This window comes from Stenotrophomonas sp. GW821-FHT09E08 (assembly GCF_059416125.1).
In genome coordinates, this window is the sequence record NZ_JBWKOO010000020.1 from 1 (window position 1) to 55664 (window position 55664).

The window sequence follows — 55664 nt, forward strand, 5'->3', positions numbered from 1 at the left end:
CGATGCGTCCAAGACCGGCTTCATCCCGCTGGAGGCAGCATGCCGATGATTTCTTCCCGTGGCCGCAAGGCATTGGCCGCGTTGGCCCTGCTGGGGGGCGTGCTGCTGGCGCAGCAGGCCAGTGCAGCTTGCAACATTCGTTCTAGCACGTTCGTTGCGCAGGACGTGACGATGGACATGGGTCAGATCGTGATCCTGCCCAGCACGCCGGTGGGCGGCGTGATCAAGGAGATCAGCGAATCGATTATCCAGCACACCAGAGTTGGCACCTGTAGCCTGTCGGGGGGAGGCTTGATCGGCGAGTACGTCAATGCGGCGCAACGTCGACCGGTCACTGGCCTTTCTGATGTCTACGAAACAGACATCGCCGGCGTAGGTATCCGCCTGTTCCGCGACTCCGGCTTAATACAGACCTACTACCCTCACACCATCAAATATGAAGGCCTAGCTATAGTCAGGCTGCTCGGAGGCCAGTTTCGTATCCAGTTGATCAAGACCGCCGCGCAGACCGGTTCGGGCGTGATCGCGCCGAACGGTCGCTTCACCACCTACTACTTCGATGGTGATGGCCCCAGCCGCCCGGTGCTGACCTCCACCTTCAGGGGCTCGGGCACCACCGTGGTCAGCCCGACCTGCGAAGTGCAGGCCGGCAGCCGCAACATCGCCGTTGATTTCGGCAGCGTGCCCAACACCACCTTCACCGGCGTTGGTTCGCGTGCGGTCGATCGTGACTTCGAGATCCGCCTGAACTGCCAGGGCAGTAACGTCGCCACGAACCAAAGCACGATCGGCATCCGCCTGGACGCCGACCAGGACAGCTCGAACATGCCCGGCGTGCTGAAGCTGAGCGCGGCCACCAACAGCGCCACCCGCATCGGCATCCAGATGGTCCAGCGCGATGGCAGCACCGAGCGCGAAGTGCGTTTCGGCCAGACCGTCAACGTCGGCACCACCGTGCCGGGTACCAGTGTCATGACTCTGCCGATGCGTGCCCGCTATGTGCAGACCCAGGCCGGTACCGTCGATGCGGGTGTCGCAAATGGACGGGCGACCTTCACCATTGTTTATCAGTGATCGGCCCATATCGAGTCGTACAGATCAGAGCCTCAATTCAGGGCTGACTGACTTCGAAACCTCGATAGATACATGTTGCGTGAAAGGATGGAAGGGGTTGGTCATCCGACTGGATGAAATGGGGGGGAGCGGGAGATCTCTTTCTAAAGCCTTTGAATTGATATCGATTGAAACAGTTGGTCACCGACGGTGCTCTGTGCATGTGAATGAATTTATCAGATACGTATCAATTCTAGCTCCGAAAGATGCGTGGATCCTGAAGTTAGGGGAGTGTCACCGTTGAACAAAAACCAAGGCAGAGAGAATCGGGGGTACAGATTGGTCGCTTGATATAGCCTGGAAGAGCACTGGTATCAGTCAATCATGACCAATGATGCTCCACATGTGTATGGGGGCAGCATCTTGGTCGCGACGTATGATTTTGTGGCCCCCGCGAGGGACTTAGTATTTCAGCGAACCCGCCATCTGTACCCAGTGCGCGCATTGCCTCCACAGTCCTATGCTACCTCTTCTAAATAGACGCCTTGTAGATAACTTATCTAGGCTTGCCGGTGACTGGATAGGTTTGGTAGCCAAAACTCTGCAATGATGCACAAAGTGAAGAACTTAACGAGGTATCACAACTGGTTGCCTATAGTTTCCTGCAAATTTCTCCGCCCACACTGATTCGAAGTGCTCTGAATGATGGCTATGATTCAAGAGGGTTGCTCGCATTGTGATTCATGCTGAATTCTCCGTGGCCTCTACGCAGCGGCCGAGCTGAATGAATCCTTGAATCCCCTGCCATTAGCGAACTTAACTTTATTGGAGTACCCATGCCTGAAGTGCTCGCCGTTTTCGCAATTGCCCTGCTAGCCACGATCAGTCCCGGGCCTGATTTTGCGATGGTTTCGCGAAACAGCCTGATGGTATCGCGCCGCGCGGGTGTCGTCACCGCCGCCGGTATAGGCTTTGCTGTACTGGTGCATGTTAGTTACACGCTATTGGGTGTTGGCATGTTGATCCGCCAGTCGATCTGGCTGTTCAATGCGATCAAGCTGGCTGGTGCGGTGTATCTTATCTACCTAGGCATCAAGATGCTTCGTTCGAAGCCGGCGACTGACTTGCAAGCGATCAACGTCGCGCAGTTGTCGGACACTGCAGCACTGCGAACAGGATTTCTGACGAACATGCTCAATCCGAAGACTACGATCTTCATCGTTAGCCTGTTCATGCAGGTGATCCGGCAAGACACGCCGTTGCATGTGCAGATTGGCTATGGTGTATTCATCGCCTTCATCCACTTCGCTTGGTTCTCGGCCGTGGCATTGTTCTTCTCGACGCGCCGGGTGCGCGATCGGTTGTTGGCCCTCCGCCATTGGATCGATCGGGTCTTCGGTGGTCTGTTGGTGGGCTTCGGCCTCGTTCTGGCTGTAGCACAAGGACAGCGTTGAACTTACTCTGTCATGACATACCGGTTTCTGCTTGGATTACACGGTTGAATGGTAGCGGCATAGATCGTATTGGCTCTCGTTATTTTCAGGACCTGACGCGGGCGCAGCTAATTTTGGCGTATCCCCCCCTGCCCCCTCTCTCTGAAAATCGGGCCAATGTAAAGTAGAGGCTTCGCCCCGAATGGGCCCCGTGGATTACGAGGAATCAGGCGATGAAGAAGTCCCGTTTTACCGAGGAGCAGATCGCGTACGCGCTCAAGCAGGTCTAGCTTGGAAGGGGGGCGGCGGTCGGCGAGGTGTGTCGCAAGATGGGCATCGCGGAGGCGACGTTTTATGTGTGGCGAAAGAAATACGGTGGGCGGGGGCCGTCCGAGCTCAGGCGGCTGCGACTGCTGGAGGAGGAAAGCCGCAAGCTCAAGCAATTGGCGGCGGACTTGAGCCTGGGCAAGGCGACGTGGGCCGGCGCGTGGAGCAGGACCGGGGCGCGGAAGTGCGCCGGCTCAAGGCTGAGCTACTCCGCGTCACTGAAGAGCGAGACATCCTAAAAAAAGCCGCCGCGTACTTTGCCAAAGGGTAAGAGCAAAGTACGCCTTCATGAAGCAATACGCAGGTGATTTCGGCCTTGCGGCGATGTGTCGGATAGAGGACTACTGGTCCCGTTGCGATCCCAACTATGTGGATGGACCTGGGGCGGAGTCATTTGCCCAGCTAATTGCCCGCGCTGAGCGAGCGCTACGCATTCTTGAATCCCATTCCGAGCATGAGCAGGTGGTCGTGTTTAGCCACGGCCAATTGATGCAGGCAATGCGCTGGATTTACGAGAACAAGGCTCCCTCGGTGGTGAATGCCTCAGCGATGGATGCATTTCGAAAGCTGGATTTGGATCAGCCTATAGCCCATTGCCAGAGGGTATTTTTCGAATAGAAGGCGATCGCGGATACTAGCCGACCTTCCGGCTCCGCCCTCGGCCGCAGATCTTTGGCCTCGTCAGCGCAGAAGACTACCCGTTTCGCGCGAACAGCAAAGGCTGTTGATGAGGGGCGCACTTTTGGTATCGGTAGGAGATGATTGGGCTCTCAGGCTCTGGGATGTGAACGCCACGCCTTTCAGCAGCACGCCTCATCAAGTAGGAGGGCTCGTGGACGTCGTTCCGGATCTGCTCCCAGATCACGTCGTCATTCACGTGAATTGGAAAGCTCGTGTCCGGCAGCAGGCGAAGAAGTTGCTTCGTCTGTGTGATCAGTTCATGGGCGTATGGACGCACTCTGGGATCTCTGCATGCTCCAGATAGTGCTCGAATCATGTGGCTTCTGGGCGACGTGGGACAGAGCTTACGACGAGCGCCACCGGACCAAAGACGGAGGAGATTGGTACCCCGCCTTCAAAGAACGGGGTTATCACTGGCTGTATGCCATTGAGGGATTGGATCGGCTGCTCGACCCGAATCCATGGGTCGAGAATGGTCAGACGATTGAGGAGATCCCGCAAAGCCGGGCGCGTCGTCAGTCATTGGCGCAAGCTGTATGCCGCACAGACTTCTTCAGAGATCTCGCCGCTAAGGAGAACCAATCACACTTGCGACGCCGCGCATGGTTGATCGTGGCAAAGGCTCGAAGGCTGTCGCGTAACAGCTCATGTGGGCATTCAGTTAGCATCCATCATGCGGGGGCGGTGACCTCCGTGGAATGGCTCTGTTTGGCTGCTGAAGCGCTGTACTCCCCGCCTCATTCAGGTGAGCGTGCAGATCGGGAGCCATTGAACGAACTAAGGAATCGAGAGAATTCTCGCTCGTACGGAGATGATGGCCTGCGTCTTGCAGATGCCGTTAGAGATCTACTGAAAAATAAAGTCAGTCGACCTGAGGATGAGCCACGAGATGATGTCGTCCGAGGATTGGCTATAGACTTCGTCTTGAACAGCGCTCCCGGGTGCAAGGGCCTAGAAACTCTGATCGGGTTCGATAATCTGTTCAAGGTGCCAGGGGCTGGCGATATAGAGCTGATTGCGCACCTTCCGGTTTCGGATGGAGCTAGCTCGCTCTATGCATTGGAAAGTACTTCTACCTCTCAAGGTAAGCGGGTGTATGTGTACACGGCGCCGCGCACGACGACGCGATCACGGACATTCATTGGTGCAGCATTGGGTGAGGAGCAGCTCACACCTGAATTCTCAACGTTAAAGTTCAGTCCTGAAGATAGTGAGGCCACACGTTTAGGTGTGGAGAGAAGCGAGGACGTGGTCCCTTGGTCGCTCGCTGGCCCAGAGTTGGTCAAGTCGCTTGGCTCCACAACAAGGGCAGCTGCCAGGCTATTTGACGGTTTGTACGCGATTCATCTTGACGTCAGTAGGGGCGAAGAGGCTGCTTATGTACCCTTCATGCCGCAGTTGGTACACCAAGAGCGTGACGACCAAGTTCTGATCCATCTACTCGGCGAGCCGGTGAAGCGGGAGTCTTTGGGTGTCAATGCATGGTTCCATGATTGGGACGGCCGGGTCCGTACCACGAGCGTTCCCATGGCGCACGCTGATATATGGCGGGTCGGGTGGACGGTAGCCGATCTCCTTGGTGTTGCGGCAGATATGTCGGGGGAGACGGAAAACCGTGAAGAGACGTTGGCCGAAGAGGCCCTCTCGGTCGAATCCTCCGGTGAGCGCCGGAAGCAGGCGCACGCTGAGCTCATTGAAGGCTATGTCCTTAGGCAGCAGCTTCGGAAGTTGCAGGGTGCCTATTTGTCAGAGGCGCAGGTTGACATTTCCACTGCTGGATTGGGCGAAAGGACGCTGCCCAGAACGGTACGGCGGGCATTGGACCTGTTAAGAAATTATCCCGCAGACGAGGATCTGCGGACTAGGACATGGTATGTGTTGCTCATGGAGGCGCATACCCGGGCCATGGCAGCTCGCCTGCGCCCTGGCGGTGCCGCAGGTCTACGCAACACTTTGCACCTAGTGTTCCCCGAGGCTGGTCCTTCGCGCCAGCGGAGGCCGTTTCCCTGATCATCGGCCTATTTGCATCGGAACGGCGCGGGAGTCCTTCCTTTGACTCCCTAGGTTGTCTGCTTTTGCCCCTCACCTGACCGAACCAATGAATAAATTGCCCGAGTGCGGCAAAGTCTGTAGTCACGCGGATCACCATAGATAGTTGGTGCGAACAGCACAGACTTTGCCAAACCGTCCACTTTCCATACGGAAAGGACTCTGACCCCGGATCCGGTTTTTGCACTACATTGGTGCAATGTCCGACCCCACACCGCCGCCATCCCTCGACGCCCTGGGCACGCCGCTGGCCTGGGCTGGGGCTGATGGCCGCATCATCGGCTGCAACCCGGCCTTCGCGCGTTGGCTGGGTGTCAGCATCCGCCGCCTGCTCGGCCAGCCCCTGGCCGCGCTGGAGGTGCAGGGCGAGGCGCTGGCCCATTTCCTGGCCCGCGATGAGCGCGACAGCCTGCGCCTGAACCGGCTGGCGCTGGCGGTGCCCGGCGAGGCACCGCGCTTCGCCGAGGGCTGGATGAGCCGCCGCGACGATGGTGGCTGGTTGCTGGAGGCGCACCCGGTCGATGAGTTCCCCGGGCTCGACCCGACCCAGGCCCTGCCCAGCGCGCTCAGCGCGGCGCTGAAGGGGCTGGCCCATGAACTGCGCAATCCGTTGGCTGGCTTGAAGGGCGCGGCCCAGTTGCTGGCCCGGCGCGCGGCCCAGCGTGACGCCAGCGAACGTGAGCTGATCGAGCTGATCGGTTCGGAGATCGAGCGCCTCAACGGCCTGCTCGACCAGCTGCTGTCACCGGCCCCGGCCGCGCCTCACGCCGAACTGAACATCCACGCCGCGCTGGAACGCGTGCTGCGCCTGGCCGAGAACGAGGCCGGCTGGGCGGTACGCCTGCAGCGCGACTACGACCCCAGCATTCCCGAATTCCATGGCGACGCCGACCGCCTCACCCAGGCAGTGTGGAACCTGGTGCGCAACGCGATCCAGGCTGGTGCCGGCAACATCACCCTGCGCACCCGCGTCGAGCACGGCGTACGCATCGCCGAGCAGCTGCACACGCTGGCGCTGCGCCTGGAGATTGCCGACGACGGCCGTGGCGTGCCCGAGGAGCTGGCCGAGCATCTGTTCCTGCCGCTGGTCAGTGGTCGCGCCGAAGGCACTGGCCTGGGCCTGGCGCTGGCGCAGCAGGTCGCACGCGAACATCGCGGCACGCTGACCTACCGCTCGCGCCCGGGACATACCGTGTTCACTCTGCTGCTGCCGATCGGCAACGGCGCCGCCCCGGCCGAGGAGGCCCCGCGCGATGTCTGACACCTCCACTCCCGCACAACGCATCTGGGTGGTCGACGACGACCGTGCCGTGCGCTTCGTGCTGTGCACCGCGCTGCGCGAGGCGGGCTATCAGGTGGTCGATTTCGACAGCGCCGCTCCCGCCCTGCAGGCCCTGAGCGAGGGCCCGCCGCCGGCGCTGCTGTTCACCGATGTACGCATGCCCGGCGACGGTGGCCTGGTGTTGCTGGACAAGCTGAAGGCCGCGCTGCCGCAACTGCCGGTGGTGGTGATGTCGGCCTATACCGATGTTGCCAGTACCGCCGGTGCATTCCGCGGCGGCGCGCATGAATTCCTGTCCAAGCCGTTTGATCTGGATGATGCAGTGGCGCTGGCGCAGCGCGTGCTGCCGGCGGTGGCGCCGGCAATGGCTGCGCCCACAACCGCAGCCGAGACCCGCAGTGATCAGCCACCGCAGCTGGTGGGTGACACCCCGCCGATGCGTGCGCTGTTCCGCGCTATCGGCCGCCTGGCGCAGGCACCGCTGGCGGTGTTGATCACCGGCGAGACCGGCACCGGCAAGGAGCTGGTGGCGCATGCCCTGCACCGCGAATCGCCGCGCGCACAGGCGCCCTTCGTTGCGCTCAATACCGCCGCCATCCCAGCCGAGCTGCTGGAGAGCGAACTGTTCGGCCACGAAGCCGGCGCCTTCACCGGTGCCCAGCGCCGCCATATCGGTCGCTTCGAGCAGGCCAACGGTGGCACCCTGTTCCTGGATGAGATCGGCGACATGCCGCTGCCGCTGCAGACCCGTCTGTTGCGCGTGCTGGCACAGGGCGAGTTCTTCCGCGTCGGTGGCCGCGAGTTGATCCGCGTCGATGTGCGCGTGGTCGCCGCGACCCACCAGGACCTGGAAGGTCTGGTGGCGCAGGGGAGGTTCCGCGCCGATCTGCTGCACCGCTTGGACGTGGTGCGCCTGCAGCTGCCGCCGCTGCGCGAGCGCCGCGAGGACATCGCGCAGTTGGCCAGCACCTTCCTGGCTGCCGCTGCACACAGGCTGGATACGCCGCCGAAGCGGTTGACCGCCGCCGCCCTGCAGGCGCTGCGCGAGCACGACTGGCCGGGCAACGTACGCGAGCTGGAGAACGTGTGCTGGCGGATGGCGGCGCTGGCCGCCGCCGATACCATCGGCGTGGCCGACGTTGATACCGCGCTGAATCGCACGCGGGGCCGCCGCAGCAGCGCCAGTGGCGCCGATCCGGGGCAGTGGGAGGCGCTGCTGGCCGAATGGGCACGCCGGCAGCTGGGTGAGGGCGTGGAAGGACTGCACGCACAGGTGCGCGAGCGGGTCGATCATGCCTTGCTGGAGGCGGCGCTGCAGATCACCCATGGCCGCCGTGCCGAAGCCGCTGCCCGCCTGGGCCTCGGCCGCAATACCCTCACCCGCAAGCTGGGCGCCGGGCGCCGCCGCGGGGGCCATTGAACGGTCCCTGCACGCGATCCTCGCACCCGCTTGCCGAACTGTTGATCGTTCATGGACGATGCCGTCCGTAGTGTCACCTGCAAGGAGTCTTCGATGCGTCTGTCCTTTGCCATCCTGCCGTTGTCCGCCGCCGTGCTGCTGTCTGCCTGTGGCAGTGCGCCGAAGAAGGCCGAGCCCACCCCGCCACCCCCGACCATGGTCAGCGCCGCCAAGCAGGCCGAGGCCAACCTCTCGCCGGCCTCGGCCAGCATCGTCAGCGGCCGCATCGCGCTGATGGTGGAGCCCGGTGGCATCCACATCACCGGCCTGGTCGGTGGATTGCAGCCCCTGCAGCAGGCCGGCTTCCACATCCACGAGCGCGGCGACTGCAGCGCGGTGGATGCCAGTAGCGCCGGCAACCATTTCAACCCCGGTGGCACCGCGCATGGCCGCGCAGGCACCGGCAAGCACCACCTGGGCGACATGGACAATCTGCGTGCCGACGCCCAGGGCCGCGCCAACGTCGATATCCACCTCAAGGGGGTTACCCTTGGCGGAGGCGCCGCCACCGATATCGCCGGACGTGCACTGGTCGTGCATGCAAATGCCGACGACTATCGCAGCCAGCCCGCCGGCAATGCCGGCGTCCGCATCGCCTGTGGCGTGATCCGGGTTGTCCGTTGATCGTTGCCGGCATCATCCAGGGAGAGATTCCATGCGTCTGATCCACACTTCGCTGTTCGCGGCCATTGCCGCACTGGGCCTGGCGGCCTGCAACCAGCAGCCCGCTGCGCCGCAGACTGAAACCCCGCCGGCCGCCCCGGCCGAGGGCGCCACCACCGAACCGGCCGCAGCGCCGGCAGCAGCTCCGGCTGCCGACGCCTCGGCCACGGCCGAACTGGCACCGACCCAGGGCAATGAGACCAAGGGCAGCGTCACCTTCAAGGTGGTCGACGGCAAGGTCCACGTGACCGGCCAGATCAGCGGCTTGAAGCCGGGCAGCGAGCACGGTTTCCACATCCACGAGAAGGGCGACTGCAGCGCGCCGGACGGCATGAGCGCCGGTGGCCACTTCAACCCGGGCAAGCAGGACCACGGCAGCGTGGCCGTCGATCCGCACCACGGCGGCGACATGCCCAACATCAAGGCCGACGACAAGGGCGTGGCCACCATCGATGGCCCGGTGTCGAGCAATGTCAACATCGGCAAGGGTGATGACTTCGACATCATCGGCCGAGGCCTGATCGTCCACGCCGATGCGGACGACTACAAGACCCAGCCGACCGGCAATGCCGGCGCACGCCTGGCCTGTGCTGTGATCCAGAAGGCGCCGTAAGGACGGCCTTGCCGGAAATGGAAAACGCCGGCGCAAGCCGGCGTTTTTCTTGATCGGTAGTGCCGGCCGCTGGCCGGCAATCGCAGATCTGGAGGTTGCCGGCCAGCGCCCGGCACTACCTGCTTTTCGGAGAACCTGAGCCGAGCATGGGCTCGGCTCTACAACACGCGGCGGTCGCTGTTTCCGATCAGCGCGCCAGCAGCTCGCGCGCGTCCTGCCCGGCTTCGCAGTGCACGAACAGCACCGGCACGCCGTGCGCTTCCAGCACCGCAGCCATCTGCCGCTGGCGCATCAGGAACTGCTCGTAGATACCCTGCAGGCGGTCGCAGTCGTTGTTGCCGTGGTCGTAATGCGCGCACCAGCCGGCCGGATCGAACAGCGCCATGCGTGCTTCGCCATGGGTATAGCGCAGCAGCGGCTCGGGCGCGGCATTGAGCCACTCGTCCTCGCCCGGCGCCATGATCGCAGTCTCGATCAGCGGCCACAGCGCGGCCAGGCCCTGGTTGTCGTACTGCATCGACATCATCGCGGCCAGGTCGTTCACGGTGAAATAGCGCGCATGCTCGATACGGGCGCCGAACGCGTTCTGCGCCATCAGCGCGGTGTCGGCATGGGCCATGCCATTGGCCAGCAGCGTGTCTTCCAGCGCTTCGGCCACCGCATTGGTGGTGGCCACGTCGCTGCCGGTCAGCAGGAACGGCACCACGCGCAGGCCACCGCCCACCAGGCTGGCATCGGCCTGGAACGGCAGCGGCACATCACCACTGGCGTCGGTACCGAAGGCCAGCAGCCGCGGCCCCTGGTTGCGGCCCGGTGCGCGCATCTGCAGTTCTTCCAGGCGGCGGTGGATCGGCCAGCCCGGGCGCAGCACTTCGGCCGGGTCGAAATGGGCGGCGGCGAACACCAGGTCCAGCTCGGCCACCTGCGGCACTTGCTTGGCCAGGTCACGGCCGACGCGTTCGGCCAGTTCACCGGCCTGTTCGGCGCTGAGCACCGCCTGGCGGGGGATTTCGCCGCCGGCCAGTTCCAGGGCCAGCACGCCAAGGGCATTCATCGCGGGGTCGGGTTTGCTCATGGTTCCACGGTTGGCCCATCACAGGGCGGCAGCTACACTTGGCTCCATTATGCCTGCTCCGTCGTGCAGGCCATGTTGCAGACACCCTCATCCATGCCAGGTATCTCCATGCCCAACGCTCGTCCCGTCGCCATCCTCGGTGGCGTCCGCATTCCGTTCTGCCGCCAGAACACCGCGTATTCGGATGTCGGCAACCTCGGCATGTCGGTCCGTACGCTGGGCGCGCTGGTCGAACGTTTCGGCCTGCACGGCCAGCAGCTGGGTGAAGTGGCGATGGGTGCGGTGATCAAGCACTCCAGCGACTGGAACCTCGGCCGCGAAGCCACGCTGTCCTCCGGCCTGTCGCCGTTGACCCCCGGCATCACCCTGCAGCGCGCCTGCGGCACTTCGCTGGACAGCATCATCACTGTCGCCAACAAGATCGCGCTGGGCCAGATCGAATCGGGCATCGGCGGCGGTTCGGACACCACCTCCGACGTGCCGATCGTGTACGGCAAGAAGCTGCGCGCGCGCCTGCTGGCTGCCAACCGTGCCAAGAGCACCGGTGACAAGATCCGTGCACTGACCTCCGGCTTCAAGTTCTCCGAGCTCAAGCCCGAATTCCCGGGCGTGGCTGAGCCGCGTACCGGCAAGAGCATGGGCGACCACTGCGAGGACATGGCCAAGGAATGGAACATCTCGCGCGACTCGCAGGACGAGTGGGCAGTGTCATCGCACAAGAAGCTGGCCGCGGCCTATGAGCGCGGTTTCTTCAGCGATCTGATCGCACCGTTCCGCGGCGTCGAGCGCGACAACATCCTGCGCGCCGACACCTCGCTGGAAAAGCTGGCGACGTTGAAGCCGGCGTTCGACAAGGTCTCCGGCCGTGGCACGCTGACCGCCGCCAACTCGACCCCGCTCACCGATGGCGCCGCCGCCGTGCTGCTGGCCAGCGAAGAGTGGGCACGTGCGCACGGCCATGAGCCGCAGGCCTACCTGCGCGACGCGCATGTCTCTGCCGTGGACTTCGTGCATGGCGAAGGCCTGCTGATGGCACCGACCGTGGCCGTGCCGGAGATGCTCAAGCGCAACGGCCTGACCCTGCAGGACTTCGACATCTACGAGATCCACGAAGCCTTCGCTGCACAGGTGCTGTGCACCCTGCGTGCGTGGGAGAGCGAGGACTACTGCCGCAACCGCCTGGGCCTGGATGCACCGATGGGCCGCATCGACCCGGACAAGATCAACCTGCTGGGCTCGTCGCTGGCCACCGGCCATCCGTTCGCCGCCACTGGCGCACGCGTGATCGCCACCGCGGCCAAGCAGCTGGCCGAACGCGGCGGTGGCCGCGCGCTGGTGTCGATCTGCACCGCCGGCGGCATGGGTGTGGTCGCGATCGTCGAACGCTGATCGTTGCGACCGCGCGCCAACCAAGGTTGGTGACTACCGGGAATGCGCGCTGGATCTGCTGTGGTAGATGCCGACCTTGGTCGGCCATGCGATGTCATCGTTCGGAAGATGTCAGAGCGCCAACCAGGGTTGGCGACTACCGGGTTCCACAGATGAAAACGCCGCCCACTGGGCGGCGTTTTTTCTTGCTCCGGTGGGTGCCGACCGTTGGCCGGCACGCTTCGGCAGGGATCACGGCAACCGCGGGTTGCCGAATTCGTCGCGCTCTTCGTTGGCGTCGTACACCGGCGGTTGCACCGCGATCGGCTGCTCTTCCACCGTGGCACGCAGCGGCGCCTCGGTGCCGCGCACCAGTTCCACGCTGTCCTCGCCACGCTGCAGGCGCAGCGCATTGGCAAGGCACTGCGCGGCCAGCGCGTGGTCGCCACGCTGTGCGAACAGTTCACCCAGTGCTTCCCAGGCCGGGGCACCGGCACCGGCGGCAATCGCCTCGTGCAGGAACGTATCGGCGGCATCCCACTGCTGCTGGGCCAGGGCCACGCGGCCCTGCGCCAGGCGAAGCGCGGCCGAGCTGTCATGCACGTTGCGCCAGCGCGCCAGATTGGCCTGGCGGGTGGCCAGGCGCTCGGCTGGGAGGCGGCCGTACAGCGCCACCAGCTCATCGTCCCAGCGCTGGTCCAGGGCGTGTTCCAACGCCAGCAGCGCCGGTTCGTCCCAGCTCAACGCAACCGCACGACTGGCATACGCACCGACCACGTCCGGGGTCGGGCGCAGCGCCTTCGGCGTGGCTTCCCACTGTGCGGCCAGCGCATTGACGTCGGCTGCTTCCAGCAGTGCCTGTGCGGCGAGGCGTGCTTCCAGTTCGCTGTTCGATTCGGCCGGCAGCACCTTGCTCTGGCGTAGTGCGCCCAACTGGCCGTACGCCTCGTGTGCGCGGCCGGCGCGGGCCAGTGCCTCGGTACGCAGCCACAGGCCACGCGGCGGCAGCGGCTGGATCGCTGCCACGTCCAGCGCGTTGATCGCATCCACCGGCAGGTCGCGCGCCAGCAGCTGCTCGGCGCGCAGCAGCGCCTGCAGGGTGGCATCGCTTTCGCCCAGGCGCTGCAGCAGTGCTTCACCGGCGGGACCATCGGCACGCGCCTGCGCACTGCGCACGGCGTTGGCCAGCGCCACCGCGCTCACTTCCGGATCCTTCGCCGCGCCATCCAGCAGTTTTTCCGCGCGCTGCCACTGGCCATGCTCATAGGCCTGCAGGCCGTCGATCAGGCGCACCCGGCCCTGCTTGCGGCGGTAGCGGCCCCAGGCACGGAACGGTGCGGCGATCAGGCTCCACAGCAGCCACAGCACCAGCACGGCGACCACGGTCAGCAGGGCAACCTTCGGCAGGTTGCTGTGATAGTCGTAGCCGCCATAGCGCAGGGTCACTTCGCCGAAGCGGTTGAGGTCATCGGCGCCGAGCCATTGCGCGGCGACCACGCCGATGGCCACGGCCAGCAACAGCACGACCAGGGATTGCAGGGGTTTCATGCGGGATTACCTCCGGTCGGTCTGGGTGCGCAGTTGCTGCAGGGTGCTGCCAAGAACGGTGTTGCTGGCCTGCAACGGAAGCTCGCGCAAGGCCTTCAGTTCAGCACGTTGCGCGCGCAGGGCCGGTGAATCCGGCCAACGCCGCTGTGCCCAGTGTTCCACGCGCGCCAATGCGGTATCGCGTCCGCTGCGGTCGCCACGTTCAATGGCCGCACGCGCCAGGGTCAGTTCCAGCTGCAGCGCATCGTCGGCGTTGTGGCGCTCGGCGGCAGTCAGTGGGCCGTTCTGGCGGCTCGGGGTGATGTCCACGAACGGTGCCAGCGTGGCCTGCCACCAGGGCCTGGCGGTCGCGGTGGCGCTGCCCGTCACCTGCGAAGGCAGGCCCTGCAATGCCTTGGCCAATGCATCCAGGCGCTGCAGCGACTGCACACGTGGGCCGGCGCCGAGCGTGTCCAGCGCTTCGCGCTCCTGCACCAGTGCCTGGCGCAGGTTCAGGCCATCACTGTCGGGCAGATCGGCCAGCGCGGTGGCAGCCTGCGCGTACAGACGACGCGCACCTTCCACATCGTCGGCGTAGTTCAGGCGCTGCGCGGCCTGGGTCAGCAGCAGCTCGGCCTCGTCGCGCTGCACCGCCTGCCGGCCCTGGTTGGCGCTGTCGGCCAGCTTGGCCAGATTTTCTTCCAGCAGCGCACTACGCTGTGAAAGGCCAAGCATCTCGTCGCGCAGCACGCGGTTGGTGGCGGCGGCATCCTGCAGGCGTTGGCTGGTCGCGCGCTGGTCGCGGCGCAGGGCATCCAGCGTGGCTTCCAGGCCCTGCAGCTGCACGGCGGTGGTCTGTGCCTGTGCGTCCTGTGCGTCCTGTTGCTCATGCCAGAAGCGCCAGCCGGCATAGCCACCCACGCCAAGCACGACCACGCCGGCCAGCGGCAGCAGCCAGCGCACCGGTCGACGGGGCGGGGAAACGGGCGGGGTCTCGTTCATCGGGCTTCCTTGTCGGCAAGTCGCCGGTGGGGTTCCGGCAGGCCGCGTTGTGCACAGCATCACTGTTGCCGACGACAGCGGCAAGCGTGATCCACGTCCCTGTTCAGGTCGCTGCCGGGACGGTGAGCGTGGCGTGTGCAGCGCTCACCAGCTGTGCACCGGCAGGGCCGGCGCTACGGCTGATGCGCTGCAGGCCCAGTGCCTGCGCCTGCTCGCCAAGCCGATCGCTGGCGACCACCACGCTGGCGTGGGCCTGCAGGCGTTGTTGCAACGCACGTGGAAGCTGTTGCCAGAAATGCTGCAGCGCTTCGCCACTGCTGACTGCCAGCACCCACGGATACGCTGAATGCGCCAATCGAGCCAGTGCGCGTGGCGACAGGCGCAGCAGGCGACGCTGGTAGACGTCGGCACGTTCGATGCTGGCGCCGGCCGCCTGTAGCTGCGCAGCGATCAGGCCGCGCCCGCCGGGGGCGGTCACCAGCCCGATGCGCAGGCCGCGTACGTCGGCCAGCACCGGCAGCGCCAGCAGGCCCTCGCTGTCCATCCGCTGCGGCGCATGTACCTCGTTGACCCCCTGCGCCTGCAGCGCACGCGCGGTGCCGTCGCCCACGGTCAGCCACGGGCTGCGCTGCGCGTCGGCCAGCGGCAGCAGGGACGCGGCCGCTGCCACTGCGGCCGGGCTGGTGAACACCACCCGATCGCAGTTCAGCGCGCGTTGCAGCTGGCGCACCACTGGCGTGCCATGCAGGCGCTGCAGCCGCCAGGGCGACAGCGCCAGCAGATGCCCGTCCAGCCCAGCAACGGCGCGGCGCAGCGCCGCATGCTGGCCCTGCGGCCGCAGCGAAATGAAGGTCCAGTCCGCGTCGGAACCGGCGGCGCCAGTGGGTATCGTATGGTCGGCCATTGCCTGCATTATGCGGGCCCTTCGTTGTCGTGGTCTCTGCTCCGATGTCCGTTGATGCTCTGACTTCCTCGCTGGCCGCCCTGCAGGACGTGCTGGACTGCATGCCGGCGGTCCGCGCCATGCAGATCCAGCTCGACGGCTATGCCGATGGCGTGCTGCGCATCACCGCGCCGCTGGCCGCCAACGTCAACGACAAGGGCAATGCCTTCGGTGGCAGCCTGGCCTCGGTGCTGACCCTGTCCGGCTGGGCGCTGGTCAGCCTGCGCCTGCGCCTGGCCGGCCACGATGCCGAGGTTTACGTGGCTGACAGCAACCTGCGCTACCTGGCGCCGGTCTACGAAGACCTGCACGCCCATGCCGAAGCGGCCGAGGCCACCGGCTGGGACGCCTTCCTGAACACCTTCCGCCAGCGCCGCAAGGCCCGTATCAGCATCGTCGCCATCCAGCCCGGCGCCGACGGCAAGCCTGCCGCCGAGTTCAGTGGTCGCTTCGTAGCCTTCGCCAAAGGGTAGGATGGCAGGCTGACGTTCTGGGGAAACCACCGATGCGCCGCCTCATCCAGTTCCTGATGTTCTCCCTGCTGCTGGTCAGCGCCGTGGCCTCGGCCGACGATTTGAGCCGCAAGCAGCGCAAGCTGCTGGAAGAGACCCAGATCGCCTACGGCGCCACCATCCGCTGGGGCAGCATGGACGATGCCATTGGCTATCTGGACCCCAAGCTGCGCAAGGAAAAGCCGCCCACCGAGTTCGAGCTCAACCGCTACGCGCAGCTGCGCGTGTCGTCCTACCGCGAGCGCAGCAGCGCCGCGCTGGAAGGGGGCCTGGTCGAGCGCCGGGTCGAAATCGGGGTGATCAACCAGAACACACAGGCCGAGCGCACCGTGGTGGTGGTCGAACGCTGGCGCTGGGATGCCGAGGCCAAGCGCTGGTGGCAGACCGCTGGCCTGCCGGACCTGTGGAAGGGGCAGTGACGGGCCGCGTCCGGCTTGTGCGACAATCGGCGCCCGCTTAATCGACCCGTGACCTGAGTGAATTACGAAGAGTTGCTGGCCTTTGCAGGCCGAAACCCGATGCTGTCCGCGGCCCTGGTCGGCCTGACCGTGGCCATCATCGTCACCGAGATCCGCCGCCTGTTCCGGGGCTTCAAGGGCATCAAGCCCGCCGAACTGACCCAGCTGATCAATGCAGGTGGCACGGTGGTGGTCGACCTGTCGGCCAGCGGTGACTTCGAGAAGGGCCACATCGCCGGCAGCCGCAATGCCCAGGCCAGTGCCTTCGGCCCGGACAACAAGCTGGTGGCCAACGCCAAGCAGTCGCCGGTGGTGCTGGTGTGCCGCAGTGGCAACGCCTCGGAAACCGCCGCCAAGGCGCTGAAGAAGGCCGGCTTCGAGAAGGTCTACGTGCTCGACGGCGGCATTCCCGCCTGGCAGCAGGCCGAGCTGCCGCTGGTCAAGGGCCGCAACTGATTGTCGCAGGTGGCGGATCCGGCCTTGTATGGGCCTGGAACCGCCCCCATCGCAGTAGTTCGACCATCGTTTTCATTGCATTCACCTGGAGTTACTGGAAATGTCCGAAGAGACCACCAACGGCGCCGTTGCGCCGGCCGATGCCGCCACCGGCCCCGCTTTCACCGTCGAGAAGATCTACGTCAAGGACGTTTCCTTCGAGTCGCCGAATGCTCCGACCATCTTCAATGACCAGGTGCAGCCGGAACTGCAGCTCAACCTGAACCAGCAGGTGCAGCGCCTGGGCGAGAACGCCTTCGAAGTGGTGCTGGCCGTGACCCTGACCTGCCAGGCCGGTGAGCGCACCGCCTACGTCGCCGAAGTGAAGCAGGCCGGCGTGTTCGGCCTGGTCGGCCTGGACCCGCAGTCGATCGACGTGCTGCTCGGTACCCAGTGCCCGAACATCCTGTTCCCGTACGTGCGCCAGCTGGTCAGCGACCTGATCCAGGCCGGCGGCTTCCCGCCGTTCTTCCTGCAGCCGATCAACTTCGAAGGCCTGTACGCAGAAACCCTGCGCCAGCGCCAGGAGCAGGGCGACGCACCGTCGCTGGCTGACTCCGAGCCGGCTGGCAACGCCTGATTCCTGCCGCGACGTCACGGATGAGCACTACCGCTGACAAGATCGCCGTGCTGGGTGCCGGTTCCTGGGGAACGGCGCTGGCCAGCCTGCTCGCACGGCACGGTCACCCGACCGTGCTGTGGGGGCGCGACGCTGCCATGGTCGAGGCCATCGACCAGCGCCACGAGAACCCGCGCTACCTGCCGGGCATCCCGCTGCCGGACAGCCTGCGTGCCACCACTGACCTGGCGTCGGCGGTGGAAGGCGCGGCCTGGATCCTGGTGGTGACCCCGTCGCACGCGTTCGGCGAAACCGTGCGCGCGCTGGCGCCGCTGCGTCCGGCTGGTGCCGGCGTGGCCTGGGCCACCAAGGGTTTTGAACCCGGTTCGGGCCGCTTCCTGCACGAAGTAGCGCGCGAAGTGCTGGGCGAGGACGTGCCGCTGGCCGTCGTCACCGGGCCGTCGTTCGCCAAGGAAGTGACCCAGGGCCTGCCGACCGCGATCACCGTGCACGGCGACGTGCCCGAGTTTGCGCAGACGGTGGCCGAGGCGATGCATGGCCCGGCGTTCCGCGCCTACACCGGCGACGACATGGTCGGTGCCGAATTGGGCGGTGCGATGAAGAACGTGCTGGCCGTGGCCACCGGTGTGGCCGATGGCATGCAGCTGGGCCTCAACGCCCGTGCCGGCCTGATCACCCGCGGCCTCAACGAGATGCTGCGCCTGGCCGCTGCGATCGGCGCCAAGCCGGAAACGCTGATGGGCCTGGCGGGCCTGGGCGATCTGGTGCTGACCTGCACCGGCGACCTGTCGCGCAACCGCCGCCTGGGCCTGGCCCTGGGCCGTGGCCAGACGCTGCAGGATGCCGTGCGCGAAATCGGCCAGGTGGTCGAGTCGGTGCAGACCGCCGACGAAGTGATGCGACAGGCGCGCCGTCATGGCATCGACCTGCCGATCTCCGACCGCGTGCGTGCGGTGCTGCACGGCGAGCAGACGCCTGAAGAAGGCCTGCGCGCATTGCTGGCACGGGAACAGAAACCGGAGTATCCGGACACGCTGTTCAAGTGAATCGAAAAACCCCGGCCACGCGCCGGGTTTTTTTTGCGCGCTGCATCCACGCATGGCGTGGATCTACTCCGGAACCTGCTTCTGGTAGCTGCCAACCTTGGTTGGTGTCCGGTAGCGCGGGGCCATGCCCGGCGGAAAACCCTCACCGCGCCCGTGGCGGCGCGTTGCCGTTGTCCATGTCCGAGAAGATCATCCACGGGGCGTCACCCACGCGCTTCAGCGTCAGCGTGAACTTGCCGGTATCCCCCACGTTGTTGCTGTAGCTGTAGGCACCGATGATGTAACCGGTGTTCTCTTCCGCGGCGTAGGCCAGCGCACGCAACCGCAACGGGCTGCCGCCCTGGCCGGCATACGCCGCCTCAATGGCACTGCGCCCGCGCACGGGTGGCTGGTTGCTCTGCAGTACGAAGCCATCCTCTGCAAACAACGTGGCCAGCGCCTTGGCATTACCGCTGCGCCACACCTGCTCGTAATCGCGCAGTACGCGATCCAGCGTCGCGGGCAGGGCTGCATCGGGCAGCCGGGTGGCGGCCGGCGCGGAGGGCGGACTTGCGCTTGCCAGCAGGGGGCCGCACAGGGCGAACAGCAGCAGGCAGATACGCATGGACTCGGTCCTTTGATGTGCCGGGCAAGGGAAGCGCGAGTATCCCTCGTTCGCGCCCGCATGGCCTTCGCGCCGCCCCCATTGAAAGCGTGCGACGGCTTGGGCATGCTCGCTTACAACCGGGGGAGGGGACGCATGCACTTTTTCCAGCTGGACCAGTTCGCAGGTCATCTCAACGAAACCTTCAGTGCCGACATCGAAAACACCGGCATACCGTTCGTGCTCGTCGAGGCCGCACCGCTGCCCGATCAGCGCTTGACCGGCCAGATGCGCGCGCCATTCTCGCTGCTGTTCCGCAATGAATCGGCGGTGCTGTTTCCGCAGCGCACCTACACCATGCGCCATCACGGCCTGGGCGAGTTCGGTATTTTCCTGGTGCCGATCGCACGTGACCGCACCGGTTTCATCTACCAGGCGCTGTTCAACTGAATCAGGCCGTCGGCCAACGCATCTGCAGGTGGCTGCCGATATCGGCTTCGGTGATGAAGTGCAGGCGATGGTAAAGCCGCTGTGCTGCCACATTGCGTTTATCCACGTGCAGCACAACGGCCGCCAGGCCATCGCGCCGGGCAATCTGCTGGACCAGGCGCAGCAGGTGTGAGCCGATACCGCTGCCGCGCATCGCGCTTGTCAGTGCGATGTCGATGACGGTGGCCTGGTGCCCGTCACTGTGCAGGTAAAGACGGCCGGCCGGCGTGCCCGCATGCTCGACCAGCAGATAATGCGCCGGCTGGTAATAGGTAGTGAAGTGCAGGTGCTGCAACGCGAACTGGCTGTCGAGGAACTGCTGCCGCAGTGTCTGTGGCCACGCCGCAGCTGCCAGCTCGGCCGCGCGGGTGTCGGCGTAGAGCTGGCGCAGGAAGGGCAGGTCATCGTCGTTCGCTTCGCGCCATCGCAGGTGCGGCGGCAACGTTCCCTCCGCCGCCGGCAGCCACGCCGCCCGCAACGAAGGAAACGCCAGTGCAGCCATCGTGCTCACGGTCGCGGTGGGAAGACACCGGCCAGGGCGATGCAGAAGTTCATCGCCAGATACGGCTGCCTGTTCTCGTGTGGAGATCCGCCACCGGCAACGCCGATGGTGGTGATGGGATAGGCACTGTTGGCTGTGGTGGTAGGGGTGAGGATCGACACCGCCCCTGGCGTGACCAATGCATCGCTCGCGGCGGGAATGCCGGTGCGGTAAGCCTTGTTGGGCTGGTTGTAGATGCGCGCGGCATGGGTATGGGAAGGGATCTCGCTCAGGTTGAGGCTGACCTGGTCGACGCCGAAGGTCTCACCCATATCGCGCGGTGTCAGCCCGGGGCCGGTGCCTTGGCCGCAGCTGGCCCTGTTGATGTAATTGGGCAGCTGGAAGGTGACGCGACCGTCGCCGCCGAACGTCGTGCCCAGCAACGAGAACAGTGCGGTGTTCTGCTGGATGGGAACGAGTTGCCCCAGGCACGTGGCCCATCTGTTCGGGGCGAAGTTGAAGCCGAAAATCTGGATCTCGCCAAGATACGGATCGCTCATGAGATAGGTCCTTGTAGCCGAATGGTGATCGTCAGCCCTGCGACGGATAGATGCCGGCCCATGCGATGCAGTAGCGCGCCACCAGCGAAGGCATGGTGTTGTCGTGCGGCTGGCTGCCGCCGCTTGCACCGACTGCGCTGGGCGCAAGGTTGCCGCTGGCAATGCCGGCGATGTTGTTGGTGTACAGCGTCTCGCCGCTGACCGCGCCCAGCTGCAGGGTGTTCGCCGGTGTTGGCGAGCTTGCAGCCGACGTCACCGCATTGAACGCATGGGTGTGGGCCGGCAACTGCGCGCTGGTCAACGTCACCGTTTCTGTACCGCCCGACTGGCCAAGAACATAGTTGGACAAGCCGCCTCCCTGGCCCTGGTGGACAGGCACGCGACCGGACAGGTTCGGCAGCCCGAAGGTATCCACGCCGTTGCCGCCGTAGGTGGTGCCGATCAGGTTGAACAGCACCTCATATTCCGCAATGGGGAGCAGGCGCCCATCGCATTCGAACCAGCCGACCGGCGCGAAGTTGTAGGGGAACAGACGCACTTCACCGAGATACGGTGTTGACATGTCGAGGCTCCGGTCAGTTGCGCGAGGGGAAAACGCCGCTCAGCGCGATGCAGAAATTCAGCGCCAGATAGGGCTGGATATTGGCGTGTGGCGTATTCTGGCCAGCATTATCAAGCGCGTTGAGCGGAACCTGCGTGCCACTGGCCGCAGCGTAGACATTCAACGTGCCGGTGCTGCCAAGTAATACATTTCCGGCGGGAATGCGTGTACTGGCAGCAGTGGTGGTGCCATTGAAAGTATGGTTGTGCGGTGGAATCTGCGAAGCCAGCAGCGTGACATTCTCGACGCCGCCGATCACGCCCAGCGGTCCACCATTTTCCGCGCCGATGGGCGTACGGCTGCGCAGATCGGGCAGCTGGAAATTGATCGTGCCGTTGCCCCCGTACGTGGTGCCCAGCAGTGAAAACAGTGCTTGATTCTGTGCGATGGGCAGCAGCTGGCCATTGCAGGACGCGAAGTTCTTCGGCGCAAAACTGAACGCCGCGGGCATGATCTGCCCGAGGAAAAGTTCCGACATACGTTCCCCCCTGGGGTTTAGTGCCGGCACGAGGCCCCTTGCCGGTCGCGCAACTCTTGCGCATTTACCTGGGTCTTGACAAGTACTTCGCATTTTGTATGAAAATATGGCGCTGCCCGTCGGGGGGGAGACCCGGGGCAGAATCGTCAGGCAGGGGCAAAACATTATCTGGCGGTGAAAACCGGATCCACGGCGCGTGCATTTGCGGGCCGGGGTAGTTTTCTCAATCAGCGCTGGAAGGCGCACCGCCCGTCGGGAAGAGGGGCATCAGGGGGCAGGTCATGTTGCATGCGGAGTTGATGCATCGCGTTGCGGTGCGCCAGGGACTCGGCTGCGTGGTATTCAGCCGTCTGGCAGCGTTCCTGCTGCTGCTTGCATCGCTTGCGGCGCCAGCTCTGGCACACGCAGCCTGCAGCAGCTTTACTCCACCCAACGCCAGCCTTGGCACGCCGATGGCCTCCGGCGGCACCATCATCATCGATGCCAGCACCTGCGAGGGTGCTCCGGGCTTCGGTATCGGCAACGTTACCGGCGCTGCCAGCCACGGCACGGCGGTGGTCACCGACAACGCCGCCTCGATCATCACCTACAGCAACAACGGTGGTGGCGCGACCACCGATACCTTCATCTTCGACGACGGCTCGGGCAGCAACTTCGTCACGGTGACCGTGCATATCCAGGCAGCGGCGTCACCGATCACGATCGCGCCGGCAACGATGCCAAACGGTACGGTCGGCGTGGCCTACCCGAGCACAACGCTCACTGGCAACGGCGGAATTGCGCCGTACACCTTTGCGGTCACCAGCGGTGGGTTGCCGCCGGGCCTGGCACTGAACGCAGGCAGCATCACCGGCACGCCCACCACGCAGGGCACCTTCGCATTCTCGGTCACCGCCACCGACAGCACGGCGGGCACGCCGCTCACCGGCACGGCCAGCTATTCGGTCACCATCGCCGCACCGACCATCAGCGTGACCAACGCACCTGGCCCTGCGGTGATCGGTACACCGTACTCGTTCACCTTGACCGGTGCCGGCGGCACGGGGCCCTACACCTACCTCCTGGACGGTGGCACTACCCTGCCCGCCGGCCTGGTGCTGGCCGGCAACGGCACCATCAGCGGCACGCCGACGGTATTGGGCCTGAAGAACTTCACCGTGCGCATCACTGACAGCAGCACGCCGACGCCGTTCTTCTCGGCCGCCAACCTGTCGATCAACGTGCAGAACGTGGTTCCGCCGGTGGCCGGCGCGGTCAGCGCTACCGTGGCCCATGGCAGCAGCAACAACCCGATCACGCTGAACATCACCGGCGGCACGGCCACCTCGGTCGCGGTCGCCAGTGTGGCCACACATGGCACGGCCACCGCCAGCGGCACCACCATCACTTACACACCCACTGCCAGCTATTCCGGTCCGGACAGCTTCACCTACACCGCCACCAATGCCGGCGGCACCTCGGCGCCGGCTACCGTCACCGTCACCGTGTCGCCGGCCACCATCAGCTACGCACCGTCCAGCCCGGCAGCCGGCACGGTCGGGGTGGCCTACAGTCAGTCGCTGGCCGGCGCCAGCGGCGGCACCGCGCCGTACACCTACACGATCACCAGCGGCAGCCTGCCGCCGGGCATCACCCTGGCCAGCAACGGCACGCTGTCCGGCACGGCCAGCGCCAACGGCACCTTCAACTTCACCGTGCGCGCCACCGACAGCAGCACCGGCACCGGCCCGTTCAGCGCCACCAGTGGACCGCTGACGCTGACCATTGCCGCCGCAACGCTCACCTATGCACCGGCCAACCCGCCGGCGGCGACGGTCGGCGTGGCCTACAGCCAGTCGCTGGCCAGCGTCAGCGGAGGCGTCGCGCCGTACACCTACGCGATTGCATCGGGTAGTCTGCCGCTGGGCATCACCCTGGCCAGCAACGGCACCCTGTCCGGCACACCGAACGCGGGCGGCAGCTTCAACTTCACGGTCAACGTGACCGACAGCAGTGGTGGCAGCGGACCGGTCAGCGCCACCAGTGGCCCGCTGCTGCTGACGGTGAATGCACCGACGATCACGATTACCCCGCCCACGCTGCCAACGGCGAGTGCCGGCGTCGCCTACAACCAGAACCTGACCGCCGCCGGCGGTAGCGGCACCTACACCTATGCGGTTACCGCAGGTGCGTTGCCAGCAGGCTTAACGCTGTCCAGCGCCGGGGTGATCAGCGGTACGCCGACGGCGGCGGGCACCTTCGCGCTGACGATCATCGCCACCGACAGCAGTGGCGGCAGCGGCCCCTACACCGGCAGCCAGCCCTACACCCTCAACGTGACTGCGCCGTCGCTGACGCTGACGCCGCCGGCAGGCAGCCTCTCCGGCACGGCCGGCGCACCATTGAACGTGCCTTTCAGCGCGGGCAATGGCACCGCGCCGTATACCTTCGATATCAGCGCCGGTGCGTTGCCCAACGGCGTGACCCTGTCGCCCACCGGTACGCTGTCCGGCTCGCCGACGGTGTCCGGTCTTTTCACCTTCTCGGTGCGCGTCACCGACAGCACCACCGGTACCGGCGCGCCCTTCAGGCGAACCCAGAACTACGTCCTGTCCATCGCCGCGCCCACCATCACGGTGTCGCCGGCGAGCCTGCCGTCGCCGGTGGCGGGGGTGGCCTACAGCCAGACCATCACCGCCAGCTCCGGCCAGCCAACCAGCTTCACCTATGCCATCACGGCGGGGCAGGTGCCGGTCGGTCTCAGCCTCAACGCTGCAACGGGTGAACTGAGCGGCACAGCGACCCAGGCCGGTCCGTACAACTTCACCGTGACCGCCACCGATGGCGGTGGCTTCACTGGCAGCCAGGCCTACAACGGCGCGGTCGGCGCGCCGGTGCTGGCACTGACGCCGAGCGCATTGGCAGGCACCACTGCGGGTACGGCTTACAGCACCAGCTTCGTCGCCAGTGGTGGCAATCCGGGCTACAGCTACCAGCTCACCGGCACCCTGCCCAATGGCCTGTCGTTCTCGCCGGCCGGCGTGCTCAGCGGCACGCCCACGCAGGCCGGCAACTTCAGCTTCAGCGTGAAAGCGACCGACAGCACCACCGGCACCGGCGCACCCTTCTCGGTGACCACCCTCTATACGCTGGCGGTGTCGGCACCGAACGTCGTAGTCGATCCGACCACGCTGCCAGCGGCGACCGGGGGCGTGGCCTATTCGCAGACGATTACGGCCAGCGGTGGCAACGGCACCTATACCTTCAGCCTGAGCAGTGGCGCGCTGCCGGTCGGCATCAGCTTCAGCAGCGCAGGCGTGCTGTCGGGCACGCCGACCGTGGCCGGCACCTTCAACTTCACCGTGCTGGCCACCGACGGCAATGGCTTCACCGGCAGCCGCGGCTATTCCCTGCTGGTCAATGCGCCGATCATCACGCTGGCGCCGGCCACGCTGCCGGGTGGCTCGGGCGGCGTGCCCTACGGCCAGACGCTGACCGCGAGCGGCGGTGTCGGCAGCTACACCTACAGTCTGTCGGCGGGCGCACTGCCGCCGGGCATCGCGTTGAGCAGTGCCGGCACCCTCAGCGGCACCCCCACCACCACCGGCAACTTCAACTTCACCGTCACCGCCACCGACAGTGTCGGCTTCACCGGCAGCCAGGCCTACACCTTCAGTGTGGCCGCGCCGACGATCACCATCGCGCCGGCGACGTTGCCCGCCGCCACCGGCAGCATCGCCTACAGCCAGTCGCTCAGCGCCAGCGGCGGCAATGGTGGCTATACCTACAGTCTGATTGCCGGCGCCTTGCCGCCGGGCATTGCCCTGAGCAGTGCCGGCCTGATCAGCGGTACGCCGACCACCACCGGCAGCTACAGCTTTACCGTGCGCGCCACCGATGGTTTCGGCTTCAACGGCAGCCAGGCCTACACCATGATCGTGAACGCACCTGCCATCGTGTTCGTGCAGACCACGTTGCCTGGCGGACAGGTGGCAGTGGCCTACAGCCAGACCGTCAGCGCAGGCGGTGGCAGCGGCAGCTTCACCTACAGCCTCAGCACAGGCGCGTTGCCGCCGGGCATCGCGCTCAGCAGCGCTGGCGCATTCAGTGGCACGCCCACCGCCGCCGGTAGCTACAGCTTCACGGTGACCGCCACCGACACATTCGGTTTCACCGGCAGCCAGCCGTTCACCCTGGGCATCAACCAGCCGGTACCCGTGGTGGTGAACGATGCGGCGAACACGCCGGCCAATGCTCCGGCCAGCATCGACGTCACCGCCAACGACACCGGCCCGATCACCAGCATCGCGATCGCGCAGGTGCCCGCGCACGGCACTGCCACCGTCAACGGGCTCAACGTGACGTACACCCCGGCCAGCAACTTCTTCGGCAACGACAGCTTCACCTACACCGCCACGGGCCCTGGCGGTACCTCCACGGCGGCGACAGTCAGCATCACCGTTACGCCGCTGGCGGTGCCGGTGGCTGCTGCGCAGAGTGCCACCGTGCTGGCCGGACAGTCGGTGACTGTGCAGGCCGAGGCCGGAGCGATCAACGGGCCGTTCACTGCGGTCACCATCAGCCGCGCACCGTCGTCCGGCACGGCGGTGGTGCAGGGCGCCACCATCGTCTACAGCGCCGATGCCGATGCGTCCGGTGTGGTGGACTTCGAGTACACGCTCAGCAACCCGTTCGGTGCATCGGTACCTGCGCCGGTCAGGGTGACGGTCAACCCACGGCCGGTGGCGCCGGCGCTGACCGCCACTGCCATTGCCGGGCGCGTGGTCAACGTGGACCTGACCTCCACCGCGCGTGGCGGGCCGTTCACTGCCGCGGCCGTGGTCTCGGTGTCGCCGGCGGATGCCGGTACGGCCACCATCAGCGCCAGCGGCGCCGGCTACACGCTGGCCTTCACCTCGGCGGCGACGTTCGGTGGCGCGGTGCGCATCACCTACACGCTGAGCAACGCGTACGCGACCTCCGCGCCCGGCACAGTTGATGTGATGGTCAAGCCACGCAGTGATCCCTCGCGCGATGCCGAAGTGCTGGGCGTGCTGGAAGCGCAGGTGGAAGGTGCGCGGCGCATGGCCGTGGGCCAGATCACCAACTTCCAGCGCCGCCTGGAAAGTCTGCGCGCCGGTGGCGGCGGTGCGGGCTTCAGCAATGGCATCACCTTCAGTTCGGCCAGCAGCCAGCGCCGTACGCAGCAGGACGACCTGCTGCGCAAGGGCATCGGTGCCAACGGTGAAGGGCTGTCGATGATCGACGAACCGGCGTTGCAGGGCGGTGTCGCGCCTGCTGCCGGCACGGTCGATGGCTTCGCGTTCTGGACCGGCGGTGCGGTCAACTTCGGCACGCTCAAGCCGGGTGCCGGCAGCAATGGCATCGACTTCACCACCTCCGGTGTCAGCGTGGGTGCCGACCGCCAGCTTGGCCCGTCGCTGACGCTGGGTGCGGGCCTGGGCTACGGCCATGACGCGTCGGATATCGGCCGCAACGGCAGCCGCAGTACGGTGGATGGCTACAGCATCGCCGGCTACGGCAGCTTCCATCCCAAAGGCGGGTTCTACGTCGATGGCCTGCTGGGCTATCAGTGGCTGACGTTCGATGCGCGCCGCTTCATCACCGACAACGGCAATACCGCCTATGGCAGCCGTGACGGTAAGCAGTGGTTCGCCTCGTTCTCCACCGGTTACCAGCATCGCGGCGATGCCCTGCTGCTGACCCCGTACGGCCGCCTGGATCTGGCGCGGGCCACGCTGGATGGTTACCGCGAGCACGGCGACGACGTGTACGCACTCGACTACCAGCGGCAGACCGTCAACACCAGCACTGCCACTGCCGGTGTGCTGGCGCAGTGGCTGGTGAAGCGCGACTACGGCATGTGGACGCCGCAGCTGCGCGCCGAGTTCGGCCATGACATGCAGGGTTCCAGCCAGGCCTTCATGCGCTACGTGGACCTGATGTCCGGGCCGGTGTATCGCGCTACGCTCGACCGCCAGTCGCGCAACCACACGCTGCTGGGCGCCGGCATCGGCCTGCAGACGCTGAAGGGCTGGACGCTGCGCGCCGAGTACCAGAGCCAGCTCGACAGCAGCAGCCGCGACAACCAGGGCATCCAGATCAGCGTGCAGAAGACCCTGCCGCCGTGACGGCGGCAGCGGTGGCGGCCGTTGTGCCGCCACCGCGCGCCGCAGTGCAATCCTGTATCCGTACAATCAGAGACCCGAAAGGTGCGCTGACCGCACCTGCCGGGAATCTCGAATGGGCGGAACAGGACACGGAATGAAGATTCGAATCACAGGGATGGCGATGATGGCCGCGCTGCTGGCCGCCTGCGGACAGGCACCGGCGCCGGATGCAGCACCGCCCGCACCGGCACCGACCACCGAAGCACCTGCGGCCACGGCAACGGTGGTCGAGAAGGCTCCGTCCATCGAAGACGGCGTGGACCCTTCGGTGTGGGACAACGAAGGCGAACCGGAAGACCCGAGCGCCGGCGGGGAACTCACCTGCGCGGACAACCCGCTGGCGACGCATTTCTTCACCCTGGTGGGCGGCAATACCGTGGACGACTGCGGCCGCAAGGACCCGAAGGTGCTGGCCGCGTTCAACGCCCTGATGAAGAACACAGCCGCGGCCGAATCTGCTGACAAGGAGATTCCGTCGCTGCGCGAACGCCTGTTGAGCGGGCCCAGCGGGCCCGGCGAGCTGGTGGTGCTGCAGGGCGAGCCGTGGTGGTTCTACACCGCCTGCCAGGCCCACGACTGCCCCGGCACCGCGTTGGCGATGCTGTATTCGCCCGATCAGTCGAAGATGGTCGGCCGTCTTACCGCGCGCTGCCGTGTGTGGTGGCTGGGCGAGCCGACTGCGGAACAGCGTGAGCAGATCGAACAACGCCAGCCACTGCAGGATGCCGCATTGAAGGAAGACAGCGCGCTCTGCGAGTGATGTGGTGCCGGCGGTAGCGCCGGGCCATGCCCGGCGGAACAGCAGGCGACGTTCCCTGTGTCACCCTTCCGGCCGCATACGTGCGCTGACCTGTGCGGTCAGCGACAGACTAGCCATCATCAGGCCCTCCATCACGCGGGCGAGTGATGCGGATGCAGGCGCGGGAAGTCCGGTGAGGTCATGGCAATGCTTCGTGCAGGACAGACGGCAGCCGCCACACAAAGGTGGCGGGCGGACACGTGGCTCGAAAACCGGGAGATCACGAACAAGACCGGCAGGCGCAAGGCCTCCACGCTCCGCCCGCCATAGTCGGCAGACGGAATGCCAGCCGGCGCCACGCGGGGTGACGCCGGCTGGCAAGCGCAAACAACGTTCGTGATCTAACGGGTTTTCGAGGCCCGGCCACCCATTTTCCGGTGGCCCACCATCTGTACCGCCGTCGCGGCGCAACGCCAATCAGAAGAGTTGCATTCAACGCTGGATCAAAGACGCTTTCGGCATTTTTGCATGCTGTTAAGCCGTCGCAGACGCAGACGGCGCAACGTCCGTAGCGGCATGGGGAATATGCGACATCGGTCGAAGTTGATGACGTGGCGTACGGGTACCCCACCAAGCCGATGACGACAGTGCGGAGTGAAGAGCGTAGATCGACTTCGACGCACTCCGGTATGTCAGTGCTCTTCGCGTCTCTCGTACCAGGCTTGAGTACGATTCACGATCCGCACAACAGAAAGCATGACCGGCACCTCGATCAGCACGCCCACCACCGTCGCCAGCGCCGCCCCCGAATGCACGCCGAACAGCCCCACCGCTGTCGCCACCGCCAGCTCGAAGAAGTTGCTGGCACCAATCAACGCCGAAGGACCGGCCACGCAATGCGCCACGCCCAGCCGACGGTTGAGCAGGTAGGCCAGGCCCGAAGTGAAATAGACCTGGATCAGGATGGGCACCGCAATCAGCGCGATCACCAGGGGTTGTTCAACGATCTGACGGCCTTGGAACCCGAACAGAAGCACCAGTGTGAGCAGCAGCGCGCACAGCGAGACGGGCCCAAGCTTGCGAAGCACCCGCTGCAACGCTGCCTCGCCACTACGCATCAGGATCCAGCGCCGCAGCAACGCAGCCACCAGCACCGGCAACACGATGTAGAGGCCAACCGACAGCAGCAGCGTATCCCACGGCACGGTGATCGCTGACAGGCCCAGCAGCAGTGCAACCACCGGCGCGTAGGCAACCACCATGATCGCGTCGTTCAACGCCACCTGGCTCAGGGTGAAGTTGGCATCACCGCGGCACAGGTTGCTCCACACGAACACCATGGCGGTGCAGGGCGCGGCTGCCAGCAGGATCAACCCGGCGACGTAGCTGTCGATCTGCCCCGGCGGCAACCAGTCGGCGAAGGCATGGCGCAGGAACAGCCAGCCCAGCAGCGCCATCGAGAACGGCTTGACCGCCCAGTTGATGAACAGCGTCACCCCGATGCCCTTCCAGTGCTGCTGCAACTGACGCATCGCGCCGAAGTCGACCTTCAGCAGCATCGGGATGATCATCAGCCAGATCAGCACTGCAACCGGCAGGTTGACCTTGGCCACTTCGGCGACGGCCAGCACCGCGAAGGCATCGGGCAGGACGTGGCCCAGCAGCGTGCCCATCGCAATGCACAGCACAACCCACAGGGTCAGGTGTCGCTCGAACAGGCTCATGGCAGTGGCACCGTCACTGCGTGACGTCGGTCGGCAGCAGCTGGCCGATCCGGTCCAGCGCGTGCTGCAGCGCTTCGCGTTCGGACCACACCGATTCGGGCAGTGCGAGCAATGCGCGCAGGCGTAGCTTCACGATGGCATGAGCCAGCGCGAAGGCTACGGCCTTGTCGGCATCGCTGCCCGCCACGGCCGCCGGATCGGGCAGGCCCCAGTGGCTGCGGATGAAGTCACCGAACACCACCGGGCAGGCCTCCGCTGCGGCTGAGTCGCATACGGTGATGACCAGATTCATGGGCGCTGCATCCATGAACTCGTCCCATGATTTGCTGCGCAGCCCTTCAATGGGCATCCCTTCGGCCTGCAGCTGTGCCAGCGCGAACGGATTGACCCGGCCAGTGGGCTGGCTGCCGGCGCTGAAGGCGGTGAAGCGGTCGCCGCCCCAGGCGCGCAGGGTGGCTTCGGCAAGCACGCTGCGGGCGCTGTTGCCGGTACAGAGGAACAGGACAGAACGGGTCATGGGGCAATCGCCTCGATGGGGCAGGTCGTGTGCGGTATCAGCACTTGCAGGCGGGTGCTGCGGACGAGCACTCGTCGCTGGGTGAGCCCGCGCAGCAGTTGTGCGTGAGGTACTCGATCAAGCCGTTCATGGCATTGAAGTTGGCCCGATAGCACACATGGCGGCCCTGGCTTTCGCTCTCTACCAGGCCGGCCTGCACCAGCTCCTTCAGGTGGAAGCTGAGCGTAGCCGGTGGCACCTGCAGGGCCGTGGCGATGTCGCCAGCCATGCGTCCTGCCGGGCCGGCCTCCACCAGCAGGCGGAAGGCAGCCAGGCGGGTGGCATGACCCAGGGCAGTCAGGGCAGTGATTGCATTCGACGTTTCCATATTTCTAGAATAGTCGAATGAATAAACCAATCACAAGTGCCCACCTGCCGAACCTGGTAGAAGCCTCGCTGCCCCAGCCCGATCACCACCAGCTCGCCGCCGCCGATCTGGGGCCACCACGCATCCTCCTGCTCTACGGCTCGCTTCGGCCGCAGTCGTTCAGTCGCAAGCTGGCGCTGGAAGCCGAGCGGCTGCTGCATTACCTGGGGTGCGAGACCCGCGTGTTCGATCCGCATGCGCTGCCCATGCTGGACAGCGTGGACAAGAGCCACCCCGAAGTGCAGCGGTTGCGTGCGTGGTCGCAGTGGTCGGAAGGCCAGGTCTGGGTCAGCCCCGAGCGGCACGGGACGATCACCGGTGTGTTCAAGAACCAGATCGACTGGTTGCCACTGGAAGACGGCAGCGTGCGCCCCACACAGGGCAGGGCGCTGGCGGTGATGCAGGTGAGCGGCGGTTCGCAGTCGTTCAACACGGTCAACACGCTGCGCGTACTTGGTCGTTGGATGCGCATGCTGACCATCCCCAACCAGTCATCGGTGGCCAAGGCCTGGCAGGAGTTCGATGACGATGGACGAATGAAGCCCTCGCCGTACTACGACCGCGTGGTGGATGTGATGGAGGAACTGGTGAAGTTCACGCTGCTGACGCGAGGGCGGTCGGACTACCTGGTGGACCGCTACAGCGAACGCAAGGGCGATGCGCATGCCGCTGCATTGGCGCGGGCCGCGGGCGCTGCGGCTTCCTGAATTCCTGATCCGCCGATGGGCGCATTACTTGCTTGCGCGCCGCGCGCCCTTCTCGTCTTCGTCCTTGGCATCCCCACGGCTCTGCGCGAACTCCGGGAATGTCTTCGCGATCGAATCCTTGTCCGGCAGGATGTAGAACACGCCGCCCTTCTCGAACGTGGATTGCACAATCTGCTCGTAGAACGCGGGCGTGACGTTGATGCAGCCGTGCGTAACGCGGTTGTCGTCCGGCGAAGGTGATGCCAGCCGTTCGGCGCGCTTCTCTTTCGGGGTGCCTGGCGGAAGCGGGTGCATCGAGACGGCGGAATCGTAGTCCACCCACAGCACGCGTCCGGCATCGTCGGAGGGGCCGTAGCCACCAATGAAACGGCCCGCTGGGGTGGTGCGGTCATGGCCTGGAATCGCACTCAGCGCGAGCTTGGCAACGCCGGGTGCAGAGTGATCGCCGATGGCCGAACCGAACAGCGCCGGTGCCGCGCCGCGCAGCTTGCCGTCGCCGCCGAAGACCAGTACCTGCGCAGCCGCCTTGTCCATGATCGCGAACGGATAACCCTGGTTGTCCTTGCTGGCGACCACCCAGCCGGCCAGTTCGATCACCGTCTCGGAGACGCTCTGGTCAGCGGGAAGTTCATCAACGGCGGCACTCCGCTGTTCAGGCGCTTCCTTGTCCTTGCCCTTGGCGCTGGCTGCGCCGCTGCACGCTACGGCCAGTGCCAACATCAACACAGGGAGGGCACGACGTGCAGGGGAGGAGGAGGTACGAATGGGACGGCTCCTTGCATTGAGACCGCGGGTGGAAGGACGCCAGTGGCCCGCGAAGGCCACTGGTTCCCGATACAGAGGTGGATCAATTCAAACGGTGAGGGAGCGATCAGCCGCGCGGCTTGCGGCCGGCAGGTGCCCTTTCAAGCTGCTGCACGCGGCCTTCGATCTGGTCCAGACGCTGGTTGGCCTGCTGCGCCGACTGGTTGGCGGACTCGGCACTCTGGGCGGCGCCCTGCACCTTTACATCGAGCTGGTCGAGACGCGAGTTGATCGTTGCAAACTCGTTCTTGTAAGAGGCGCAAGCGCCAAGGCTCACGGTGGCGATGAGCGCCACGCTGAGTGCACGGGCCATCTTCATGTGTTGCGAGGTCAGTTTCATTCCACTCCCTCCTTCGTCTGGGGAAGCTGGAATATAGCGGCGTTTGTTCCCGGCGCTACCAAGCGCTTTCAGCTGCAGTTGGAAGACGTGGATGGGCTGTGAAGGTCGGTAAATCAACAAACCTTAACAAGCGGGATCAAGCGAGCTGATCTGCACCGGCGGATCGCCTTGTGCCTGTTCAACATCACCCATTCACCAGCATGAAGCCGGCATCACGGCATCTGCGCCTGCGTGCTTCCGCCTGCTCCGCACGCAGGTTGCCATCCACTTGCTTCCAGCAGCGCTGCAGCGTTTCCAGGCTGGACATTCAGTAGTTCGGCGATGGCGTTGTGCATGTCGGGCGCGCGCGCAATATAGGCATGGGCGATGCGGTAGCCCGTCCAGTAGCCGAGGTCTCCGCGGCGCGTGTCGTCGCCGGGGCCGTTGTACAGCCACTTCGAAAGATCGGTACCCATGCTGTCCTGCAGGAACGCGCGCTCCAGCGCTCACTCGCGACCCTGCGTCCAACGCTGCAGATGCGCGTTGGACGGTTGCCCGGAGATCCGTTCTCCCACGTATTCGGCGCCGCCTTCCACCAGCGTCTGATAGAGCAGGGTGGGCTGCTCGACTTCCACGCGTGCACCAGGCTGTTGCACGTGCACATACTCATGGGCGATCAGATGCACGAAGCGGTCACTTACATCGGCCTGCATCCAGTCGGCGTTGCACAGCGCTTCCAGTCCGATGACCACACCTGCTTCGGTGGTAACGCCACCACTGTTGCCGCGGCCCACCAGTACGGTGACCGAGGGAAAGCGCGCAGACGGCAACAGGGCGCCCAGCTGATCGACGGCAGCGGCGACGCGCGTGCGGATCGATGGCAATGCTGTGGTTCTCGCTTTCGCAAACAGTGACGGCTTGTCCTGGATAGCCCTGGCCAGCCGCTCCATCGAGCCGATACGGCTGTCGGTGAAGCTGCGCAGGGCATCCGTACTCGCATCCAGGCAGCCGTGCTGCAGATCATCGGCGCTTGGGCGCCCGTGGTTGGCGTCCAGCACCTTGAAGAAGCACGTGACATCGTCTGTCTGTACGACGATGCGCCCGGCAGGAACGACGCGCTCAGCCGCCTGTGCCTGCAGCAGCGCGACCGGCGAGGCGATCAGGATCAGCGCCCGCATCAAGCATCGAGCGTGGTGCGCGCAAGAAGCCGCCGGCAATGCCATGCGGAGTTCCCTGAACGGGAACCATATTTATACACCAGTCAGTTCAATATTCAGGGTCGATTAGACCCTCTAACGGATAATTCACACCTGTCGACCGCCTCTTCTCTCTCCCCCTCCCGGGAGGCGGTCGACGAAACCAAAATAATTAAAGGTGTGTCCCGATGAACAAGAATTCGCTGCTTGCCCTGGGTCTTCTGGCTGCTCTGCCGTTCGCTGCATCGGCGACCGATGGCCTGTCGTACAACTACGTTGAAGGCGGCTACGTGAACACCGATGCCAAGGGCGGCGACGCCGATGGCTGGAAGGTGAAGGGTTCCGTTGCGGTGCACCCGAACTTCCACGTCTTCGGCGACTACAGCGCCCAGGAGACCGACAAGTTCAAGAATGACGTCGACCAGTGGCGCCTGGGTGTCGGTTACAACTACGGCATCGCACCGAACACCGACCTGGTGGCCCGTGTTGCCTACCAGAAGTACGACGAGAAGCGCGGCCTGGACTTCAACGGCTACTCCACCGAAGTGGGCGTGCGCACTGCGTTCAACCCGTACGTGGAAGGCTACGTGATGGCCGGCTACGAAGATTTCACCAAGAAGCACGGCATCAACCCGGACGGCGAGTTCTACGGCCGCGTCGGCGCCACCGCCAAGTTCAACCAGAACTGGGGCCTGAGTGGCGAAGTGAAGCTGGCCAAGGCCGGCGACCGCGAGTGGTTCGTGGGCCCGCGCTTCACCTGGTAACAAACGCCTGTCGTTAGTGCGTGTTGTGCTGGCGTGTGACTCTCTCTCTCTCCCACACGCCAACCGAAGCCCGGCCTCGCGCCGGGCTTCACTTTTATGGGCTTCTGGGCGCCACAATGCGGCATGGGCGACCCTTCCTCCCTCGCAGGTACCGGCACGGCCTATCAGGAGCACCGGGCGCCAGCGCCGCTGCGTGGCCATTTCGGCCAGCTATGGCAGAGCCAGCTCGCTGCGGATGCCGATGGCCATATCACCGTGCTGCCCGATGGCTGCGTGGACATCCTCTGGCGTGACGGCGCGTTGTTCGTGGTCGGCCCGGATCGTGTGGCTGCGCATCCGGCGCTTGCACCCGGTGCGCAGGTGCTGGGTGCGCGCTTTCGTCCCGGCCAGGCGTTGGCCGCGTTGGGATTGCCATTGGCCGGCATCATTGGACAGGCGGTGCCGTTGGCCGATCTGAAGGGCGGATGGGCCACAGCAGCCGCTGCATCCATTGGCGATACCGCGCCGGCCCAACGATTGCAGCGGATGGCGCAGTGCCTGCAGCAGCACATGGGCGCGGCGGCCCTCGACGTGCAGGCGCAACGGGCGCATGTGTTGTTCCACGCGCTTGGCCGTGGCCAAGCTACGCTGGACGAGCTGGCGGCAGGCTTGAACCTGAGCCCGCGCAGCCTGCGCCGTTTCAGCCAGGCGCAGTTCGGCTACGGCGCCAAGACGCTGGAGCGGATCCTGCGCCTGCAACGCTTCCTGCGCCACAGCCGTGGGTTGCCGCAGCATTCGTTGGCGATGCTGGCCGTCGATGCCGGCTATGCCGACCAGGCCCATCTCAGCCGCGAGGCCCGCGAACTGGCCGGCATGACCGCACGCGAACTTCGCGGGGAGTGGGGACAATGATGGCCGTTTCGTTCAAGACCGGCAGACCACGCTGATCGATGCTGCAGGCTCCAACCACGGAGTCCACCATGAGCCACGCCACCCCCGGTGCCGAACGCCGCATCGACAACATCGAATTCAACGTCGCCGACATCGCCCGCAGCAAACGCTTCTACGGCGAGGTATTCGGGTGGTGCTTCACCGACTACGGCCCCGCCTATACCGAGTTCGACGATGGTCGCCTGAAAGGTGGTTTCGTTTCCGACGCGCCGGTGCGTGCGCACGGTGGTCCGCTGGTCATTCTCTACTGCGCGGACCTGGCGGATGCGCAGCAGCGCGTGGTCGCTGCCGGTGGCGAGGTGGTGCAGGCGGTATTCGCCTTCCCCGGTGGCCGTCGCTTCCACTTCCGCGATCTGGATGGCTACGAGCTGGCGGTCTGGAGTGATGTGGATTGAGGTCTTCGTACCTTCGCCGGTGGACGGAACGAGAACCGCTCCGTCCCCGGTCAGGTGGTTCCGCTATGATCGCCCGCACATCGCTACACGCGATGCGCCCGCCTCAAGCCAGCAGGAACCGTCGTGAACTCCCAGCCCGCACCGATCACCGCCGTCAACCACACGCTCGACAACGAGCCGCAGCAGATCACCGCGCCACTGACCCATTCGGCGGCGTTCCTGGTGCTGAAGGTGAAGGATGACGAGGCATCGATCGCAAAGGCGCGCGAGGTACTGGCCAGCACCGATGACCTGATCAAGAACACCGCCATCCGCGAGATCGAGCGCACCTTCACCTGCAACGTGGCCATTGGCCACCGCGTGTGGCAGCCGCTGGTGGGTACCACGCCGCCGCGTGAGCTGGCGCCGTTCCGCGAGATCAAGGGCGCGACCCACACCGCGGTGTCCACGCCGGGCGACCTGCTGTACCACATCCGTGCGCGCACCATGGACCTGATCGTGGCGTTCGAGCGCAACCTGCTGATGGCGTTCGGTGATGCGGTGGAAACGGTCGATGACGTGGCCGGCTTCCGCTATTTCGATGGCCGCGACCTGCTCGATTTCGTCGATGGCACCGCCAACCCGGAAGGGCTGTCGCTGCCGGAAGCCACCATCGTGGGCGAGGAAGACCCGGAGCACGCCGGTGGCAGCTACGTGGTGGTGCAGAAGTACCTGCACAACCTCGATGCCTGGCGCGCACAAAAGACCGAAGCGCAGGAAGCGATCATCGGCCGCACCAAGCACGACAACATCGAGCTGGATGATGCGCCGGCCGATGCGCAGAAATCGCACAAGACGCTGTGCACCATCGAGGATGCCGACGGCGAGCACGAGATCCTGCGCGACAACATGCCCTTCGCGAACCCGGGCCGTGGCGAGTACGGCACCTACTTCATCGGCTACACGCGCCGCCTGTGGGTGATCGAGAAAATGCTCGAGCGCATGTTCATCGGCAATCCTGCGCCCCTGCACGACCGCATCCTCGACTTCTCCAACGCCACCACCGGCGTGACCTTCTTCGCGCCCTCGCGCAAGGTGCTGGCCGACCTGGGCGACTGATCGCGCCAGGCCTGCGGTCTACGCGCCGGCCATTACCGCCCGCCATCTGCCTGTCATCTACCGCGCCGACCATCAGACGTTGGATGGAAGCGCAGGAGGCTGGCGATGGTCATGGCAGGAAACAGGACCGGCGCGCGCCGCTGGTGGCGGCCGTTGGCCGCGCTGTTCGGTGCGCTCGCACTTGGAAGTGCCAGCGTTTCCGCGCAGGAGGCTCCCGCACACTGGATGGCCTATGCCGCCGCCGTGGGCGGCCAGCTGCAGCAGCGCCTGCAGCAGGAGCAGGATCCGCGGGCGCAGCGCGTGCTGGAATGGATGCAGGCACACCCGGATACGCCGACGCCGTTGCCGGTGAGCGTGTGGATCGCGGCGGATGGCCGCATTTCGAAACTCGAATTCGGCAGCCTGCGCGACGCCCAGATCGACGCCGACCTGCGCGCGACATTGCAGTCCGCGCCGTTGCAGGCCGCCCCACCGGCTGACATGCGCCAGCCGCTGCGGCTGGGCCTGCTGCTTACCCAGTAGATCCACGCCATGCGTGGATGGGCCTGGCTGGTAGATGCCGACCTTGATCGGCAGGCGTGCGCCAACCAAGGTTGGCGACAACCGGTAAACCCCGGCCACGCACGGCGTGGCTCTACTGCGTTGCCACCTGCGGTTCACGCGCAGCTGCGCTCCATGCGCGCAGCCCGAACACGGCCAGGCCGAGGAAGAACACGTACAGCGCCGCGGTCACATGCAGCGACTTGAACAGGTACGCACCCACGTACACCACGTCCACCGCGATCCACACCCACCAGCAGGCCACGTGGCGGCGTGCCTGCCACCACTGGCCGACCAGGCTCAGCGCGGTCAGCATCGCGTCCAGCCACGGCAGCGCGGCATCGGTGAAGGTGTGCATGGCCGCACCCAGCGCCACGCCACCGCAGAGGCCGATGGCCAGGTCGCGCAGCAGCTTGCCGCGCGCCAGTGGCACGATGCGGACGCTGCCCTCGTCGGCGGCGTGCTGCCGCCAGTTGAGCCAGCCGTAGACCAGGAAGCCACCGAAGGCGACCTGCAGCAGGGTGTCCGAGTACAGCTTGGCCTCGGCGAACACCAGGCCATACAGCATCACCGACAGCAGCCCCACCGGCCACGCCACCAGCCGGCGCTTGGCCATCAGCCAGACGCCGAGGATGCTGCACAGCGCGGCGGCCCACTCCAGCATCAGGCCGCTCACAGCGCGAACGTCACCGACAGGCGGGCCTGTCGCGGTGCGCCGGGGAACAGGTAGTAGTCACCGCCGCTGCTGCCGGTATCGCGCCAGTAGAAGCGGTTGAACACGTTGTCCACCGACAGGTTCCAGGTCACCGCACGCTCGTGCAGGCGATGCTGGAAGCGCAGGCCGGCATCGAACACCGAGTAGTCCGGTGCGCGCACCCCACCGTCGGCGCGGGCGACATTGGCACCGGCATAGCGCCAGCCGCCGGTCACGTCCAGGCCCTGTACGAACGGCAGCGCATAGGCCACGTGCACGCTGGCGCGCACCTTCGGTACGTTCACCAACTGATGGCCTTCATAGGCCGGGGTGCCGGTGTCGCGCGCGCGCGCCTGCAGCACGCTAGCGCTGGCCACGATCTGCAGCGCATCGGTCAGCTGGCCATTGGCGGTCAGCTCCAGGCCGGTGTGGGTCTGCTTGCCTTCCTCGACGAAGGTGTAGCCGACATCGCTGCCGTCCGGCTTGGCGTACTGGTACGGCTGCGAAATGCGGAACAGCGCCGCGCCCAGGGTCAGCGCCTCGACCGGCATGTACTTCACACCCACTTCCAGCTGCCGCGACTGCACCGATGGCAGGAAGGTATCGGCGTTGCTGGTCCAGAACGGCGCTTCCTGGCCCAGCGAGATGCCGCGCACATAACTGGCATAGGCATTGAGCTGGTCGGTGGCCTTCCACACCACGGCGGTCTGCGGCAGGAAACGCGACAGGCGGCTGTGCCGCTGCGGGGTACCACGCTTGTCGTAGGCACGCTCGTCCAGGCGCACGAAGCGGCCGCCGGCCAGCCACTGCCAGTCATCACCGAAGCTCATCCGGTCCAGCGCGAAGAACGCGGTCTGGCGGCTGTCCAGGCGTCGTGCGGACGGCCCTGGCATCTTCGGCGACGGTTCGAACACCGGCACCTGCGCATCGTGGATGTTGCTGGTGCCGACGTACTCGTTGACGCTCGGGCGCTTGTCCACGGTGCGGCGGAAGTAGTCGGCACCGATGGTCAGCTCATGGCCGACGCTGCCGGTCTCCAAGCGGCCGCGCAGCTCGGCACGGGCCTGCTGGTTGCGGCGGGTGTCGTCCGGGCTGCGGTAGTCGTAGACGTCGTAGTCGCCATTGGGCGCGAAGTAGTTGCCCGGCACACTGCCATCGGCGCACTGCGCGGCGTAGTAGCAACCGTAGGCGAAGGCGACGTTGTCATCGATGACCGAGCGGCTGTGGCCGACCGAGACGCGCGACTGCCAGGCATCGTTGAAGTCGTAGGTATGCAGCGCGGTGATGTTGGTGCTGGCAATGTCGACCGGACGCTGCCACGGCTGGTAGCCCAGCAGGAATTGGCGATCCACGCCGTGTGGCAGCTCGCGCGCGCCCAGCAGCTGGTAGCCGGACACCGAGCGCTGAGAACTGGTCTGGTAGTTGGCATCCACTTCCAGCTTGCCGCGTTCGCCGATCAGCCAGTCGGCGGCCAGCGAATAGAAGTTGCGACGGCCATCGGCGTGCTCGACATAGGAATTGCTGGAGTCCCATGCGGCATTCAGGCGCAGGCCGAAACGCGGAGTGATCCAGTGGCCGACATCGACGGCGACGTAGCGCGAGCCTTCCGAATCGGTGCCGAGCGTGGCGCTGCGCACTTCGGCCGGGCGCTTGCCGATGTAATTGATGATGCCGCCGGGCGCCATCACGCCTGCGGCCAAGCCGGCTTCACCCTTGAGGATCTCCACCGACTGCACGTTCTCCAGCGCAAGGCGCTGTTCGCCGGCGATGGACAGGCCGTTGAAGCGGTAGCCGGTGGCGGCGTCCAGCGCGAAACCGCGGATGGCGATGTTCTGGTAGTAGCCCACCGGCGCATAGGCATCACCCAGCGAGGCATCGTTGCTGGCCAGCTCGGACAGCGAACGCACCTGGCGGCGGTCGAGGTAGTCGCGCTCAAGCACGTTCACCGACGCCGGCGTGTCCTTCCAGGAACCACCACCGAAGGCGTTCACGCGTGAGGTATCGGCCTTCGGCTTGCCGGCCTGCACGCGCACCGCCGCCAGTTCGGTCGGCGAACGCTCGGCGCCGGTGGCAGCCGCATCGGGGGACGCCTCGGCTTCGCTGGCGTGCAGCGGCAGCGCGGCGCAAAGGGCGAGGGAGAGCAGGGTGGGGCGCAGGCAGCGGTTCATTCGGTTCGTCTTCGGACAACAAGGGAGACGAAGCGACGGCGCGCAGGTGCACCGGCCCATGACGGGGGTGTGGCTGCGGCTCAAAGCTCCCTACGCCGGTGCAAACCGGATCAGGTTCCAAGGGACTCTCTCAGCCTGGCAGATCCAGGCACCCCCGCTTCAGGTGACCATTTCACTACAAATGGTACGGATTTGCGAGCCGGTGCCCTTCAGGCAGCGGGGTCAGAGCCCTTTCCGCAGGAAAGGGCTCTGACCCCCACGGTGCGCCAACCGGGTCACGCCGCTGCGTGCAACGCCTGCAGCAGTGCCTGTCCCGGCGCGCTGTGGAACCACGCCGGATGCCCCAGCATAAACGGCTGCCACGCCACATCCGCGTTTGCGGTGGAGCCGGTGATGCCTTCGAAGTATTCCACTTCGGACAGTGCGAAGTCGAAATGCACCATCGGCAGCAGGTCGGCCAGCAGCTGCACGCGTGCTGCCGACAGTGGCTGTACCTCGCGGTAGCCGTCGAGCAACGCCAGTGCGATGTCGATGCGCACCGCCTCCAGGCCGCGCTCCAGTTCCAGCCAGGCCACCGCGTTGCGCTCGATCGCGGTGGCGAGGTCGAACAGTGCGCTGGTGGGCGAGGCCAGGCCGAAATCCAGCACGGTGCTGACCTGCCCATCGCGCCACAGCAGGTTGGAAACATGCCAGTCGTTGTGCGCCCACAGCCGCGGTTCGTCACGCAGGCGCTGGGCCAGGCCGGCGTGCCACGGCAGCACGTCGCGGCGAAGCTGGGTTTCCCACGGAATGCGCGCGAGGTAGCGGGCCAGACCCGGTCGTGTGGGCAGTTCGGCTTTGATCGCGGCGATCGGATCGTCGGCGCGGATCAGGTCGTCGCGCGCCACCAGCAGATGGGTACTGCGTTGTGGCGCGTGATAGCTGGCGGCGGCACAGTGCAGCCGGGCCAGCATGCGGCCGGCTTCGCGGGCCTGCGCGACATCGGTCAGCAACGACCACGACACGGCATCGCGGTACAGGTCCTCGCCCACGCCCACGGCATGCAGCTCGAAGGTCCATTCGCCGTGCTCGACTGCGGTGTGGCCATCGGCTGCCGCAAGCACCTGCACCACCGGTACGCCGGCGGCAGCGAGATGGACGATGAAGTGGTGTTCTTCTTCCAGGCAGGCGGCGCTGCGCACGCTGTGGTGGTGGCGCTTGATGAACACCGGTCCGCGCGTGCCATTGACGATGGCGGCGGCCGACAACGGCCGAGGACTGTGCCAGTGCGGCTGGCTGCCCGCATCCAGCTGCGGAAAGCGCTGGCGCAGCCACGCGAGGTCTGCGGTGCTGATCGGCGGCCAGTCGGCAGCGACCTCGTCGTTGTTGAGGCCCTGCACCCGGTGGGAAGAAGAAGTCATGCCGCAGCCCCAAAGGGGGAAAATCACATCCAAGGCTGCGCATTCAACGCCATGGCCGCCCGCAACGCAAACGGGCGGGTCATCGACCCGCCCGTCGTCACATGGTCATCGGCGGTACCGCCGCGCCGGGTTACCAGCCGCGATGGCGGCCGCGGTCGTGGTAGTAACGGTTGTCGTAGTAGCGCTCGCGCTGCCAGCGACGGTCGTCACCGCGGTCGTAGTAGCCGCTGCGGTAGTAGCCACGGTCGTAACGGCGATCGTAGCGGTCGTCGTAACGGCGATTGTCGTAGTAACGACGGTCGCGGCGGTCGGAGGTGGTCAGGTTGCCGATCGCGCCGCCGGCCACGGCACCGCCGACAGTGGCAGCGGGATCACCGTTGGAGAGCAGGTTACCGGCCACGCCACCGACCACGGCGCCGACCAGGGTGCGCTTGTCCTTCCTCGACATCGCGCTGGCATCGCTGACCACGGCCACACCGGCCACCAGTGCCAGAGCCATCGCCAGACCACGGAAGCTGAGTGCGGAAGTACTGAGCATGTTCGTTCTCCTGTGAGGTGCATGCCACGCTGGGCAGGGAGGGCGCGGGGCGCCCCGGCTGCCGTGATGTCCACGCTGGCGTTCCAACATTGCCGGAACATTGCCTGGTCCACCGTGCGGCTTGCGCATTCATCTAGCGGCAGGCGGCATGAAGCAAGGCTGAAAGCGGCCTCGGCCGCTCAGCTGGCAGAAAGGGAAAAGGCCACGCGGACGTGGCCCTCCCTTCTCTCCCAAGGCGCCGCGGGCTTAGACGCCCATCGCCTTCTGGGCCTGCCGGGCCTGCTCCTGCTGGGCATCCTGCTGCTGGTGCAGCACGTTCGGGGCGCCCTGCACGGCACCGCTGCTGAGTGCCAGGCTCTGCTCGCTGGCCGTACGGGTGTCCACCGCCGCGCGAATGGCGGCCGGGTCGCCGATGGTGCCCTGCACGGCGAACAAGCGCTCACCGTTCGGACTGGGTACCACCGAATCGATGCGCTGCAGGCCGGCGGCATGCGCCTCCTTGGTCAGTGCCGCGGCGGCGCTTTCCAGCGCGTGGCGGTCCTTGAAGGTGCCGGCCGGCATCAGTTCCAGGCCCTTGCTGGCCTGGATGAACAGCGGATTGCGCGGGTGCCGTTCGTCGTTCAGCAGCGGGCGCTCGCGGGCGTCCTTGATCGCTTCCAGCGTCTTTACCCCGACAATGCCGTCGGCGACCAGGCCGTTGTCCTTCTGCAGCTGGCGCACCGCCGCGTCGGTGTTGCGGCCGTAGCGACCGTCTTCGACCAGCGGCTTGCCATCGGCCCCGGCATAGCCGAGGTGGCCCAGCTGTTCCTGTACCTTGCGCACGCCCTCGCTGTGCGCGCCCTGCTTGTACAGTTCGGCGTGCGGCGTGGCAGCTGCCTTGTGCTCGGCCGCGGGCCTGCCCTGGGTCTGCTCGTGCGACTGGGTGCGGTTCTCCAGCAGATCGCGGGCCCTGGACAGCGGGTCGGAGGCGTACAGCTTCCAGTTCGGATGGTCCTTCACCTGCTTCAGGTAGTCCTCGACCGGCATGGTGTGCACGCCCTTGCTGCCGGTGGACTGGCTGATCAGCAGCTTGTCGGTGTTGGGATCGCGCACCACCATCACGATGTGGTCGATGCCGTTCCAGTGCTCGTGGCGGGTCTTGGCCGTATCCAGGCCGATGATCATGCCTTCCTTCAACGCATCGGGCTTGAGGATCGCGTCGCGGTCAAGCAGCACGCCGGACTGGTCGAACGCCTTGCGCACGATGCCGCCGGAACCGAGGTTGCCCAGGTCGATGCGATCAGCCTTGCCGAACACCGCGTGCCCGGCCTTCTGGTTGATCTCGTCCATGGTCCGGTTCTGCAGCGTGCCGACCCAGCCGGAACAGTCGATATAACCCTGCTCGACGTTCTTGCCGGTCTTGCCCGGTACGTACAGCGCGTGGCCCGGAATGTTGATGGCGTACCTGACATCGTCGTACTTCACGCCGGCCTCGTAGGCGGCCTGCAGTTCAATGCCCGGCCTCGGCGTGGCAGCCGCCGTTGCGGTTGCCGCCAGCGTGGCTGCACCAGCCGCCACGGCTGCGCTGGCCTGTGCAGGCGCTGCCGGGGTCTGGCCCTGGCCCTGCGCCACCGCCTGCGGTTCGATGTTCTTTTCCGGAATGCTGATCGCCGCGTACTTGTGGATGTAGTAGCTGGAGAACGTCCGCGCCAGGTCGCCATCGTTCATGCCGCGCATCTCGGCCAGGGTGTGGCCGGTCAGCGCCTTCGCGTCGGAGCCGATCTGGTTGAGTACGTTGCGGCGCATGTTGATTTCTTCGCCGTGGCTGTTGCGGACCACGCCGAAGGTGCCGGTGGCAATGGCGGTCTGTACCGAGCCATAGCCGGCGCTGCCCTGCTGGTGGGCCAGGTACAGGTCCAGGCCGGTGGGCGTGTTGCCCCCGGACAGGTAGGGATTGCCGGTGCGCTCGTTGCGGCGCGCCATCGAGTCCAGGTTGTCCTGGTACATCTGTGCGGCCGCTTCGGTGTTGCGGGTCGGATCGAACTCGTGGCCGGTCAGGTGGTACTGGCGCGCGGAACCGGGCACGAACTGGAACAGGCCCTTGGCACCGGACGAGGTGTTGTGTGCGCGCTCGTTGAAGCTGCCGCCGGTCTCGATATGCGCGAAGCGCATGAAGTCATCCACGGGGATGCCCTTCTGCCTGGCGACCTGCTCGACGATGTCCAGGACTTCCTTTCTGCTGTAGTCATGCTGTGCCATGACGTTTTCCTCGGGGTTGATGGAGGGGCGGAAGCCGCGAATCGCCAACCGGACTCATCCGTGAGTCAAGAACATGTCGGTCAACAGGTAACCCGCGTGTGCGGGTGGGAATCAGCGCGCCAGGTACTTCTGGGTCACGCTGTCGAAGCGGTAGTGCACGGCGTCGCCGACACCCAGTGCGCGGGTCTTGCCCGGGCTATCGATGGTGGTGCCCTTGAAGCTCACGGTCAGCTGCGGCAGGCCGTTGCCGTCGGCAATGAAGGCCAGTTCGCCATCGCTGTCGGTGCACGGCATCACGTTGCCGTCGTCGCAGGCGGCGCTGTTGTCTTCGCCGGTGCGTACCGAACCGACATAGCGCCAGACCTTGCTGTCCACGTCGTCTTCGCTGCGCTTCGGGTTGAACAGCAGCAGGGCATAGCCGCTGCCGCTGATGCCGCGGTCGAAACTGCTGGTCGGCATCGCCAGCAGCAGGCGGCCATCGGCCGTGCGATGTTCGAGCGGCTTGCGCCGGGTGTCGATGTCGTCGGCCTTGTCGTAGGCGCCGAGCGCGCCGATGGTCCATTCCTGGCCACGGAACTTCCACGGCTTCTTCGCATCGCCGCCGGCCAGCACGAAGGTGGCCTCGGCCAGGTTGGCGCGGTCATCCGGGCCGGCCGGTTGCTGCTCGCCGGGCTTGCCGTAGTGCTCGCGGGTATCCCACGAGAAACCGGTGTAGTAGGTGGTGCCGTCGAGCGTGAACTGATGGCCGAACCAGAAGGTCGCCACGCTGCCGTTCTGGACCTCATAGGAGGTCGCGCCATCGCCGTCCTGCTGGTAGGTGAAATACATCACGGTCGGCGCATCTGGCGGGGTGACGGCGGTATCGGGGGAAGTGTTCTGCATCGGGGCAACATCCTGTCGGGGCGCATTGGCAGCCTGCGCGTGCGCGCCGGGCTGGGAGGACGAGGGGGCCGGGTCGGCGGCGCTGCAGGCGGCAGCGGAAAGAGAGACGAGCAGGCACACCGCGAATGCGCGCAGGGGCGGCGATGGCAGGGTCCAACGTGGTTTTGGGGGGTGATGCATGCGCCTCTCCATGGTCAGCGTTGCCGGGCCAGACGGCCGGCAGGAAACCGCACCCCATCCACCGGGGACAGGAGCGAGGACATGAGCCGGTCGATTCCTTCGACCTCGCATTGAGAACCCATGCCCGGCAATCTTTGCACAGAATCGCGACGCATCAAAGAGGGCAGCACGCCGCGCCCTCTTATGTGAACGGCATCTCAGATATTGCCATCGCGCAGGTAGTCGAACAGCTCGGCGTCGCCCTTCAGACCCAGTTTGAGCATGGCGTCACCCTTCTGCCGGCTGATGGTGCTGACGCTCTTGTGCAGCTGCAGCGAGATCTCCTTCACCGTCATGCCAGTGCCAAGCAGCCGCAGCACCTCCACCTCGCGCGGCGACAGTGGCTTGCCGTCGCCTTCGCGCATGTGCCAGCTGCCCGCCGCCTCGACCCGCTCGCGCAGGCTGCGGCTGATATAGGGCTGGCCGCGATAGACCGCCTGGATGGCCTGCGGCAGTTCGTCCATCGACGAGCTCTTGTCGACCAGGCCGAGCACACCGCTGTCGAGCACCATGCGCAGGATCGCCAGGTTGTTGGAGACGCTGAGCATGAGTACCGGCAGGTCGGGATGGCGGCGGCGGATCATGCCGATCATGGCGAAGCCGTCGGCCTGTGGGCTGCCCGGCATGGAGTAGTCGGTGACCAGCAGGTCACAGGGCTGGCTGCCCAGCAGGGTCATCAGCGTCTGCGCGCTGTCCGCCTCGCCGACCACGCGGCCCACCCCGCTCGACTCGATGACGGCGCGGGTACCGATACGGACCACCGGGTGGTCGTCTGCGATGATGATGCGCAAGCTCATGCTCTAGTATGGCCACCGGGCACGCTGGACCGCGACCATCGCGGTTCCTGGCAGGATTCTAGGAGATCGACGCCGATGCGTAGCTGGGCTGTTCGCGGGCTGGTCCTGCTGCTGGCCGTGCTGGTGCTGCCTGCCGCACCGGCACAGGCCGTGCCAGGACCGCTGCCGCTCACTCCCCTGCAGCGCGAGTACCTGGCCGCGCATCCAAGCATCGTCGTGGGCCAGTATGACAGCGGCTGGCCGCCGTTCGAGTCCCTCCGTGATGGTCGGCAGATCGGGCTGGGGCCGGATTATCTGTCGCTTCTTGCCCGTCAGCTGGGTGTGAAGGTCGAAGCCCGTCGTTATCCAGATTGGACTTCCGTGCTGGACGCGGCGTGCCGTGGCGAAATCGACGTGGTGATGAATGTCGGTCTCAGTGCCGACCGTACCCGCTGCATGGTCTACACCGCCGCCTATGGCGAGGCGCCGCTGGCCCTGGTCGGACGCCCGGGCGACCTGCGTGCCTCCGACAATCCCGACCTGGATGGGCTGCGGGTAGTGATCGAGCAGGATTTCCTGACTGGCCCGCAGGTACGCGCGCGTTTCCCGCGCGCCCGGCAGCTTGTCGCAAACAGCTCGATTGCGGCGCTGCAGATGGTCAGAGACGACAAAGCCGATGTCTATATCGGCAATGCCTATGTCGCCACCGAGCTGATCGCCAGCCAGCGTCTGCAGGGTGTGGTGCTGCTGCGGCCCAGTGACCTGCCTCCCGCGCGCCTGCACTTCGGCGTTCCCAACAGCAAGCAGCCGCTGGCCGAAGCACTGGACCTGGCCCTAGCCGCGACCAGCCAGGCCCAGCGCGACGCGTTGGTGCAGCGCTGGCTGCCGTTGCCGCAGCGGTCGGCATCGGCACGGCTGGCGCTGAGCCAGGCCGAGAAGCGGGTGCTGGAGCAGCCGCTGAAGATCGGCTTCGCGCCGAACGCGGCGCCGTTGTCGTTCGCCGACAAGGAAGGCAAGCCCAGTGGCCTGGCCGGCGAGTATCTGCGACGGCTGCTGCAGGCCGGTGCCAATCTTCAGCCGGAGAACAGCCACGACTGGTATGAGGTGCGCGAGAAGGCGCGCCGCGGCGAGCTGCAGGCAGTAATGGGCATTCCCGCCGATTCACGCTATCTGGGCCCGGACTGGGTGTTCAGCCAGCCCTTCATCAGCGTACCGAACGTGATCGTCAGCCGCGTCGACAGCCCGGCGCTGCTGGGCCTGTCGGACCTGCAGGGCAAGCGCGTACTGCTGTCCGATCCCGAGCGCATACGTGGCTACGTGCTGCAGCAGGCCCCCAGCGCGCGGATCATCGCCGCGCGCAGTACCGAGCAGGCACTGCAGCGCCTTGCCGCTGGCGAAGCCGATGCCTACGTGGGCAACCTGGCACTGGTCGATCACCTGCTGCGCAGCAGCTTCCCGGGGCGCCTGCAGGTGGCCGCCCCTGCGGGCTTCAACGACCAGCTGGTGCTGGCCGTGGAACGCCGCCATGCCGCCCTGGCGACCACCTTCGACCGCCTGCTGCTGCAGATGACGCCGCGCAAGCGCGAGGCGTTGCGGGGCGACTGGCTGGCCGTGGAGTATCGCAATGGCATCGACTGGAGGGACGCGCTGCGCTGGGGGGTGCCGCTGCTGCTGGTGCTGCTGACCGCGCTGCTGGTACATGGCATCGGGTACTGGCGCCTGCGTCGCGAGGTGGCCGGGCGGCGTCATCTGGAGCAGCGCCTGGCCGAGGTCACCGACAACCTTCCCGCCGTGGTCTACCAGGCACGGCGCGATGCCGATGGCACTCTCGGTTTTCCGTTCATTGCCGGTGACCTGCAGGCGTTGTTCGGCATTACCCGGCAGCAGGCCGAGCAGGACGCGAAACTGCTGCTGGAACGCATCGAGGAGGAGGATCGCGAACGCATCCTGCAGGCGGTCGAACAGGCCGCACGCCAGTTCGCGCCATTGATCCTCGAGTTCCGCCTGCGTGCCGATGCGGGCGGCGCGCGCTGGGTCCGCAGCCAGGCCCATCCCTATGCGGCAGAGGCAGGGGCGGTGACCTGGAGTGGCTATTGGGTGGACGTCAGCGAGGCACGTGCGCAGGCCGAGGCCCTGACCGCGGCCAAAGCCGAGGCCGAGCAGGCGGCGGAAGCGAAGTCACGTTTCCTGGCCACGATGAGCCATGAGATCCGTACTCCTATGAGTGGCGTGCTGGGCATGCTGGAAGTGCTGGCGCATTCGCCGCTGGATGCCGAGCAGCAGCGCATCCTCGGCGTGATCGAGGATTCGGCGCAGATGCTGCGGCAGATCCTGGATGACATCCTCGATTATTCGCGGCTGGAGGCCGGTGCGCTGCGCCTGGAACCGGTGCCGCAACCGCTGCGGCCGCTGCTGGAAAGCGTGTGCCGGTTGTTGTCGGCGCAGGCCAGTGCACGTGGGTTGGCGTTGCTGGTGGAGATCGATCCACAGCTGGCACCGGCACACGAAGTGGATGGCGTGCGCCTGCGCCAGATCGTGTTCAACCTGCTCAGCAACGCCATCAAGTTCACGGCGCGCGGCGAAGTGCGGCTGCAGCTGGAGGTGCTGGGGCCTACCGCGGAGGATGGCAGCCAGCCGTTGTGCCTGAGCGTGACCGACACCGGCATGGGCATCGCGCCGGAGCAGCTGCAGCATCTGTTCGCGCCGTTCACCCAGGCCGGTGCCTACATCCAGCGCGACCATGGTGGCACCGGTCTTGGCCTGAGCATCAGCCAGCGCCTGGTGCAGATGATGGACGGCGAACTGACCCTGCACAGCACGCTGGGCGAAGGCACTCGTGCCGAAGTGCGGTTGTCGCTGGTGGAGGCCGGCAGCGGTGATGTCGAAGCGCTGGTGGCTGAGCAGGAACAGGCTTCGCTGCTGCCGCAGGCGCTGCGCCAGGCGCGGGTGCTGGTGATCGAGGACCACCCGACCAACCAGGCGATGATGGCCTGGCGCCTGCAGCAGCTGGGCGTGCCGCACGTGATGGTCGGTGATGGCCAGCAGGGGCTGGATCGGCTGTTGTCGGAAAGCTTCGACCTGGTGATCACCGATTGCCGGATGCCGGTGCTCGATGGCTTCGGCTTCACCCGGCTGCTGCGCGAGCGCGAGGGCCGCAATGGCCAGCCGCGCCTGACCGTGCTGGCGCTGACCGCCAGTGTGTTGGACGACGATGCGCGCCGTTGCCGCGAGGCCGGCATGGACGAAGTGCTGGCCAAGCCGTTGTCACTGGCCACATTGCGCGCGGCGCTGCTGCGTTGGTTGCCGCAGGCACAGGGCCAGTCGTTCGCCGAACCGGTGACGGAGGTGGTTGCCGACGACGGCATGGCGCTGCCGGATCTGTCCACGTTGCAGCAGCGCTTTGGCTCACGCGCGGTGGCGATCCAGCTGCGCGACAGCCTGCTGCAGGCCAGCGAAGGCGATCTTGCCGCCGTGCAGCGCGCGCTGCAGGCCGGAGATCGCGAGGCGGCCGCGCTGCACCTGCACCGGCAGGCCGGTGGCCTGGGCGCAATAGGCGCGACGGTGCTGGCCGGGCAGGCCAATACGCTGGTGGAGCGCCTGCAGGATGCGGCCGAGACCGATCCGGCGGCGGTGTTCGCAAGCGTGGCGGAATTCGTGGCGCGGCTGCAGCAGCAACTGCAGCGCCTGGCTCACTGAGGCGACTGCTGCTGCAGGTAGGCGATCACCAGCGCACGGCGTTCGGCACTGGGGAAGGCGTTGTACATGCGCGTACCCGGCACCACGTGGGTGGGCGACTGCAGGAAGGCATCCAGGGTCTGCGCGCTCCAGGTGATGTCGGCGCGGCGCATGCCGTCGGAGTAGCCGTAACCGGGCAGGCTGCCGGCACGGCGACCGATCACTCCATGCAGGTTCGGTCCGAAGCGATGGATGCCGCCGGGTTGTACGGTGTGGCAACCCGCACACAGTTCAAACGCGCGCTGCATGGCCTGCTGGCGCGCCTGTTCGGGTGTGGCGGGTGCTGACGGCGGGCGCTGGCGGGCCGTGGCCGCAAGGGCCACGACGACGGTGATGAGCAGGCAGGCAGCGCGCATGGGCGGGCAGGATAGCGATGCAACGGGGCAGGTGGGCTGCGACACGCAGTCGCAGCCCGTGGCGATCACATGCCCGAGTAGTTCGGGCCGCCGCCGCCCTGCGGGGTCACCCAGACGATGTTCTGGGTGGGGTCCTTGATGTCGCAGGTCTTGCAGTGCACGCAGTTCTGCGCATTGATCTGCAGGCGCGCGTCGTTACCGTCGCCGACGAACTCATACACGCCTGCCGGGCAGTAACGCGCTTCCGGGCCGGCGTACTCGGCCAGGTTCACCTTCACCGGGATGCTCGCATCCTTCAGCGTCAGGTGGCTGGGCTGGTCTTCGGCATGGTTGGTGCTGCTCAGGAACACCGAGCTGAGGCGATCGAAGGTCAGCACGCCATCCGGCTTCGGGTAGGCGATGCGGGTGTGCTTGGACGCCGGCTCCAGGCAGGCGTGGTCCGGGATGCTGTGGCGCAGGGTCCACGGCGGGTTGCGCACGCCCAGCTTCGGCAGCAGCCACTGCTCGATGCCGGTCATCAGCGTGGCCACGGTCTGGCCCTTCTTGAACCACTGCTTGAAGTTCTTCGACAGCTTCAGCTCGTCATGCAGCCAGCTGGCTTCGAAGGCCTGTGGGTAGGCGCTCAGTTCGTCGTGCTGGCGATCGGCGGCCAGCGCATCGAACGCGGCATCGGCGCACAGCATACCGGTCTTGATCGCGGCATGGCTGCCCTTGATGCGGCTGACGTTGAGGTAGCCGGCCTCGCAGCCGACCAGCGCACCGCCCGGGAACACCGTCTTCGGCAGCGACATCAGGCCGCCGGCGGTGATCGCGCGCGCGCCGTAGCCGATGCGGGTGCCGCCTTCCAGATGCTTGCGGATGGACGGGTGGGTCTTGAAGCGCTGGAACTCTTCGAACGGGCTCAGCCACGGGTTCTTGTAGTCCAGGCCGACCACGTAGCCGATGGCGACCTTGCCGCCGTCTGCGTGGTACAGGAAGGCACCGCCGTAGGTGTCGCTGTCCAGTGGCCAGCCGGCGGCGTGCACGACCAGGCCCGGCTCATGCTTGGCTGGGTCGATCTGCCACAGCTCCTTGATGCCGATGCCGTAGGCCTGCGGGTCCTTGCCGTCATCCAGCTTGAAACGGCTGATCAGCTGGCGGCCGAGATGACCGCGCGCGCCTTCGGCGAACACGGTGTACTTCGCCTGCAGGGCCATGCCGCGTTCGAAGGCGGGGCCGCGCGTGCCGTCCTTCTCGATGCCCATGTCGCCTGTGGCCACGCCGATGACTGCGCCGTCGTCGCCGTACAGCACCTCGGCGGCAGCGAAGCCGGGGAAGATCGCTACTTCCAGCGCCTCGGCCTGCTGCGCCAGCCAGCGGGTCACTTCACCCAGGCTGATGATGTAGTTGCCTTCGTTGTGGAAGCACTCCGGCAGCAGCGCATGGGGCGTGCTGCGTGCGCCGGTTTCGCTGAGGAACAGGAATTCGTCGCGGGTGACCTTCTGCTTCAGCGGTGCGCCGCGCTCGGCCCAGTCCGGGAACAGTTCGGTCAGCGCGCGCGGGTCCATCACCGCACCGGACAGCACGTGCGCGCCCGGCTCGGAGCCCTTTTCCAGTACGCACACCGACAGCTCGCGACCGGCTTCGATCGCGCGCTGGCGCAGGCGGATCGCGGTGGCCAGGCCGGCGGGGCCGGCGCCGACGATCACCACGTCGAACTCCATTACTTCACGCGGGGGCAGGGCGTTGGCTTCAGCGCTCATCGATTGCATGACTCGTGGGTAGTGCCGGCATCGGGGCCACCGGCGGTTGCCTGGGAATCGCGCGTGCAGCCACGAGCGAAACGGTTGTTTGAATGTGTCAGGGTACCGGGCCGCGCGTGATCGAGCTAGATCGCCGATGTTCACATCCGGATTGCTGCAATGCAGCGTAATGCGCGTGGTCTGGTAGGTGCCAACCTTGGTTGGCGTGAGCGGAAACACCAGCGCCGACCAAGGTCGGCCTCTACCCGCACACCAACTCCGCCCGGATGACCGACAATGGTCGGGTCCTGACTGCGTGTGAGTGCCATGGCTTTGGATCCGTACGACCTGTTCGATGTCCGTTCCCTGCTCAGCGAGGAAGAGCGCGCGGTCCAGGAGAGCGTCGCCCGCTTCACCAACGAGCGCGTGCTGCCGATCATCGGCGATGCCTTCGACCAGGCACGCTTCCCTTCAGAGCTGGTGCCGGAGATCGCCGCGCTGGGCCTGCTCGGTGCCACCCTTCCGGCCGAATACGGCGGCGGCGACCTCGGCGCGGTCAGCTACGGCCTGATCTGCCAGGAACTGGAACGCGGCGATTCCGGCCTGCGCAGCTTCGTATCGGTGCAGAGCTCGCTGTGCATGTACCCGATCTACGCCTACGGCAGCGAGGAACAGCGCCGGCAATGGCTGCCGGCGATGGCGCGCGGCGAGCTGATCGGCTGCTTCGGCCTGACCGAAGCGCACGGCGGCTCCGATCCGGCCAGCATGAAGACCCGCGCCGTGCGCGATGGCGACGACTGGCGCATCAACGGCAGCAAGATGTGGATCACCAGCGGCCCGGTGGCCGACCTGGCCATCGTCTGGGCGCAGACCGAGGACGGCATCCAGGGCTTCGTGCTGGAAAAGGGCATGCCGGGGTTCACCACGCAGGAAATCAAGCACAAGATGAGCCTGCGTGCGTCGCTGACCGGTGCGCTGTTCTTCGACGACGTGCGCGTGCCCGACAGCCACCGCCTGCCCAACGTGAAGGGCCTGAAGGGGCCGCTGGGTTGCCTGACCCAGGCCCGTTTCGGCATCAGCTGGGGCCCGATCGGTTCGGCCATTGCCTGTCTGGATGAAGCGCTGGGCTATGCCAAGGAGCGCGTGTTGTTCGGCCGCCCGCTGGCCGCGACCCAGAGCGCACAGATCAAGCTGGCCGAGATGGCCCGCCGCATCACCATGGCGCAGCTGCTGGCGTTGCAGCTCGGGCGCCTGAAGGAAGCCGGCCAGCTGCAGCCGCAGCAGGTCAGCCTGGCCAAGTGGAACAACTGCCGCATGGCCATCGACATCGCCCGCGAATGTCGCGATCTGCTGGGCGGGGCCGGCATCACCACCGAGCATGTAGCGATCCGGCATGCGCTGAACCTGGAATCGGTGATCACCTATGAAGGCACCGAGACCGTGCACCAGCTGGTGATTGGGCGTGAGCTGACCGGCATCAACGCGTTCTGAGTGGATCGGTAGTGCCGGCCGCTGGCCGGCATTGCCTAGTAGGGTGGGCGACATGGAACGCGCATCCGGACGGTCCCGCTGAATGAAAAACAATCTCGCCAGAAGACTGGTGTGTCTCCCGCTGATCTTCCAGGCCTTCACGCTGCAGGTAGCGTGGGCAGGGAGCAGAGAGAGAAGGTGGGGTGTGGCCAGGCGAGTATTCGCAGGCGAGCGATCTGTGTACCGAACCGGGCAGCGGACGTAGTTGCCGAGATGGGTTCATGGACAGCCTGTCGATTGTCGAAGAATCACTGGGCTATAGGGTTGAGCTGCACAGTACCCAGGCGATGCAGCACGTCTGCTCCTTTGTGCTGCATATGAAGCCAGAGGGCGGAGAGCTGATTCATCAGTCCGAACTAGGCACCGTGGCTACCGAGAAACATGCAGGTGCGCTGAGATTCTCATCCGGCGGGATCGACCCGACGGCAACGGGCTTGGGCCTGTGCGGCACGCATGCTGATATTGATGGTCTGGAGTTTTCTTCTGTGGGCAATCGCACGCGTTCCACGCAACGAGATGGCGCCCGCTCCTGATTGATCCAGGCGGAAGACATCCACGCATGGCGTGGATCTACTGCGCGGCTGTTGGGTCCGCCTTGAAGCGAGCCGAGCACCGCAGGTCCGGCGGGGGCGAAGAGGCGCGGATGTTTGAGCGCAGCGAGTTCCGCGCCGTCCCCCGGCGGGCCGAGGAGCGCAGGGTACCGGTGCGTAGCACCGGCTCGCGGATGGCGGCGCGTTTCTTTTGGTTACTTTTCTTTCCGCGCGGAAAGAAAAGTAACGCCCATGAATGCATGCGCCCGCCACAGCAATTAGGCAGAAGAGAGACGCGTGGCGTTACGCCCCGCCGGCAAACCCGTGCTGGCGCCACGCCTCGTACATCACCACCGCAACGGTGTTGGAAAGATTGAGGCTGCGGTTGTCCGGCCGCATCGGCAGGCGCAGGCGGCGGCCATCGGGCAATGCATCAAGCACGTCCTGCGGCAGGCCGCGGCTTTCCGGGCCGAACAGGAACGCATCGCCATCTTCGAACGCCACGCTGTCATAGCGGACGCTGGCCCGCGTACTCAGGGCAAACAACCGCTTCGGTGCAACCCGCGCCAGCGTCGTGTCCAGATCGGGGTGCACCTGCAGGCGCGAGTACTCGTGGTAGTCCAGCCCGGCGCGCTTGAGCTGCTTGTCTTCCAGTGCGAAGCCGAGCGGCTCGACCAGGTGCAGCTGCGCGCCGGTGTTGGCGCAGAGCCGGATCACATTGCCCGTGTTGGGCGGGATTTCCGGTTGGAACAGGATCACATGGAACTGGGGCGCGGCATTCATCGGCGCAGTGTACCTGCGACGACCGCC

At 65.9% G+C, this 55664-nt stretch carries 50 protein-coding genes, 3 pseudogenes and 1 riboswitch; of the genes and pseudogenes, 28 read left to right on the forward strand and 25 right to left on the reverse strand.

Going from position 1 to position 55664, the window contains the following annotated elements:
- Positions 1–39: 39 nt before the first annotated feature.
- From AC07M7_RS19185 to AC07M7_RS19230, 10 genes and pseudogenes are all read left to right on the forward strand, one after another.
- Entirely contained in the window at positions 40–1074 is a 1035-nt protein-coding gene (locus tag AC07M7_RS19185; protein ID WP_495208059.1) for a fimbrial protein, read from the forward strand.
- A gap of 815 nt (positions 1075–1889) precedes the next feature.
- Complete coding sequence (locus AC07M7_RS19190; RefSeq protein WP_495208060.1) at positions 1890–2507, forward strand: LysE family translocator; 618 nt, start codon at positions 1890–1892, stop codon at positions 2505–2507.
- A gap of 212 nt (positions 2508–2719) precedes the next feature.
- Positions 2720–2956, forward strand: a pseudogene (locus AC07M7_RS19195) (transposase); the annotation flags it as partial.
- Positions 2957–2982: 26 nt separating this feature from the next.
- Positions 2983–3149 (forward strand): annotated as a pseudogene (locus AC07M7_RS19200) (IS3 family transposase); the annotation flags it as partial.
- Entirely contained in the window at positions 3138–3431 is a 294-nt protein-coding gene (locus AC07M7_RS19205; protein WP_495208088.1) for a histidine phosphatase family protein, read from the forward strand. The pseudogene AC07M7_RS19200 and the gene AC07M7_RS19205, both read left to right, overlap by 12 nt.
- A gap of 354 nt (positions 3432–3785) precedes the next feature.
- Positions 3786–5504, forward strand: a complete 1719-nt coding sequence (locus AC07M7_RS19210; RefSeq protein WP_495208061.1) for a hypothetical protein — start codon at positions 3786–3788, stop codon at positions 5502–5504.
- A gap of 238 nt (positions 5505–5742) precedes the next feature.
- Positions 5743–6804, forward strand: coding sequence for a two-component system sensor histidine kinase NtrB (locus tag AC07M7_RS19215; RefSeq protein WP_046985391.1), 1062 nt, complete (start codon positions 5743–5745; stop codon positions 6802–6804).
- A complete protein-coding gene (ntrC, locus tag AC07M7_RS19220; RefSeq protein ID WP_495208062.1) occupies positions 6797–8245 on the forward strand; it encodes a nitrogen regulation protein NR(I) in 1449 nt (482 codons plus the stop codon). The genes AC07M7_RS19215 and ntrC overlap by 8 nt, the downstream gene beginning before the upstream one ends.
- 93 nt (positions 8246–8338) lie before the next feature.
- The gene (locus AC07M7_RS19225; RefSeq protein WP_046985378.1) at positions 8339–8908 is read left to right on the forward strand and encodes a superoxide dismutase family protein; all 570 of its coding nucleotides are present in this window, start codon (positions 8339–8341) and stop codon (positions 8906–8908) included.
- 31 nt (positions 8909–8939) lie between these two features.
- Positions 8940–9560, forward strand: coding sequence for a superoxide dismutase family protein (locus AC07M7_RS19230; protein WP_136638477.1), 621 nt, complete (start codon positions 8940–8942; stop codon positions 9558–9560).
- A gap of 187 nt (positions 9561–9747) precedes the next feature.
- Here AC07M7_RS19230 and AC07M7_RS19235 read toward each other — a convergent pair whose 3' ends face one another.
- Positions 9748–10635 (reverse strand): hypothetical protein, encoded by an 888-nt coding sequence (locus tag AC07M7_RS19235; protein WP_482998495.1) that lies wholly within the window; start codon positions 10633–10635, stop codon positions 9748–9750.
- Positions 10636–10728: 93 nt separating this feature from the next.
- On the opposite strand from AC07M7_RS19235, the gene AC07M7_RS19240 reads away from it, so the two are divergent.
- A complete protein-coding gene (locus tag AC07M7_RS19240) occupies positions 10729–12024 on the forward strand; it encodes an acetyl-CoA C-acetyltransferase (RefSeq protein ID WP_136638478.1) in 1296 nt (431 codons plus the stop codon).
- A gap of 231 nt (positions 12025–12255) precedes the next feature.
- On the opposite strand, the gene AC07M7_RS19245 is transcribed toward AC07M7_RS19240, so the two are convergent.
- The 3 genes from AC07M7_RS19245 to AC07M7_RS19255 all read right to left on the reverse strand — a co-directional run bounded on the left by AC07M7_RS19245 (position 12256) and on the right by AC07M7_RS19255 (position 15445).
- Positions 12256–13551, reverse strand: a complete 1296-nt coding sequence (locus AC07M7_RS19245; RefSeq protein WP_495208063.1) for a heme biosynthesis protein HemY — start codon at positions 13549–13551, stop codon at positions 12256–12258.
- A gap of 6 nt (positions 13552–13557) precedes the next feature.
- A complete protein-coding gene (locus AC07M7_RS19250; protein WP_430766710.1) occupies positions 13558–14532 on the reverse strand; it encodes a uroporphyrinogen-III C-methyltransferase in 975 nt (324 codons plus the stop codon).
- 103 nt (positions 14533–14635) lie between these two features.
- Positions 14636–15445 (reverse strand): uroporphyrinogen-III synthase, encoded by an 810-nt coding sequence (locus tag AC07M7_RS19255; protein ID WP_046985373.1) that lies wholly within the window; start codon positions 15443–15445, stop codon positions 14636–14638.
- Positions 15446–15480: 35 nt separating this feature from the next.
- Here AC07M7_RS19255 and AC07M7_RS19260 point away from each other — a divergent pair, with 35 nt between their 5' ends.
- The 5 genes from AC07M7_RS19260 to AC07M7_RS19280 all read left to right on the forward strand — a co-directional run bounded on the left by AC07M7_RS19260 (position 15481) and on the right by AC07M7_RS19280 (position 18566).
- On the forward strand, positions 15481–15948 hold the full coding sequence (locus AC07M7_RS19260) for a YiiD C-terminal domain-containing protein (RefSeq protein ID WP_046985372.1): 468 nt from the start codon (positions 15481–15483) through the stop codon (positions 15946–15948).
- 32 nt (positions 15949–15980) lie between these two features.
- Complete coding sequence (locus AC07M7_RS19265) at positions 15981–16406, forward strand: hypothetical protein (RefSeq protein ID WP_065724080.1); 426 nt, start codon at positions 15981–15983, stop codon at positions 16404–16406.
- 57 nt (positions 16407–16463) lie between these two features.
- The gene (locus tag AC07M7_RS19270) at positions 16464–16901 is read left to right on the forward strand and encodes a rhodanese-like domain-containing protein (RefSeq protein ID WP_004134671.1); all 438 of its coding nucleotides are present in this window, start codon (positions 16464–16466) and stop codon (positions 16899–16901) included.
- Between the two features lie 100 nt (positions 16902–17001).
- On the forward strand, positions 17002–17520 hold the full coding sequence (gene secB, locus AC07M7_RS19275) for a protein-export chaperone SecB (RefSeq protein ID WP_046985370.1): 519 nt from the start codon (positions 17002–17004) through the stop codon (positions 17518–17520).
- Between the two features lie 20 nt (positions 17521–17540).
- A complete protein-coding gene (locus AC07M7_RS19280; RefSeq protein WP_004134677.1) occupies positions 17541–18566 on the forward strand; it encodes an NAD(P)H-dependent glycerol-3-phosphate dehydrogenase in 1026 nt (341 codons plus the stop codon).
- A 142-nt stretch (positions 18567–18708) separates the two neighbouring features.
- Here AC07M7_RS19280 and AC07M7_RS19285 read toward each other — a convergent pair whose 3' ends face one another.
- Complete coding sequence (locus AC07M7_RS19285; protein WP_495208064.1) at positions 18709–19170, reverse strand: YybH family protein; 462 nt, start codon at positions 19168–19170, stop codon at positions 18709–18711.
- A 135-nt stretch (positions 19171–19305) separates the two neighbouring features.
- Between AC07M7_RS19285 and AC07M7_RS19290 the strand changes: the two genes are divergently transcribed.
- Positions 19306–19599 (forward strand): DUF6916 family protein, encoded by a 294-nt coding sequence (locus AC07M7_RS19290; RefSeq protein ID WP_495208065.1) that lies wholly within the window; start codon positions 19306–19308, stop codon positions 19597–19599.
- 1 nt (position 19600) lies between these two features.
- Here AC07M7_RS19290 and AC07M7_RS19295 read toward each other — a convergent pair whose 3' ends face one another.
- Genes AC07M7_RS19295 through AC07M7_RS19310 form a run of 4 tightly spaced genes read right to left on the reverse strand, consistent with a single transcriptional unit; the run spans position 19601 to position 21758 of the window.
- The gene (locus tag AC07M7_RS19295) at positions 19601–20140 is read right to left on the reverse strand and encodes a GNAT family N-acetyltransferase (RefSeq protein ID WP_495208066.1); all 540 of its coding nucleotides are present in this window, start codon (positions 20138–20140) and stop codon (positions 19601–19603) included.
- A gap of 5 nt (positions 20141–20145) precedes the next feature.
- Positions 20146–20679, reverse strand: coding sequence for a phage tail protein (locus tag AC07M7_RS19300; protein WP_495208067.1), 534 nt, complete (start codon positions 20677–20679; stop codon positions 20146–20148).
- A gap of 31 nt (positions 20680–20710) precedes the next feature.
- Positions 20711–21241 (reverse strand): phage tail protein, encoded by a 531-nt coding sequence (locus tag AC07M7_RS19305; protein ID WP_495208068.1) that lies wholly within the window; start codon positions 21239–21241, stop codon positions 20711–20713.
- Positions 21242–21254: 13 nt separating this feature from the next.
- Positions 21255–21758, reverse strand: a complete 504-nt coding sequence (locus tag AC07M7_RS19310) for a phage tail protein (protein ID WP_495208069.1) — start codon at positions 21756–21758, stop codon at positions 21255–21257.
- A 299-nt stretch (positions 21759–22057) separates the two neighbouring features.
- On the opposite strand from AC07M7_RS19310, the gene AC07M7_RS19315 reads away from it, so the two are divergent.
- Together AC07M7_RS19315 and AC07M7_RS19320 are read left to right on the forward strand one after the other, a co-directional pair.
- Complete coding sequence (locus AC07M7_RS19315; RefSeq protein WP_495208070.1) at positions 22058–27889, forward strand: putative Ig domain-containing protein; 5832 nt, start codon at positions 22058–22060, stop codon at positions 27887–27889.
- Between the two features lie 133 nt (positions 27890–28022).
- Positions 28023–28688 carry an Ivy family c-type lysozyme inhibitor gene (locus tag AC07M7_RS19320; RefSeq protein ID WP_495208071.1) on the forward strand — a complete coding sequence of 222 codons (666 nt, stop codon included), beginning with the start codon at positions 28023–28025 and terminating at the stop codon, positions 28686–28688.
- Positions 28689–29359: 671 nt separating this feature from the next.
- Here AC07M7_RS19320 and arsB read toward each other — a convergent pair.
- Genes arsB through AC07M7_RS19335 form a run of 3 tightly spaced genes read right to left on the reverse strand, consistent with a single transcriptional unit; the run spans position 29360 to position 31275 of the window.
- A complete protein-coding gene (gene arsB, locus AC07M7_RS19325; RefSeq protein ID WP_495208072.1) occupies positions 29360–30391 on the reverse strand; it encodes an ACR3 family arsenite efflux transporter in 1032 nt (343 codons plus the stop codon).
- Between the two features lie 13 nt (positions 30392–30404).
- Positions 30405–30908, reverse strand: a complete 504-nt coding sequence (locus tag AC07M7_RS19330) for an arsenate reductase ArsC (protein ID WP_495208073.1) — start codon at positions 30906–30908, stop codon at positions 30405–30407.
- Between the two features lie 37 nt (positions 30909–30945).
- Positions 30946–31275: an ArsR/SmtB family transcription factor gene (locus AC07M7_RS19335; protein WP_447780620.1), complete on the reverse strand. Its 330-nt coding sequence runs from the start codon at positions 31273–31275 to the stop codon at positions 30946–30948.
- 17 nt (positions 31276–31292) lie between these two features.
- Here AC07M7_RS19335 and arsH point away from each other — a divergent pair, with 17 nt between their 5' ends.
- The gene (arsH, locus tag AC07M7_RS19340; protein ID WP_495208074.1) at positions 31293–32021 is read left to right on the forward strand and encodes an arsenical resistance protein ArsH; all 729 of its coding nucleotides are present in this window, start codon (positions 31293–31295) and stop codon (positions 32019–32021) included.
- A gap of 24 nt (positions 32022–32045) precedes the next feature.
- Here arsH and AC07M7_RS19345 read toward each other — a convergent pair whose 3' ends face one another.
- The 3 genes and pseudogenes from AC07M7_RS19345 to AC07M7_RS19355 form a co-directional block, all read right to left on the reverse strand.
- A complete protein-coding gene (locus AC07M7_RS19345) occupies positions 32046–32738 on the reverse strand; it encodes a murein L,D-transpeptidase (protein WP_136638498.1) in 693 nt (230 codons plus the stop codon).
- 154 nt (positions 32739–32892) lie between these two features.
- A complete protein-coding gene (locus tag AC07M7_RS19350; RefSeq protein ID WP_012509703.1) occupies positions 32893–33165 on the reverse strand; it encodes a hypothetical protein in 273 nt (90 codons plus the stop codon).
- Positions 33166–33377: 212 nt separating this feature from the next.
- A pseudogene (locus AC07M7_RS19355) lies at positions 33378–34322 on the reverse strand (DUF2268 domain-containing putative Zn-dependent protease).
- Between the two features lie 206 nt (positions 34323–34528).
- Between AC07M7_RS19355 and AC07M7_RS19360 the strand changes: the two are divergent.
- The 5 genes from AC07M7_RS19360 to AC07M7_RS19380 all read left to right on the forward strand — a co-directional run bounded on the left by AC07M7_RS19360 (position 34529) and on the right by AC07M7_RS19380 (position 38049).
- Complete coding sequence (locus tag AC07M7_RS19360; RefSeq protein ID WP_046985361.1) at positions 34529–35104, forward strand: OmpO family porin; 576 nt, start codon at positions 34529–34531, stop codon at positions 35102–35104.
- Positions 35105–35227: 123 nt separating this feature from the next.
- A complete protein-coding gene (locus tag AC07M7_RS19365) occupies positions 35228–35995 on the forward strand; it encodes a helix-turn-helix transcriptional regulator (protein ID WP_495208075.1) in 768 nt (255 codons plus the stop codon).
- A gap of 68 nt (positions 35996–36063) precedes the next feature.
- Positions 36064–36429, forward strand: coding sequence for a VOC family protein (locus AC07M7_RS19370; RefSeq protein WP_253078125.1), 366 nt, complete (start codon positions 36064–36066; stop codon positions 36427–36429).
- A gap of 123 nt (positions 36430–36552) precedes the next feature.
- Positions 36553–37527 (forward strand): Dyp-type peroxidase, encoded by a 975-nt coding sequence (locus AC07M7_RS19375; protein ID WP_495208076.1) that lies wholly within the window; start codon positions 36553–36555, stop codon positions 37525–37527.
- Between the two features lie 105 nt (positions 37528–37632).
- Positions 37633–38049 (forward strand): hypothetical protein, encoded by a 417-nt coding sequence (locus AC07M7_RS19380; protein ID WP_495208077.1) that lies wholly within the window; start codon positions 37633–37635, stop codon positions 38047–38049.
- 112 nt (positions 38050–38161) lie between these two features.
- Here the strand turns inward: AC07M7_RS19380 and pnuC are convergent, their stop codons facing one another.
- From pnuC to AC07M7_RS19415, 7 genes are all read right to left on the reverse strand, one after another.
- Positions 38162–38731 carry a nicotinamide riboside transporter PnuC gene (gene pnuC, locus AC07M7_RS19385; RefSeq protein WP_046985388.1) on the reverse strand — a complete coding sequence of 190 codons (570 nt, stop codon included), beginning with the start codon at positions 38729–38731 and terminating at the stop codon, positions 38162–38164.
- 8 nt (positions 38732–38739) lie between these two features.
- Complete coding sequence (locus tag AC07M7_RS19390) at positions 38740–40929, reverse strand: TonB-dependent siderophore receptor (RefSeq protein WP_495208078.1); 2190 nt, start codon at positions 40927–40929, stop codon at positions 38740–38742.
- 70 nt (positions 40930–40999) lie between these two features.
- A riboswitch (TPP riboswitch) is annotated at positions 41000–41095 on the reverse strand.
- Between the two features lie 109 nt (positions 41096–41204).
- Complete coding sequence (locus AC07M7_RS19395) at positions 41205–42329, reverse strand: phosphotransferase enzyme family protein (protein WP_253078129.1); 1125 nt, start codon at positions 42327–42329, stop codon at positions 41205–41207.
- 130 nt (positions 42330–42459) lie between these two features.
- Entirely contained in the window at positions 42460–42867 is a 408-nt protein-coding gene (locus AC07M7_RS19400) for a glycine zipper 2TM domain-containing protein (RefSeq protein ID WP_005411889.1), read from the reverse strand.
- A 246-nt stretch (positions 42868–43113) separates the two neighbouring features.
- Positions 43114–45105 carry an XVIPCD domain-containing protein gene (locus tag AC07M7_RS19405; protein ID WP_495208079.1) on the reverse strand — a complete coding sequence of 664 codons (1992 nt, stop codon included), beginning with the start codon at positions 45103–45105 and terminating at the stop codon, positions 43114–43116.
- A gap of 111 nt (positions 45106–45216) precedes the next feature.
- Positions 45217–45987: a hypothetical protein gene (locus tag AC07M7_RS19410; RefSeq protein WP_495208080.1), complete on the reverse strand. Its 771-nt coding sequence runs from the start codon at positions 45985–45987 to the stop codon at positions 45217–45219.
- 377 nt (positions 45988–46364) lie between these two features.
- A complete protein-coding gene (locus AC07M7_RS19415) occupies positions 46365–47003 on the reverse strand; it encodes a response regulator (RefSeq protein WP_495208081.1) in 639 nt (212 codons plus the stop codon).
- Positions 47004–47078: 75 nt separating this feature from the next.
- Between AC07M7_RS19415 and AC07M7_RS19420 the strand changes: the two genes are divergently transcribed.
- The gene (locus tag AC07M7_RS19420; RefSeq protein ID WP_495208082.1) at positions 47079–50678 is read left to right on the forward strand and encodes an ATP-binding protein; all 3600 of its coding nucleotides are present in this window, start codon (positions 47079–47081) and stop codon (positions 50676–50678) included.
- On the opposite strand, the gene AC07M7_RS19425 is transcribed toward AC07M7_RS19420, so the two are convergent.
- On the reverse strand, positions 50672–51073 hold the full coding sequence (locus AC07M7_RS19425; protein WP_495208083.1) for a c-type cytochrome: 402 nt from the start codon (positions 51071–51073) through the stop codon (positions 50672–50674). The genes AC07M7_RS19420 and AC07M7_RS19425 overlap by 7 nt on opposite strands.
- Positions 51074–51138: 65 nt before the next feature.
- The gene (locus AC07M7_RS19430) at positions 51139–52815 is read right to left on the reverse strand and encodes an electron transfer flavoprotein-ubiquinone oxidoreductase (protein ID WP_046985351.1); all 1677 of its coding nucleotides are present in this window, start codon (positions 52813–52815) and stop codon (positions 51139–51141) included.
- 306 nt (positions 52816–53121) lie between these two features.
- Here AC07M7_RS19430 and AC07M7_RS19435 point away from each other — a divergent pair, with 306 nt between their 5' ends.
- Complete coding sequence (locus AC07M7_RS19435) at positions 53122–54285, forward strand: acyl-CoA dehydrogenase family protein (RefSeq protein WP_136638492.1); 1164 nt, start codon at positions 53122–53124, stop codon at positions 54283–54285.
- Between the two features lie 260 nt (positions 54286–54545).
- Complete coding sequence (locus AC07M7_RS19440; protein WP_495208084.1) at positions 54546–54857, forward strand: hypothetical protein; 312 nt, start codon at positions 54546–54548, stop codon at positions 54855–54857.
- Positions 54858–55157: 300 nt separating this feature from the next.
- On the opposite strand, the gene AC07M7_RS19445 is transcribed toward AC07M7_RS19440, so the two are convergent.
- Positions 55158–55637: a tRNA (cytidine(34)-2'-O)-methyltransferase gene (locus AC07M7_RS19445; RefSeq protein WP_046985349.1), complete on the reverse strand. Its 480-nt coding sequence runs from the start codon at positions 55635–55637 to the stop codon at positions 55158–55160.
- Positions 55638–55664: the final 27 nt, after the last annotated feature.

What these genes read in the sequence shown, in the direction of transcription:
- AC07M7_RS19185 (WP_495208059.1), top strand. Translation starts at nt 40, where the DNA reads ATGCCGATGATTTCTTCCCGTGGCCGCAAGGCATTGGCCGCGTTGGCC.
- AC07M7_RS19190 (WP_495208060.1), top strand. Translation starts at nt 1,890, where the DNA reads ATGCCTGAAGTGCTCGCCGTTTTCGCAATTGCCCTGCTAGCCACGATC.
- AC07M7_RS19205 (WP_495208088.1), top strand. Translation starts at nt 3,138, where the DNA reads ATGTGTCGGATAGAGGACTACTGGTCCCGTTGCGATCCCAACTATGTG.
- AC07M7_RS19210 (WP_495208061.1), top strand. Translation starts at nt 3,786, where the DNA reads ATGCTCCAGATAGTGCTCGAATCATGTGGCTTCTGGGCGACGTGGGAC.
- AC07M7_RS19215 (WP_046985391.1), top strand. Translation starts at nt 5,743, where the DNA reads ATGTCCGACCCCACACCGCCGCCATCCCTCGACGCCCTGGGCACGCCG.
- ntrC (WP_495208062.1), top strand. Translation starts at nt 6,797, where the DNA reads ATGTCTGACACCTCCACTCCCGCACAACGCATCTGGGTGGTCGACGAC.
- AC07M7_RS19225 (WP_046985378.1), top strand. Translation starts at nt 8,339, where the DNA reads ATGCGTCTGTCCTTTGCCATCCTGCCGTTGTCCGCCGCCGTGCTGCTG.
- AC07M7_RS19230 (WP_136638477.1), top strand. Translation starts at nt 8,940, where the DNA reads ATGCGTCTGATCCACACTTCGCTGTTCGCGGCCATTGCCGCACTGGGC.
- AC07M7_RS19235 (WP_482998495.1), bottom strand. Translation starts at nt 10,635, where the DNA reads ATGAGCAAACCCGACCCCGCGATGAATGCCCTTGGCGTGCTGGCCCTG.
- AC07M7_RS19240 (WP_136638478.1), top strand. Translation starts at nt 10,729, where the DNA reads ATGCCAGGTATCTCCATGCCCAACGCTCGTCCCGTCGCCATCCTCGGT.
- AC07M7_RS19245 (WP_495208063.1), bottom strand. Translation starts at nt 13,551, where the DNA reads ATGAAACCCCTGCAATCCCTGGTCGTGCTGTTGCTGGCCGTGGCCATC.
- AC07M7_RS19250 (WP_430766710.1), bottom strand. Translation starts at nt 14,532, where the DNA reads ATGAACGAGACCCCGCCCGTTTCCCCGCCCCGTCGACCGGTGCGCTGG.
- AC07M7_RS19255 (WP_046985373.1), bottom strand. Translation starts at nt 15,445, where the DNA reads ATGCAGGCAATGGCCGACCATACGATACCCACTGGCGCCGCCGGTTCC.
- AC07M7_RS19260 (WP_046985372.1), top strand. Translation starts at nt 15,481, where the DNA reads ATGTCCGTTGATGCTCTGACTTCCTCGCTGGCCGCCCTGCAGGACGTG.
- AC07M7_RS19265 (WP_065724080.1), top strand. Translation starts at nt 15,981, where the DNA reads ATGCGCCGCCTCATCCAGTTCCTGATGTTCTCCCTGCTGCTGGTCAGC.
- secB (WP_046985370.1), top strand. Translation starts at nt 17,002, where the DNA reads ATGTCCGAAGAGACCACCAACGGCGCCGTTGCGCCGGCCGATGCCGCC.
- AC07M7_RS19280 (WP_004134677.1), top strand. Translation starts at nt 17,541, where the DNA reads ATGAGCACTACCGCTGACAAGATCGCCGTGCTGGGTGCCGGTTCCTGG.
- AC07M7_RS19285 (WP_495208064.1), bottom strand. Translation starts at nt 19,170, where the DNA reads ATGCGTATCTGCCTGCTGCTGTTCGCCCTGTGCGGCCCCCTGCTGGCA.
- AC07M7_RS19290 (WP_495208065.1), top strand. Translation starts at nt 19,306, where the DNA reads ATGCACTTTTTCCAGCTGGACCAGTTCGCAGGTCATCTCAACGAAACC.
- AC07M7_RS19295 (WP_495208066.1), bottom strand. Translation starts at nt 20,140, where the DNA reads ATGGCTGCACTGGCGTTTCCTTCGTTGCGGGCGGCGTGGCTGCCGGCG.
- AC07M7_RS19300 (WP_495208067.1), bottom strand. Translation starts at nt 20,679, where the DNA reads ATGAGCGATCCGTATCTTGGCGAGATCCAGATTTTCGGCTTCAACTTC.
- AC07M7_RS19305 (WP_495208068.1), bottom strand. Translation starts at nt 21,241, where the DNA reads ATGTCAACACCGTATCTCGGTGAAGTGCGTCTGTTCCCCTACAACTTC.
- AC07M7_RS19310 (WP_495208069.1), bottom strand. Translation starts at nt 21,758, where the DNA reads ATGTCGGAACTTTTCCTCGGGCAGATCATGCCCGCGGCGTTCAGTTTT.
- AC07M7_RS19315 (WP_495208070.1), top strand. Translation starts at nt 22,058, where the DNA reads ATGCATCGCGTTGCGGTGCGCCAGGGACTCGGCTGCGTGGTATTCAGC.
- AC07M7_RS19320 (WP_495208071.1), top strand. Translation starts at nt 28,023, where the DNA reads ATGAAGATTCGAATCACAGGGATGGCGATGATGGCCGCGCTGCTGGCC.
- arsB (WP_495208072.1), bottom strand. Translation starts at nt 30,391, where the DNA reads ATGAGCCTGTTCGAGCGACACCTGACCCTGTGGGTTGTGCTGTGCATT.
- AC07M7_RS19330 (WP_495208073.1), bottom strand. Translation starts at nt 30,908, where the DNA reads ATGACCCGTTCTGTCCTGTTCCTCTGTACCGGCAACAGCGCCCGCAGC.
- AC07M7_RS19335 (WP_447780620.1), bottom strand. Translation starts at nt 31,275, where the DNA reads ATGGAAACGTCGAATGCAATCACTGCCCTGACTGCCCTGGGTCATGCC.
- arsH (WP_495208074.1), top strand. Translation starts at nt 31,293, where the DNA reads ATGAATAAACCAATCACAAGTGCCCACCTGCCGAACCTGGTAGAAGCC.
- AC07M7_RS19350 (WP_012509703.1), bottom strand. Translation starts at nt 33,165, where the DNA reads ATGAAACTGACCTCGCAACACATGAAGATGGCCCGTGCACTCAGCGTG.
- AC07M7_RS19360 (WP_046985361.1), top strand. Translation starts at nt 34,529, where the DNA reads ATGAACAAGAATTCGCTGCTTGCCCTGGGTCTTCTGGCTGCTCTGCCG.
- AC07M7_RS19365 (WP_495208075.1), top strand. Translation starts at nt 35,228, where the DNA reads ATGGGCGACCCTTCCTCCCTCGCAGGTACCGGCACGGCCTATCAGGAG.
- AC07M7_RS19370 (WP_253078125.1), top strand. Translation starts at nt 36,064, where the DNA reads ATGAGCCACGCCACCCCCGGTGCCGAACGCCGCATCGACAACATCGAA.
- AC07M7_RS19380 (WP_495208077.1), top strand. Translation starts at nt 37,633, where the DNA reads ATGGTCATGGCAGGAAACAGGACCGGCGCGCGCCGCTGGTGGCGGCCG.
- pnuC (WP_046985388.1), bottom strand. Translation starts at nt 38,731, where the DNA reads ATGCTGGAGTGGGCCGCCGCGCTGTGCAGCATCCTCGGCGTCTGGCTG.
- AC07M7_RS19390 (WP_495208078.1), bottom strand. Translation starts at nt 40,929, where the DNA reads ATGAACCGCTGCCTGCGCCCCACCCTGCTCTCCCTCGCCCTTTGCGCC.
- AC07M7_RS19395 (WP_253078129.1), bottom strand. Translation starts at nt 42,329, where the DNA reads ATGACTTCTTCTTCCCACCGGGTGCAGGGCCTCAACAACGACGAGGTC.
- AC07M7_RS19400 (WP_005411889.1), bottom strand. Translation starts at nt 42,867, where the DNA reads ATGCTCAGTACTTCCGCACTCAGCTTCCGTGGTCTGGCGATGGCTCTG.
- AC07M7_RS19405 (WP_495208079.1), bottom strand. Translation starts at nt 45,105, where the DNA reads ATGGCACAGCATGACTACAGCAGAAAGGAAGTCCTGGACATCGTCGAG.
- AC07M7_RS19410 (WP_495208080.1), bottom strand. Translation starts at nt 45,987, where the DNA reads ATGCAGAACACTTCCCCCGATACCGCCGTCACCCCGCCAGATGCGCCG.
- AC07M7_RS19415 (WP_495208081.1), bottom strand. Translation starts at nt 47,003, where the DNA reads ATGAGCTTGCGCATCATCATCGCAGACGACCACCCGGTGGTCCGTATC.
- AC07M7_RS19420 (WP_495208082.1), top strand. Translation starts at nt 47,079, where the DNA reads ATGCGTAGCTGGGCTGTTCGCGGGCTGGTCCTGCTGCTGGCCGTGCTG.
- AC07M7_RS19425 (WP_495208083.1), bottom strand. Translation starts at nt 51,073, where the DNA reads ATGCGCGCTGCCTGCCTGCTCATCACCGTCGTCGTGGCCCTTGCGGCC.
- AC07M7_RS19430 (WP_046985351.1), bottom strand. Translation starts at nt 52,815, where the DNA reads ATGAGCGCTGAAGCCAACGCCCTGCCCCCGCGTGAAGTAATGGAGTTC.
- AC07M7_RS19435 (WP_136638492.1), top strand. Translation starts at nt 53,122, where the DNA reads ATGGCTTTGGATCCGTACGACCTGTTCGATGTCCGTTCCCTGCTCAGC.
- AC07M7_RS19440 (WP_495208084.1), top strand. Translation starts at nt 54,546, where the DNA reads ATGGACAGCCTGTCGATTGTCGAAGAATCACTGGGCTATAGGGTTGAG.
- AC07M7_RS19445 (WP_046985349.1), bottom strand. Translation starts at nt 55,637, where the DNA reads ATGAATGCCGCGCCCCAGTTCCATGTGATCCTGTTCCAACCGGAAATC.